This window comes from Candidatus Bathyarchaeota archaeon, assembly GCA_023131225.1.
Lineage (GTDB): Archaea > Thermoproteota > Bathyarchaeia > Bathyarchaeales > SOJC01 > JAGLZW01.
On the sequence record JAGLZW010000026.1, the window covers coordinates 1 to 57671 of the forward strand.

Here is a 57671-nt window from a genome sequence, read left to right on the forward strand (position 1 = left end):
TCTGCCCAACGAGGCCTCCACATTTCACTCATTTTCTAACGTCATCCTCTTTTGTTTATTTGGAATATTTGATAAATGATATAACATTTTTGCTCAAAAAGACTAGAGCGTTCCTAACTTGAGGACACCGCTGACGGATCAAAGAAAACCGTTTAAAATATTCGTATACTATGTTTAAAATGAAGCAAGATGGTGGTACATTAGATAATAAAAATTGACACCACAGGTTTATAATGTCCCAAGGAAATCGATGACAAAGCCGCCTAACCAAAGTTGGAATCGTGAGAATTAAAACAGATATTTTAATAGGAGTATCCATCTGACTGGAAGGAAGGCACTGAAGCAATGAAACCAAATTTGATTAAATTCCTCACACTTGCCGCTATAATGGCTTCTTGGACATACATACCCATATTTGCTAAGGACTTGGGAATACCAAACACAGAAATTGGTTTCATCGCAGCTTTCTACGCTCTTACTTTATCATTATCTTTCTTCATCTTTGGTCGTGCATCTGATAAGTATGGCAGGAAGTTATTCTTATTGGCTGGTTTAGCATCGTCTGCAATTGCATTTTTCCTTCAAATATTTGCTCAAGATTTCTTGACTTTATTGACAACACGCGCTCTAGTTGGTTTTTGCTTTGGTATATACCCAGCCTCATTAGTTGCATACGTCGATGAGAAGAAAAAAGATTTGTCCAAGTTTTCATCTTTCGGAGCATTTGGCTGGGCTTTAGGATCATTGATAGCAGGTTTAATAGCTGTTTATTTCACGATTAAAGGCATTTTCATCTTCGGTTCCCTACTGTTTTTTATTGCTTTTCTTACAGCTTTAAAAATGAGATTCGGAAGGCACGATTCTATAGGTGTTCCTAAATTTCCAATTAGAATCATAAAGAAGAACCGCTCACTTTATCTATCCATCCTAATCCGCCATATTGGAGCTCACGTGATGTGGACTTTCTGGCCACTTTTCTTGCAGTCACTCGGTGCGGATTTATTCTTGGTCGGTGCTATTGTAATGATAAATAGCATAGCTCAGTTCATCTTTATGTATACTCTAAGTGGCAGAATAAATTACACTTCCTCGATTACCGCAGGATTAATATTATCAGGTATTGCATTCTTTTCTTTCACTCTTGCTACTGATTTCTGGCAGATAATCCCAATTCAAATTCTTTTAGGCGCTTCTTGGGCGCTAATTTATGTTGGTGGGTTGAGATATTTGATGGATAGGAATGTCGAAAAAGCAACAGTCAGCGGTTTGTTAGATTCCGTTTTAAGTCTGTCATGCATAATAGGTCCATTAATAGCAACTTTTGTGATAACAACAGGTGGCTACAGGACTACTATGTATTTGGCATCTATCCTCGCATTCATAAGTTTTCTTTTGTTCAAATTTTCAAAATAATCAAAATAACAGTCTTAAAAAGTAGATCTACCTCCCCCAGAAATGCAAGTGATAAAATGCCAACACATATCTACGAGCGCTATGTGCACGCATTATATTTTGAGACACCAAGTTTTTTGATAGTCTCACTCTTGGGGATTCCGTTTTTTGACCATCCTCTTAGTTTGTAATATTTTGAAAGCATTCTATTCAGCTCCACGATACTTCCTTGGTATGGTTCCTTGAGGAATCTCTCTGGGAGTTTATCGTTCTTTCGAGAAAACCCTTCTTGCACGTTAAAACATCGCTCCAAGTTAACGATTCGCTCTCCGCACATCAATAGTTCTTTTTCGGTGAATTTTTCTCCTGTTAATACTGAAAGAGCTTTTGCAATGTCCAATGGCATGAATATGTAGGTCTCAGCTGTTGTAAATTTGCACACACTCAGGGCATCTGTGGCTGCACAGTAGTTTTCTGTGAATACAACTATTTCAGGTTTGTATGTTGGATTTCGTGTGTCCATCATTTTGTCTAAAGGCTTGTTTGGGAAAAGTTGCTTGGCAACATCCCATTTTCGGGCAGAGTCAATTGTTGGCAATGCGTAAAGGTGATCCGCTCCACGATTGGAAACGGCGTGACCCAATCCGAAGGCTTTCAGGGTCCTTGGTTCTTGTCGGGGCATTTCCATTTTCTTGACATGCATCGCAAATCTGTTTGCTTGCCCGCCAATTCTTTCAGCTGCCCTTGCGGTGCCCTCAGCTAGTATGTCTCCGAATCCTTCCCGAGAGGCTATCATTTTAATAAGTTTCAACATGCTTTCGTCGTTGCCCCATTCCAAAGACACTTTTGTTTCTTTTTTGGTGATCAACTCTTTCTCATAGAGTTCCATTGCGAAGGCTATAGTTACACCGGTGGAAATAGTGTCCAAACCAAGCTCGTTGCATAGCTGATTAGCCTTCATAATTGCGCTGAAGTCTGAGATCCATAACATTGGTCCTAGAGAGTCTATGCTTTCGTATTCGGGGCGTGTGCCAGTAAGAGGTGCATATTTACCATCTGACACTTTTACAGACGCTCTGCAGTGAACCGGACACGCAAAACATGATTCAGATTTGACAAAGTATTTCTCTCTTATTGTTTCTCCTGAAATGTCTTCAGCCCAAGGAAACTGTGCTGTTTGATGGTTCTTCGCTGGGAGATCGCCTATCTCATTCTTTGAGTTTATGAGCCAAGGAGTACCGTACTTGCTCAAACCTTCCAACTGGGGATTTTTCGGAGACCACCGCTTGAAGGCTTCTGTGCACAAACTTCGAAACTTTTCGGGATTTGCAACATTAATTTTATTATTCCCATTTATCGCCACTGCCTTCAAATTTTTAGAACCCATGACTGCACCGAGACCACATCTAGCTGCTGCCCTTTCTTTGTCAGTAATGATAGATGATATGCGTACCAAATTTTCGCCTGCGGGTCCAATAGATGCGACGCAGCACTTGCCTACTTCCTCCTGAATGACCTTGATTGCTTCACTTGTCATCTGCCGCCAGATATGTGAAGCATTCTTCAAGACTCTAGTTTCATTCTCAATGTAGAGATATACTGGTGTCTTTGCCTTTCCGGAAATGAGGAGCAAGTCGTAGCCAGCAAATTTCAATTTTGGACCAAAATCTCCGCCAGCATGAGCATATCCAAGACCGTTGGTTAGAGGCGATTTCGCAGCCACTGTGATTCTTGATGAAGTTGGCCAACTGGTTCCTGCGAGGGGTCCTGCTGAAAAAAGTAGAATGTTTTCAGGTGAAAATGGATCTATTTTTTTGGTTAACTCCTTAAAAAGATAGTATGAAGCTAAGCCTCGTCCTCCTAAGAACTTCTTCAAAAGCGATTTTTCAATCTTAAACACATGCATTTTACCCGAGGTTAAATTTACATGTAGAGCTTTGCCCATCCATCCGAAAATCAAGTGATTGTTTCTCCTTGTAAACTTAATGGTGTATTCAAAGACTTGCAAGAGAAATAAATCTATTGATAACTAGCAATTTTTGGGATGTAAAGCACTTGGTTTTTAGTTCTTAAAGGATGAAATAATCTTTGTTCCAGCCAGTTTTATCACTTCTTTCAAGTCGGGTATTACAAAGATCATTTGTGTTACACCAGCCTTGAAGAATTCCTCAATTCTTTCCAAGCAGTAGTCCGGTTTTCCAGAAATCGAGAATTCGTCTATCATTTCATTGGTCATTAAATTCATCGCTTTCTCTGTAAAACCTTTTTTCAAAGCATCTCTAATTGCATCAATTCGCTCAATTTTTGTTCCCAATTTTTCGTGGACAAAGTTGGGTGTGAACGCGCTCATGAATGCAGTCAAGTATTTCACTTTTCTTTTCGCTTTATCATCCTCTTTGGCAACCGCAAAAGGCAAAATGTTGCCAATGTCTATATCTGCAATGCTTCTTCCAGTTTTTTCGGTTCCTTCCTTTATTATGCTCACTGCATCCTTTATGTAATGAAATGGGGCGTTGAGTAAGGATCCATCGGCCATTTCCCCGATCATACGCGTGAACTTTGGGCTCCTGGCTGCCAAGTAGATTTGAATCTTAGCTTTGGGAAGAAAAGAGAGGTTTGCTTTTTTTACCTTTATCATCTCTCCGTCGTAGTCCACCGTTTCGCCAGACAATATCCGGTTAATTACTATAACGGCTTCTCTTACAGTAGTCAGTGGTTTTTCCCACATCTTTATCCCTAAAGGTCGAAGTGGCATGTCTCCCCCTGGCCCTAGCCCAAGGACCACACGACCACTTGCCAACTCGTCTAATGTAGATGCGAAAACGGCTAGAAGTGCTGGATGCCTTGTGTAAGGGTTACATATACCGGTTCCAATTTTGATTTTAGATGTTTTGAGTGCAATGGTTGTCATATTCACTATGACATCTCTACACGAAGGCGCAGGATTTTCATCAGCGATCCAAACGTATTCAAAACCTTGATTTTCCGCCATTTTAGATAATTCTGCAGTTTCTAACACAGGACAGAACCCTGGAAGATTCAATCCGAAACTTCTTTTGCCAACCATATTTATTGTACCTACTTAATCTTTAAGTGAAGCTCGTAAATATTAAATTGGTGGAAGATTGCTTAGCGTAAACAAATTAGCTGCCAAAATTTGTAGAAAGATGATAGATGAAGCCGAAGAATTAAACATCAAATATACTTGTTTAAAGAATGGTGTCCACATAATTGACACTGGAAACCAAGCTTATGGAGGAGTACAAGCAGGTCTGTATGTAACTAAAATATGCTTGGGCGGTTTGGGAAACGTAGCGCTGACATCAATGGAATTAGAAGGAATAACATTACCTGCCATAGGAGTTTCAACCGATTTTCCGATATTTTCTATCTTATGTCAAGCATCGGGTGGCTATCGCGAAGCAATGGACGGTTGGATCAACTTCAACGTTGGCTCATACAACGCTATCGCAAGTGGACCAGCTAGAGCAATAGTTCATGAACCTGAGGAACTGTTTGAAATTGTTGGATACAAGGATTTTGCTGAAGTTGGTGTAGTGGTTCTTCAATCGGAGCAATATCCAGATGAAAAAGTTGCTGATCGACTCGTAGAAAGATGCAAAGTAGATCCAGCAAGCCTCTACTTGGTTCTGTCTCCACTCTCAAGCATGTCTGGCTTAGTTCAGGTTACTGGAAGAAGTGTTGAGAATGCAATGGTAAAGCTACGTACTTTAGACTACAATGTAAAGAACGTGAAATATGCGTGTGGAATTGCACCTCTGCCTCCACTGAAATCTCCTAAAATTATTCCTGACGACATGCTTTCTTATGGCAGTGTAGTGCATCTCTACATAATGCCCGATGAAAAAACAGATCTAAGAGAAATAGCTAAGAAGATGCCCTCACGGACGTCAAAATGTTATGGCAGATCCTTCGTAGAGCTCGTGAAAGAACACGGCGGGTGGAGAGGGATAGATATCGATCTTTTTGCTCCTGCAGAAATCTACATTAACAATCTTAAGACGGGCGAAATATACAAGTTTGGAGATGTTAACAGCAGTCTGCTAAAAACTATGGTAGGTCTCAATTGACCCCTCAAACACGTGCACATTTAATCACACACAGAGGAAAAGTGAACTCAAATCTCTGTGACACTTAGTTGTTCAAAAACGATGAAAAAGGAGGATTAAGAATATGTCATCATCACCCTACTTGATGGGTATTGATATAGGGACAGAAGGCTGCAAAGCAATACTCTTCAATGCTAAAGGGAAGTCTCTAGCACGATCATACCAAGAATACCCCATAATCGTTCCCGAACCTTCATGGGCTGAGCAAGACCCTCATTTATGGTGGAATGCCGTTAGAAAAACCGTTTCAGATATAACAAAGAAAGTTAATGTTCACCCAGGACAAATAGAATGTGTCAGCCTCGCTGGTCAGTCCCCCGTTTTGGTTCCAGTTGACAAACGTGGCAATCCGCTAATGAACGCCATTATATGGATGGACCGTCGTGCTGTTAGACAGACCAGAACCATAACAAGGATCGTCGGTATCACAGAAGACCCTTCTATGATTTTGCCCAAAATCATATGGGTTAAAGAACAACATCCACAAGTTTTCCGAAAAGCCCACAAATTCCTCCAATCAACCGACTTCATCGAATACAAGCTCACGGGTAATTTTGTCACTAACTGGCTTAACGCGATCACATGCCACTTTGATGTTAGCGAGGATCGGTGGTCGGAGACGGTTTTAAACCAACTAGAGATACCCATCCAAAAACTCCCAGATGTTTTTCGACCCACGGAAATTGTTGGTACCGTCACTGAGCAAGCGTCTCGTGAAACTGGGCTCAAGAAGGGCACCCCGGTTGCAGCAGGGGGAATCGATGCTTACATGGCAATGATTGGCGTTAATGCCTTGAGAACAGGCTGTGCATGTGAAATTACAGGAAGCTCCACCTGTCTCATGATTCCATCTAATCGCAAAGTTTCCGATCCGGAGGGAAGAGTAAAGTGTGAACCATTTCCGATGTTGCCAAATTTTTGGGTTACATGGGGAGTAATGTCTTCTACTGGGGCTTCTCTTAAATGGTTCCGTGACACATTCGGCTATCCAAGTGAATCTTATGAAGATCTAGATGTCGAAGCTGCAAAGGCACCTCCTGGATCCCAAAGACTAATTTTTCTGCCATACATGATGGGTGAACGAAGCCCTATATGGAACCCGACTGCCAGGGGAGTTCTCGTAGGTTTATCACTTAATCACTCTCGAAAACATGTAGTAAGAGCAATTCTTGAAGGGTGCGCATTTGGTATACGACACAATTTAGAAACAATCGAGGGATTAGGTGCGGAAATAAATGAAATTCGGAGTTGTGGAGGAGCCGCGAGAAGCAGAATTTTTGGACAAATTAAAGCTGATGTAACTGGAAAACCCATAATTATTCCTGAGGAGATCGAAGCGACAGCGCTTGGTGCAGCCATAGTTGGAGCGGTCGGTGTTAGAGTCTATGGTGACATAAAAGAAGCGTCAGAGAACATGATTAAAGTCAAAAGCAGAATCAATCCTAAAAAAACGTCTCACAAAAAGTATACCTCTTCCTTTCAAATGTACAAAGACGCTTATCTATACTTGAAAGAATACTTTAAGCGCTATTACTCACCTAAAAACGTTGGTCCAAATTGAAGAAGGGACGGTTGTAAATTGGGTTCTGAAGAAATTTATAAGAAATATAGAGACTCACTTAATGCTTTTCTTTATAAGAAGATGAAAACGAAAATTGTAGTTGTTGGTAGCCTCCATATGGATCTGACTGTAAAAACGAAAACAATTCCGCGCATCGGTGAAACTGTTCTAGGTGAGGAATTAAAGACGTGTCTAGGCGGGAAAGGAGCAAATCAAGCGGTAGCAGCCGCAAAACTTGGAGCCAATGTTACATTGATTGGAAGAGTTGGAGCCGACTTTTTTGGAATGGAAGCAATTAGGAACGCAAAGCAACACGGAATAAATACTAAGCTCATAAAGCGAGACAGAGAAACGTACACAAGTCTTGCGTTAATAATGGTCGACAAAAATGGTAACAACATCATTACAGTTGCACCAGGCGCAGATTTGAGATGCAGCAAAGAAGATATTGACAGAGCTGATCCCGTTATAAAGTCATCCGACATCCTCTTAATGCAACTAGAGATACCGCTTTCGGTCGTTGAGTATACGATCAACAAAGTCTATCGTTATGGCATAAAAGTGATTCTGAACCCATCCCCAGCCCATGAACTGTCAAACGAACTACTAAGAAAAATACACATTCTAATACCAAATGAACAAGAAGCAGAAGTATTGAGCGGCGTAAAAATATCGAATCTGAGCTCAGCAAAAAATGCTGCAAAAAAAATCTTGTTAAAAGGAGTGGAAAATATCATTCTAACAATTGGAAAGAAAGGAGCAATAGTTGTAACAAAAGAAGAAGTGGCTCATATAAAAGGACTAAGAGTTGAAACGGTGGATACTACTGGCGCAGGGGACGCTTTTTGCGGTGCATTAGCCATAGCCATTTCCTCTAGAGGAGAATTAAAAGAGGCTGTGGTTTATGCAAACTGTGCAGCAGCTTTAGCTACTACAAAGATTGGTGCTCAAGAGCCACTGCCTACACAAATTGAACTTGAGAAGTTTATGCGTGAAAGAGGGTTAGTCTGATTTATTACAGCAAGAACTCAATCCTGTATTATCTGACCCATTATGAGTCTAGCAGACCAACGAAGCAATTGATCAACAGCCCTCCAGCAAACCCATATATAATCTTCTGGTTACAAGTTATGCTCCGGAGATGATAAGGTGAAGGCAGCTGTATATTATGGGTTAAAAGATGTGAGATTAGAGGAAGTCGAAGCTCCGAGAGTAAGGGATGGAGAAATATTAGTTAAGGTGTACGTTTGTGGCATTTGTGCAACCGATGTTAAAACAGTCGTAAGAGGACACCCGCTAATTAAGCCTCCCGCAGTTCTTGGGCATGAAGTTACAGGTGAGATCGTTAAGACCGGGAAAAATGTCACTGGACATAAAAAAGGTGATCGTGTTGTCATTGCCCCTTATGTGCCATGCAGCGCCTGTTATTATTGCTTGCATGAACAGTACACTTTGTGCAGTAGACTTTTCGAAGGGACACTTGTTCCAGGCGGGTTTGCAGAGTTCGTAAAAGTATCGTCTAACATTGTAGAGAAGGGAATCCTCGAAATACCGGGGAATGTTTCTTATGAAGAAGCAGCACTTACGGAACCTTTGGCATGCTGTCTTCACGGGATGGAAGAGTGCAAAGTTAAGGTGTGTGATTCAGTTGCGATCGTTGGAGATGGCCCAATAGGATTAATGCATTTGCAATTGGCAAATTTAATGGGAGCAGGTAAAACCATTGTTAGTGGACAGCTTGATGAGAGGTTAAAGGTGGCACGTGAACTTGGAGCTGATGTAACGGTTAATGAGACGATGGAAGATCCTGTCAAAAAAGTTATTCAAGAGACCGGAGACCGAGGGGCTGATGTGGTTATTGTCGCGGTGGGCAGCCTTTTAGCCGCAGAGCAAGGGATAAGATTAGCAAGGAAAGGAGGCGTCGTAAACCTTTTCGGTGGGTATCCCGCTGGATCTGAGCTTAAGATTGACCCAAACCTCATTCATTATTCAGAGTTGACCATCACGGGAACATTCGGATTTTCCCATACTAATTTTTCCAAAGCGTTACAATTAATAGGTACAAAGAAGTTTGATGCTAATAGGCTCATAACTCACAAGTTCAATCTTGATGAAATATTGACAGCAATAGACATCTCAGCAAATCGCAAAGGACTTAAAGTATTGTTGATAATTTAGCTTAAAAAGGAAGGAGCGACCTACATGTCTCAAGTTGGCAAGACATTAAGGCTAGGACGAATATTCGACCAGAAAACCAATCGAACGGTCATAGTGGCGATAGATCATGGGCTTTTCATGGGACCACTAAAAGGACTAGTAGAACCTCCTAAAGTTGTTAAAAAGGCATTAAAAGGCGGAGCAAACGCTGTAGTGGTTTCACCTGGTGAGTGCCAGCATATCGCGACAGAGGTTAAAGGGCAGGCAGGATTGATATTGCGCATTGATGGAGCAACCACAATATACGGACCTGAATTTTTCAATACCCGGAGAATAGCTCTTGTTGAAGATGCCGTCAGAATGGGTGTTGACGCCGTGATCGCTATGGGGTACATCGGAACAGCAAAGGAGAATGAGGTCTTAGCGAGTCTCGGCGCCATTGCCAGGGAATGCGAAAAGTTTGGTGTGCCACTAGTGGCTGAGATGATTCCGGTCAAAGGCGAAAGAATAAAAGACCCATATAGTGCGGAAGTCGTGGGTCTTGCCGCTCGTGTTGGTGCGGAAATGGGTGCTGATATAATAAAGACTTACTACACTGGAAGAGAGGATACGTTTAAAGAGGTTGTTAGAGGCTGTACCGTGCCTGTCGTGATCGCTGGCGGTCCAAAGATGGAAACCGAGGAACAAGTGTTAAAGATGGTGGAGCGAGCCATCAGCGCTGGGGCGGTTGGAGTAGCTTTTGGACGAAATATTTGGCAACATGAAAACCCAGAAGGTATGACGAGGGCGATAACGAAAATTGTGCATGAAAAAGTTACCATTAAAAAAGCCTTAAAAGAATTTAAGAAGCAAAGACATCTCGATGTGATGGGGTCTTAATTACCGAATGTATGCGACACATTAACCTAAAAGGCTTGAAATCAATCTTTTCGTTTAGGAGGCATACGCCTTTTAGCAAGGCAGTACTTGCATCTGTACGGCAAAAGTTTTGCTAAGGCACATTGCTTACAGTAGAGAAAAGGTAAGTAAGGTTCACTAGGGTTAAGAGCTATCAGCTCTGTTGCGTATAAACATATCAAGGGATCGCTAATTAGGTGAAATGGCTCATCAGCAAATCGAAGTAATCCAGCAAAGCGAGTAGTAATAGGACACTCTGGCCATCCGTATCTTTGAGGATTCTGCAAAACTTCATTATCGTCTATGGCAGAGAGATCAATAGTAATACCATAAATCTGGCCACCAAGACCCACCGGAGGCTTTTCAATGTAATGTTCTCCTCGAGTTAAGAAGTTAACAAATTCACCATTCATGCATTCATACCTGAACTTTTTAGGGTTCTTGAGCAGAAGGTTATAAAATCTTTTTAGGAATAGATCGTTTAACATTTCTGATGTAAAGCCATCTAGCTGCATGATATATGCTGCTCCAGCGGCAGTTACTTCCGATGCTGGTATTTCGTAAGGGTTTTTGAGCTTGTGCTTGAGTTTAGCTTTTTCAATTGTGTTTTCAAGTGCGTGTGTAAGGCTCTCGAGTATGGCCATTTCGATGTCGCTCTTGCATAAGTTGTATGTTGTTTGAGAGACATGATGGAAGTCTCCAGCACTCCAGAGTGGGATTAAACTCAGATTGGCGTAGTGTACGCCAGCCTTTGCCGCCTTAACGGTTGCCTTGAAAATTTTTTCTTTAAACATCTCTAGGCATTTTTTGTAATCGAAGGACTTGTGCCCGATTTCCTTCATTATTCGAACTTGCGTCTCGATTGGGTTAAGCCACATGTCTTTCATTATCTCTTTTTCAGCGCTAATTGCTTCATGGATATCTTTGTTATCATCCAAGATATCAAAAAATCTAGATCCGAACATTACGCTATAACTGGTATTTCGAGCTGCGGATACGGCATTAATGAAAGCCCACTTATACTCAGTCTTGATATCGACATTATTTAGAATTCTCATATACAGGTTTGAGAACGATCCGGGAGTCGGCACATAATCCGCAATCCATGTCGGTCCGTAACGACCGTAAAATCTAGAAAAGATTTCTTCTTGGATTAGGTCATGAGACTTGTCAATAGCTTGGGCGACTTTAACCGAAGCCCGTTTAAAATCCTTGTCGAACTCATACAGTATTTCGAAGACAGCTGTTGTTTGATAATGTTCCAGCCAAGGCTCATCTTCAGGAAGCACAAACTCTGTGAGACTACTAATGACACTATACCCTGCATTTGCTGAGACCACATAGAGATCAAAAACGTCTTTCGATTGTTTCCTGGAGGGAACTAAGCGGTTTTTCACTTGAAGCATCGGTCGCCAATCGCTTACTTCGAATTGTCCTCCACGTTTCTCTTTCACTATTTGAACCCAAGTTCTTTGAAGACTCACAATTTCATCCGCAATTTTTTCGGCTAATTGATTTTCCACTAGCACCCCTCATTTTTATAAAAGTACATACTATTTCGATGCATGTACGCTCTTAAATTTTCTTTTTATTGACATCCTTTAAATTTCTCTAAAGATTAAAATGTATACAGACAATAAAAGTAATTGGCGCTTATTAGCGGGATTTGACATGGTTGTTGATCTTGTCTTAAAAGGTGGTAAGATAGTTACATCTGCAGGGGTTCTTGAAGCAGGCATAGCCGTTGATAGAGGCAAAGTTGTTGTAGTTGCAAAGGAAACCCATCTACCTAAAGCCGATAAAGTGATGAACGTTCATGGCTCACTCATCATGCCCGGATTTATCGACGCTCATGTTCATGTTTGTGATCCCGGGTTTATACGTGAAAGTTTTGAGACAGGAACCAAGGCTGCAGCTGTAGGTGGAGTCACAACTATAATCGACATGGCATCGTCTATGAAGCTGCGGACTTCCTCTGTAGCTATGCTGCTTAAAAAGAGAGAGATGGGTGAACGTGAGTCTTTTGTAGACTTTGCTTTATATGGTGGAGAAATTTCTGATGAAAAAGACCTCCGGGAAATACAAAAACTAGTAAAAGCAGGGGTTGTTGGCTTTGGCGAAATAATGATGTGTGGAGATGCACCCATAAAAAATGACGAAATAATGCTGGAAGCATTTCATTTAATATCGAATGCAAAATCAATAGCGGCTGTTCACGCTGAAGACAACACTACACTAAATTACTATAAAAAGAAGTTACTTGCTGAGGGAAGAAAAGATATCATGGCATTTGCTGATGCACGACCCAACTTGGCTGAAGCCCAAGCAATATCTAAAACTCTTCTCTTGTCTAAGAAGACCGATGCAAAACTTCATGTGTGTCATTTGTCAACCAAAGAGGGCGTAAACCTGATACGAGAAGCAAAGGCTCAAGGCTCGCGTGTTACCACTGAAGTTTGTCCACATCATCTATATTTCACACGAGATGATTATGAAAAATTAGGTCCTTACATAATTACAACGCCGCCTTTACGAACCAAAGAAGACGCCAACCAACTTTGGAGAGCTTTAAATGATGGAACTGTAGACTTGGTTGTCTCTGACCACTGTGCCTTCACGAAAAGTGAAAAAGATGTATGTTGGGAAGATGTTTGGAATACCCCGCCTGGTGTTCCAGGATTAGAAACTCTTGTTTTGGTAATGCTAGGCAAAGGAGTTAGAGAGGGCAAAATCACGTTAGAAAGATTTGTTGAAGTAGCATCTGAGAATCCCGCCAAACTTTTTGGGCTATATCCTGAAAAGGGATCGTTGCAGAAGGGGACCGATGCTGATTTGACAATTGTAGATTTGAAACAGGATCACAAAATTAGGTCAGAAGACTTGAAATGCGTTGCTGATTATACGCCATATGAGGGATGGACAGTTAAGGCAAAGCTAATGATGACGTTGGTTCGTGGAAAAATCATATCCGAAGAAGGTGAAATTGTAGGAAAACGTGGGTACGGAAGTTTTATCAAGCCTTCGTTGGGTTAATTTTTTGTGCGTGCCAAAAGATGCAATCCACATTTGAATCAATTTCCGGTCTTTTTTCGCTAATCTCTATTCAGCCTTTACATTCAGTATCAGAAAAAGTGGTGTATTTGGAAAATTGTTGATTCACATAGAAGATTTGAGTTCTATTCTCGGATCTTCTTTTATTGTCTTTACAACAACTACTGTACTGGTTCTTTCAATTTTTTGCATGTCATACATTTTTTCGAGTTTTCCCATGAAATCTTCTCTATTATCCGAGATAGTTAAAACAACAAAATCGTTTTCTCCCAATATGAAGTAGACTGCACAAACGCCTGGGATTTGGGCTAGCATCTTTCCTACTTTTTCGTGGTAGCTTGGACCGTATTTTGCGCGGACAAAAGTAATCGTGGTGTAGTCTTTTCCAAGTTTCGTTGCATCAACTTTTGCATAGTAACCCTTGATTATTTTCTCTGTTTCCAGCCTCTTTATTCGATAATGTACTGTTGATTTTGGGACTCCTAACTCATTAGCTATTTTTCCTAATGGAGTTCTACTGTCCTTTTGCAATATCTCAAGGATTCCTATATCTATTTCATCGAGCGATTTTTGTTGTTCAGGCAAGATGTACTCCTCAAAAACAATTGCACATGCTAATTTTTAAGTTCATTCCTAGTTGATTGAAGTAATCTAGAGTCATGTTGTGCGTGTGAGTCCAATTTTTGCTGCTAATTCTTGAACATTGTACATGTAAACTCACAGAAATTGTCCGTTTTCCTAATTACCGAAATATTTTTCTTTCGAGCGTGCAGTAATATACTAGAAGTAATGTTATGAGGGAGAAGGTATGACAAGCCACGAGTTGAAGTCTTCTTCGGATAGGATTGGTCAGCTTTACCCTATATTAGTTGACTATTATGGCAACATTATTGATGGAGAACACCGTTTTAGCGCGGATCAAAATTGGAGGAGGGTAAGGCTGGAGCACATCAAGACGGAGAAAGATAGACTTGTCGCTAGGATCATCAGCAATACCCATAGGAGAAGCGTGTCTAGTAAGGAGAAGATGGAATTGTTGAACAGGCTGGGCGAAATCTACCAAAGCAAAGGAATAGACCCCGGAAAGATAGCGTATAAGATGGTGAATGAAACAGGAATGAGCTACCGCTGGGTAGCGAAGTACTTGCCAGACAGGTTCAAGAATAGTCTACAATCGGAAAGGAGGAAAAACTCGGTTGCACGCCCTGCAACCACCTCTATCACCTTTACGGATCCTCCGGAGGATGTGCTGAACATAAGTGTCTACAGAAATACCGACTTTGTGAACTTCGTGGTGAAAAAGTCCCTCTACGAGAAATTGGAGGAAAAGGCCAAAAAAATGGAGATAACGCCAACCAAGCTCATATACAACGCATTACTGCTAATATTAAAAACTAACCTGAATCATCGCGCACGCAATTTCAAAATATCCTCAGATGGCTTATTCACAATTGAATGAAGTGGAAGTGAATTATACTGAAACAGAAGGAACTAGAAGGCAAAGTTGCACTGATCACTGGGGCTGGCTCCGGAATTGGATGCGCCATAGCTGTGCTTTTTGCTAAAGAAGGAGCAAATGTAGTTGTCGCAGACATTAGTGAGAAGGAAGGAAGGGACACAGTTGAGTTCATTAGAAATGATGGCGGTGAAGCCGTGTTTATGCAAGGAGATGTGTCTAAAGCAGCTGACGTTAAAAAAGTTGTAGAAGCAACTGTTGAAAAATATGGAGGACTCCACATACTCTGCAACAACGCTGGAGTCGGATCCGCTGGCTCAATAATAGACATAACTGAGGAAAACTGGGATAAAGTCATCGATATCAACCTAAAGGGGGTCTTCCTTTGCTCCAAGTATTGTATCCCAAAAATAGTTAAGCTTGGAGGTGGGGTTATCATCAACATTGCCTCCGTGTTAGGACTCATTGGCTCCAAGGGCGAAGCTGCATACTGCGCATCAAAAGGAGGTATCATCTCTCTTACAAAGGCTATGGCCTTAGACTTTGCTTCTCAGAATATTCGTGTCAACTGCATATGTCCCGGTTCAGTTCTTACTCCCACATTTAAACGAGTAATGACTGCCTCGGGTAATTACGAGCGTTCATTTGCTCGCAATTTAGAGAAAATTCCTCTTAGACGAGTTGCGGAGCCTGAAGAAATTGCTCAAGCAGCACTATATTTGGCATCAGACAAATCCTCTTACATTACTGGATCTACCTTAGTAATAGACGGGGGCTGGACATCACATTGAAGCGAGACATTGATTTTATTCTCATGTTTATCGAAAGTTGTTCAATGGCATCATGGAAGTCGAAAAAATACTAGTATTGGTTCGTGTGAACATAGAAATATACATGACAACCCTTATGCTGCTTAATAGGAGATCGACGATGCATGGTAAAAACGGTTGCAGTTCTAGGAGCTGGAAATGGTGGCTGTGCGACGGCTGCTGATCTATCATTAAGAGGTTTCAAGGTAAATCTTTGGAATAGATCATACAATCGTATTGCGCCAATATTAAAATCTGGCGGGATAGAGTTAACCGGCAGGATTAGAGAACAAGGCTTTGCGAAATTAAACAGAATTACATGGAGCAACAATATTAAAGAAACAGTTCAAGACGCAGAAATAATAATTGTAACGGTTCCAACATTTGGGCACAAAGACATTGCAGCCCGCTGCGCTCCATATTTGAGCGAAGGTCAAACTATAGTATTGAATCCTGGCTATTTTGGTTCACTTGAATTTACCAAGACTTTAAGAAGCATGGGAGTAAAAAAGGAAATAAGAATAGCCGAGACATCAACGTTAACTTATGCATGCAGAATGCTGGGACCAGCTAAAGTTAAGGTGATAGTCGCCACCAAGTTCTTCTTATTTGGAACATTCCCTGGAGAGGAGGTTAAAGAGACCGTTAGTATTTTCAAACAACTATACCCTTCAGCGATTAAAGCCATTAATGTATTAGAAGTTTTTTTAAACAATCCAAATCCTTTAGTTCATCCTGTTGGAATACTGTTAAATACATGGCCTATTGAAAATCTAAAACGCCTTTGTTTTTATAAAGACTGTGTGACGCTTTCTGTTGCAAAAGTTATCCAAGCAATAGATGAAGAAAGGCTAGCCCTTTGTAAGACTTTGGGGTTTAGGCAGATTTCGACAAAGAAGCGCTTAATAATGGGTAAATACGCCGAAGAAGGAACAATTCAAGAAATGTATAATAACAGCATACTCAGAAGCATCGAAGCTCCTTCCAGTATTAAGTCAAGATACATAACTGAGGATGTCCCTTACGGCTTGGTCTCTTGGGCATCTCTTGGTAGAATGCTTGATGTTCCTATGCCTACAGTGGAATCATTAATCAAGTTGGCCTCAGTTATTAATGAAGTTGATTACTACAAAAAAGGAAGAACTGCCGAGAAACTGGAAATCTCGGGATTAGATGCTGAAGGGCTAAACAAATTTCTTGCAGAAGGCGTGCGCTAAATCAACAATGTGCATTCTGCGCTATTATTTTCCCAGAATGAACAGTTTGTTACTGAATATTTTTCCACAAGATTTAACTAGAACTTAACTAAGCCTTGTTTTTGAAATAGGGTTATACTCTGAAAAATTGTGAAGGCAGTATAAACCATGAAAGAGTTCAAAGATAAAGTGGCTGTCATCACTGGCGCAGCTAGCGGTTTAGGACGAGCAATAGTCAACCGCTGTGTGAGAGAGGGCATGAAGGTTGTTCTGGCGGACATCGATGAGAAAACCTTAGCCAAAACCAAAGAAGAATTGAAAGCCATGGGAGCGACTCTTATAGCTGTACCGACTGATGTTTCAAAAATAAGCGACGTCGAAGCGCTAGCCCAGAGAACACTTGAGGCTTTTGGAGCAGTCCATTTACTGTTCAATAATGCTGGTGTCGTTACGTTCGGCCCAATTTGGAAAAGTACACTAGCTGATTGGAAATGGGTTATGGGTGTAAACTTGTGGGGAGTGATTCATGGAATTCAGATTTTTGTCCCTATTATGCTCAAGCAAGATACCGAGAGCCACATTGTCAATACAGCGTCTCTCGCGGGGTTAATATCTGGACCTGGTTGTGGAATTTACATAGTGACCAAACATGGCGTTGTGGCGCTCTCCGAGATACTATACCATGAATTGGCACATATGGGCGCTAAAGTCAAGATCTCAGTTCTATGCCCCGGGTTCATCAATACACGACTCGGGAACTCAGAGCGCAATCGTCCCGTCGAACTACAGAATAATTCTGCTGAAGAGATTAAGAACTCTGAAGTTGAGCAACCGAGACAATTCTTTTGTAAGGCTGTGCGTGCGGGAGTATCTCCCTATCAGGTAGCTGATTATGTCTTCAACGCTATCAAAGATGAAAAGTTCTACATCCTAACGCATCCTGAATCGAAACAAGAGATAAAAACTCGGATGGAAGACATTCTTCAAGAGCGCAATCCAACGAGTTTAGAATGATAAACTTTGCGCATTGGGTAAATATGACACTTCAATGTGACCTATGCAAATCTCTTAGATTCTTAGTGAGTATGCTATCAAATGATGCACGGTGTCAACCAGACTGGTATGCTTGTTTTATCAATCGAAAGAGTTAAGCATTTCAATCACGAATTGAAAAATCAACGTTTGAGGGGGGTGTTTCAAAATAGCTCTGAAAGGAGGATATTGGGGTAAAATCTTGTGGTTGAACCTAACAACTGAACGAACGAGCGTGCAAAACTTTGGTGAGAGTTTTGCAAGGAAATATTTAGGTGGAGTGGGCTTCGCAACAAAGATGATATCTGAGGTTGTCACCAAGAATGTTAACCCTCTTGGTCCCAGAAATATTCTGGTATTTTCGACCGGTCCCTATCAGGCAGCTGAGATTGCGAGTGCTGGAAGATGGAGTGCTGCTGCTAAATCCCCGCTTACAGGATATTGGGGGGAGTCGAACGCTGGAGCTCATGCAGGTACTGAACTTAAGAGGGCTGGATTCGACGCCATAGCCATTAATGGCAGAGCTAAGAAGCCAGTCTATCTATGGATCTGTGATGGTAAAGTTGAGGTGAAAGGTGGCAACCACCTTTGGGGTATGGATACAGCTGACGTGACAGATGTTTTAAGAGAAGAGGTTGGTGATTCAAAAGCAAGTGTAGCAGCTATAGGTCCTGCTGGAGAAAACCTTGTAAATTATGCATGCATATTGGTGGATAAGCATGGAGCCCTAGGAAGATGTGGACTGGGCGCAGTTATGGGCTCAAAGAATCTTAAGGCCTTAGTTCTAAGAGGGACGATGCAGCCTCCTATCGCCGAGGCTGATAAGCTCAAAGAATTATATAGCAATGTTTTAAAGAAGATTTTGACCGCCTCATTCACGAAAGATAACGCTGAGCACGGTCAGGCTATGGCTGTTGTACCTGGAGAAAAGAACGGGCGTCTCCCGATGAAGAATTGGCTTCAGGATAAATGGCCAGAAGGCGCAGAGAAGATAGGGACACCTAGATTCACTGAGGAATTAAAGGTAAAGAGATGGCCTTGCGCCTACTGTGTGATGGGCTGTCATAGAAGAATAACCAATTCAGATTACGAATCCAAGACCGCTGGACCTGAATATGAGACCTTAGCTATGCTCGGATCAAACCTGCTTATAGATGATTTGAAGGCTATTGTTAAGGCTAATGACCTGTGCAACAGGTATGGGATTGATACAATAGAGGTCGGTGCAGTCTTGGCATGGGCCTTTGAATGTTATGAAAAGGCTCTGATAACTAAGGATGATACTGAAGGTATAGAATTAAAATGGGGCAACGGTGAAACGCTAACCTTAATGATTGAGAAGATTGCTAAGAGGGAGGGTTTAGGCGATCTCTTAGCTGAAGGCCTAAAACCATGCGTCGAAAAATTCCCAGAGTCTAAGCTCTACGCCATCCATGCTATGGGCCAAGCCGTAGCAGCCCATGATCCTAGAGCATTCTTCGCTGAGACCGTAACGACTATAGCTTCAACCAGGGGGTCATGCCACATACATGGCTTCGCAGAGGCTGTAGAATTTGGTGCTACCATACCTGAATTGGGGATAACTATGAAGATGGATAGGTTCGGTTGGGATAGGAAGGGTTATGTCGGAGCAGTGTATCAGGACATTCAGCAGTTCTGGAATAGCCTTGTCTGGTGCTTCTTTTACTATTTTTCTAACGTGTCATTAGACGATGAAATAAACATCTTGAATGCTATAACTGGCTGGGATGTAACGCCCAAGGAGGCTTGGAAGATTGGTGAACGCATAGTTTGCATGCAACACTGCTTCAACTTGAGGATGGGGCTTATCCCAAGGATGGATAATGTCATGCCCGAACGGTTGACAATCCCGCATAGGAACGGTGGAGCTGCTGGAAAGGTTCCTCCATGGCAAACGATTCTTAAAGAGTACTGGGAAGTAAAAGATTGGGAGAATGGCATACCCACAAGAAGGAAGTTATTGGAGTTAGGACTCGAAGAGATGACTAAAGAAATCCATGGATACTGACATGATGGGCACGTGCCCAAATAATCTCCTGTCAAATTATTGCGCTATAAGTTTTTTGAGTATGTCTGAGCTAGCCTTTGCTCGAAATTCATTGCAATTACAGCTTTGCCATAAGAAAACTTGATGATCAAGGTGCTCACTTAAATTTTTATTTTGGTTCCAGGGTTTAAGATGTTGTTTGGGTCGAATATCTTCTTTACTTTCCTCATTAGTTCTAGCTCTTTTTTATTTAGGTACAAGTGGAGCTTTTCTGTCCTAATTTTTCCTATTCCATGCTCACCTGTTATGACGCCTTTTAGTTCAAGGGCAACTTCGTATATTTCTTTTCTTAACTCTTCGATGTGTTCTAAACCTTTACCTTCTTTTTTCATTATATGTACATGTAAGTTACCATCTGCGCCGTGTCCATATGCGGGTAGATGAACATCGTGTTTCTTGGAGATCTTGTCTACTGCATCTATGAGTTTGCCTATTTTTGCTGGGGGTACGGTTACGTCTAAAATGTCAGCTGTTTTGGGTTTTAGAGCTGAATATATGTTGCTTCTTATTCTTAAGATCCTTTCTTGTTCGTCTCTTGGCTCGGCGAATAATGGTTCAAGAGAGCCGTTTTCTTTACATATTTCAGTTATTCTCAAACTCTCCGAAAGCATCTGGTCCCTGCTGGATTCAGCCTCTATTATTAGAAGGTAACAATTCCCCTCTTTAACTGGCCAAGTTTCACCTAAATGCTTAGCTGTTTCTTCCATGAGATCCTTTTCAACATATTCTATAGCTAATGGCATTCTCCCATCTTGTAATATCTTTGGAATACTATTTATGGCGCCATTCCGACTCTTATATGGAACGATCAATGTTGCTGTGGCTCCAAATTTTGGATAAAGCCGCAGAATCACTTCAGTTATCACAGCTAATGTTCCTTCACTTCCTATTATAAGATGCATCAAATCGTAACCCACGTTGTTTTTCTGCAACTTTCCTCCAAGCCTCAACACCTCACCCGTGGGAAGCACAATTTCCATTCCTTTTACATAATTCCTCATAACTCCATATTTTATCGCTCTAGCTCCACCAGCATTTGTTGCCACAAGACCCCCCACTTGAGCAGTTTCATCCCCTGGATGTAAAGGAAAAAATAACCCACTATCATCTACTGAGCTTGAAAGTTTTTCAAGTGTTACTCCTGCTTCCGCAACCGCCATCAAATTCTCTTTGTCTATTTGGATTTTATTCATTCTCTCCATAGTAAGAATTATGCCATTCTCAGTTGGGACAGCCCCACCTACAAGCCCTGTTCCACTACCTCTCGGAAAAACAGGGATCCTATTTTCGTTTGCGAACTTCAATATTTTAGAAATTTCTCGAGTGTTGACAGGTTTCACTAATGCAAGCTTCTTCGCAGGTAGAGGTCTAACTGGCTCAGCAGTTTCATCCACCAAATAACTTTCCATTTTCCACCTGTCAGTCACCACATAGCTTTTCCCTACAATATTTCCCAAACTCGTTATGACACTATTCTTCAAGTTTCATCCCCAATTAGAGTTAAAACTCTAAGACTAAAAATATTTCTTAGCCAATAATCAGCTAATTGGTTAGTGTTGTTCAAAGCTTGCGCCGCGCTCGTAGGTGGCTTTCTTATAATTTTTTAGGAGGCAATTTTCCCATTTGCTCTAGTTCATCCGATACATTCTTTAACCCAAGCTCTCCAAGCTTTTCCTTAGGGATAAGCCCTGTTTTAACGTCCCATCCGCGCGTTTTGTAATACTCATCTAACATTGCTTCTAGATTCACGGTTTGTCCCTTACATGGACCATCCGGAATTGGCTCTTCGAGAAATCTAGATGGCAATCTGTCATCTTTTCGGGACAAGCCTTCTCTAATGTTATATGCCCTTTGAAGATTAACTATGCGTTCACCAGTTGTTCGCAGGGTTCTCTCGGTAGCCTTCATCCCAGTAGCGGCTGAAACTGCATCTGCAAGATCTCTGAAGAAGAAGATTGGTGGATACGCGTATCCTCCAGTTAGGCAGAGACCTAAAGAGCTAACAACTGCTGCAAAGTCTTCGCAAACTTTAACCATTATCCCCTTGTATTTTTCGTCTAGCCTGTCCGCCATTTCTGGCAGATACTCTTTACCAAAACGCCTCTCTATAGCCTTTTCAAACCCTATTTCATCCAGAAAAGCAGAGGCACGCAAATGATCTGCCCCTCTTGTGGAAACTGCATGTGCAAGTCCCATAGACTTTTGTGCCCGTCCATCTTGAGCAGGAATATCTAATCCTTTTACGTGCATCGCGTATTTTTCTGTACCACGACCAATCTGCTCTGCGACTCTTTTTGTTCCCTCGGCCAAGAGGTTTCCAATTCCTTCCCGATGAGCGATCTTACGTATGAGATCTAGGATCAGATCTTTGTCTCCCCACTTGAAAGCGATGCCTCCCGTATCTTTTTCATCAATTATCTTTTTCTCGTGAAGTTCCATTATGAAGGCTATTACACCGCCGGTTGAAATAACATCTATCCCGTAGAGATTACACAGAATATGAGCATCAATAATTGAGTCAAGATCGTCGTTTCCCACACGCCCCCCAAAAACGGATAGGGTTTCGTATTCAGGGTGATCGAGGATCATTCCTTTAAATCGGCCGCTTTTAACTTCTATAACGTTTTTACATGCAATTCTACAACCAGCGCATGCTTTATCCCTTATTTTATATTTTTCAACAAGTTCTTCACCGCTAATCTTGTCGGCTGTAGGAAATACTCCTGTCTGAAAGTTCCTAACAGGAAATCTTCCAATTTCATTCATTACGCTTACAAGAATTGTTGTTCCATACTTCCTAACTTCTGGCACAAAGGGATCTGATTTAATGCGCTTATCTGCCAACGCCACAAGTTCTAAGAAACGTTCTGAATTGGCAACTTCTACAGGAAGATTCCCGTTAAGAGCAAGGGCCTTCAGATTCTTGGAACCCATAACTGCTCCTAATCCTGAACGAGCAGCAAGGCGAAAACGATCTGTAATTATACCTGCGTATCGCACAAGGTTTTCCCCGCCTTGGCCTATGCAAGCAACTTCAGTCTTCTTACCATGTTCTTCTTTTGTCACTTGCATGGTTTCATCCGTATCTTTCCCCCACAGATGCTTCGCGTCAACGATTTTGGCTTCTCCATCTTCGACATAAACATAGACAGGTTTAGAAGCACGACCTTGAAGGATAATAGCGTCGTAACCAACACGCTTCATTTGAGGTCCAAATTTCCCTCCAGAATTTGCCCCACCTAAAATGCCAGTCAGCGGGCTCTTAGCACCAACCTCATATCTTCCAGATTGTGGCCACGCTGTGCCTGACAATGGCCCAACAGTAAAGACGAGACGATTTTCTAGTCCAAGAGGATCAGTTTCAGGACCAGTTTCGTCGTAAAGAATATGGGTGCAGAACCCTGGTCCACCTAAAAATTTCTCGGCGAGTTCATTGCACAGATTTTCTTTGTATAGCTTTTTCTTTGTGAGGTCTATTCGAAGGATTTTTCCCATATACCCTTTATACTTTAGTTTGATGGTTATCAGCTCCTTACGAGTGATATGGCGTGTTGAGGACAAATAGAATAACATAAACCACAGCTGAGGCAGTTATTTTTATCTAGGATGACCTTTCCATTTTTCATGGTGAGTGCTTGATAGGGACAAAGATTTGCGCAAAGCTTACATGAGGTGCAGCGTCTCATGTTAATTTTGGGGTAAACTTTTTCCTTCATTTCCTCTTTCTGTTTATCTATATGCTTTAACGCGATTCCCCGAAAATCTTGCAAGGTCTTGTATCTCTTCCTCTCCATAAATTCAATGAGTTCGTGTTTTATGTGATTAACAACTTGCAAGCCGTGCATAATAGGGGCGGTACAGAGTTCAACGCATTGTGCCCCTGCCATAATCATTTCAACAACATCTCGGCCTCTGAAGACTCCGCCGATGCCGATTACAGGTATTTTCACTTTTCGTGCTATGTCAGTGATGCATCTCACAGCGACTGTACGAATAGCAGCGCCAGAGAGCCATCCTTCTCCTCTAACGCTACCGAGATAGGGTTTTCCAGTTTCAACGTTTATTGCTAAGACTGGACCGATGGAGTCGATGGCTGAAACAGCGTCGGCACCAAACCTCTCAACTTTTATGACTTTTTTTAAAAGGTCTTGCCAATTCGCCCTTACTTTGGCAATCACAGGAATTTTGACTACGGATTTGGTGGCTTTAAGCATTGGTAAGATATGTTGTACGTCATAGGAGACTATTTCGATAAAGTCAGCCCCGGCATCTTCAACCAAAGAGGCGATTTTTTCAACTTCTTCTCCTGTAAAGTCAATACTGGCGATGACTGGAACACCAAGACGCTTCACCTCTTGTATCTCATGTTCAACCCATATTTGAGAAGGAAGGTCGGACCACTTTTCTGCATTAATTAACGTGTCTCTGTCTACCTGAGCCATATGAGGAAAAGGATTCTCAGCTGCAATCAGTCTTATTGTTTTTGTTGTTACGGCGCCGAAACCTGCTTTTATCGCGCGTCTAAGTGTTTCACTATCGCGACTGTACGGTCCTGCGGCAAGGATAAGTGGGTTTGAAAGAGGCACTCCACATAATGAAAGAGATATATCAACTGATTTTGCCATAATTATTCGCCCATTTAGAGTTTCCATAAATTTTTTGCGGCTTCTGTGCATTTTCTTCTTGCAGTATTTTCATCAATGGTGAGTACTTTTCTGTTTCTGACTATTCTTTTGCCATTCACGATAACATCTCGCACTACGTTTCCGTCTCCGAAAACAACGAGATGTGTAATCAGATTTTCTGTTGTAACTGGTGTGGGAGCGTTTAGGTCTACGGTGATTAGATCCGCCTTTTTTCCCGGAGTTATTGAACCTATGAGGCTTTCCATGCCAATTGCCTTTGCACTATCAATTGTAGCCATTCGGATAACCGTTTCCGCAGGCATAACGCTGGCATCTTGGAGGTTTCCTTTATGTATAAGGAAAGCAGCCCTCATAACCTTGAACATGTCCTGAATATACCCATCTGTTCCGAGTCCTACAGTAAAACCTTGCTCCAGAAAACTCGGAATGGGAGCAATACCTCCTCCGACTTCGCAGTTACTGAGAGGCATATGCGCAACTTTTGCGTCGTGTTCCCGTAATATCTTAATTTCTTTAGGAGTTGTATGCACACATTGGGATACTAGAAGATCATGGCCTAAGAAACCTATTTTCTCATAGTACTCAACTGGAAGTTGTTGGTACTTGGCAGCGCAGTACTTTGATTCATACGCTCCCTCTTCGAGGTGGATATGTATGCCAGTGGGATATTTGTCGGCGAGGTCTCTTACTTTCTTTAAAAGATCTGTACTACAAGTAAACGTGGTATGTGTACAAAACATGCCTCTGGTTAGAGAGTTATTTTTACTGTTCCACTTTTTAATAAAATTGAGGTTTTCTTCAACTCCTTTCCAACCATTCTCTTCACTTATCCGTTCAGTGACCTCGAAACTCAGTGTGGAACGTAAACCGACTTCTTCAGTAGCCTTGGCTTCAACGTCTAGCGCCCCTGGAATGGAGTTGGGAGCCTCAAGAATGTCCGCACAACATGTTGTCCCGGTCTTTGCCATTTCAATGAACGACATCAAAGCTGCGGCATGAATTTGTTCTTTATTTAACACGTTTTCTACATTGGGCCACCAAAATTCTTTCAGGAATGCGATAAAACTAGATGGAGCTTCAGAAACAGGTATGCCATGAGATAAAATGCCGTACATGTGGTTATGGCTGCTAACCAGTCCCGGCATCACCACGCCTTCTTTTACATCAACAATCTCATCGGCACTGTAAGACTTTTCGATTTCTTTTGCAGGTCCCACATCAACGACTTCATCACCCTCCACGATAACGGCTCCATGGGGAATAACTCCATATTCATCATTCATTGTTAAAACATACATTCCCTTGACAAGTAACGATTTCACCAATTCGCATCCCCATTGCCCTGTAGAATTGGTGGCGTCTTTAATTAATAGTTAGCGCCCAACAAGAGTCCATATTATTTCAACAAATTCGTTATACATGATGCTTGTACTACAGCTGTGTTAACAATTTGCATTGTTTTTTCCTTGAGATTTGCTCCAATTATGCAGTTTTCAGTCTTTCTTGGAACAATTTTTGGATATCTTCTTCGCTTGAAGTGGTCCGGCGCCCAAGTATTCGTTGTTTACAATAATCGCTCCTAAGGTTCCACACTTTAATACTTTCTCTCGTTTGTTAGTGTCGAAATCATTCATTACAGCACGATCCCCGAATTCTTTTGCTATTTCTTTAACTCTTTCAGAGTTCAGTTTGGAAGAAGTCAGGTCAATATGTGCAGTGAATGCATATGCCTGCGCGCGTAGAATTTTGCGGAATTGAAAAAATAAGTCTTAAAATGTGACACAAACCTTAGCTACATACCAACTCCAAGTATAGCAGGATTCAGATTATCAAATTTTTTAAGCCACTCTACCCTTTCCTCTTTCAGCTTATTGACATAATCGCTTATTTCCTTTTTGGAGTAAAACTTGGATGTATTGAACTTCGTCATTCGCACCCCATTGGCCCTTCTAGGCACCAACGTGTTAAAATAGGGATATCGCTCCCACTCCACGGTGTTCCTGACAATTCCTCTTATAATCGCCGCCATCTCCGGAATCTCCACCCTAAGAACTGATTGCTTAAGGATTTTGTTGCTTCCTTCTCTTTTCTCTCCAACGCCACCTGTATTTAAAAAGTAACATTGAACCTCATCGCTGTGCTTTTTTATGAAGTCATAGAACCAGTTTCCCTCAAGGGTTTTGTCACCAACGATGAAGGGATTAGTTCCAACTTCCCTCACCGAGTTGCCTACTCGACTGGGATCACCTGCCGAAGTTTCTATTGACTCACCTAACATGAAGGTAGCTGCGGCTTGTTCAAGGGTTAGCTTTGACGCGATTGGTATCACCGTATTCCGTCTAGTAATGAAAATGATAATCATTCCGTCCAATTCGTCGATGGGTGGTAGATTTACGCTTTCAGACTTGTCCTGTCCTAAATCGTCCCTCTGTATTATAGCTCGTCCATTCTCGGTTAAAGTAGTATCGTCGAAGTGTATATTGCCATGGTAGTCAACCATCACGTTCTCGAAGATTGTTTTGTGGCTAATAGCTGCCCGGTAGATTATGGGTTGCACTTTTGGATCTAGGTACCCGGTTTTAAGATAGAACCCCATCTCAGGTCCAAGCGCCGAACCATCAGGTCTGATAAAGACCACATCGTCCTGAACGATCTCTTGACCCTCTCCATCCTCTAGTAAGCCATGATTGTGGCACGCATGGGTAGTCTTACCGGTGGCGCTGAGCCCGAAGAGAATCATACTGTACCTTCTTATTCTTCCCATATTATCGCTCCCCTTGACGATTTTCGCCCCCGCATGAACGCCCAGCATCCCTTCCTGCTTCGCAGCCCACATGGCCATTCTTAGGAACGCCTTTTTGGCTTCGCCATAGTAGTCTGAACCTAGGACGTAAGTAACCCCTATTTCGGGAAAGACTAGAACCTGTCTGTCCTTCTCCTGCCATTCTGGAACGAAGAGAAGGTAGAACTTTGGTCCAGACACTCCTTCTCTAAAGGGAAAGAGAGTCTGCCCAACCATGTAGGCAAGACGTATCATTTCTTTTCTATGTCCAGACATGTAAAGGGTACAGTGTGGGTTAAAGTGAGGATTATCGCCCATTGTCCTTTCGACGCACAGAAATGGGGCTCTCTTTATATATTCATGCATGAGTTCCACGGTTTTTGGCACATCTCTGAGGATTTCTTTTTGCCTTGGACCTAGTTGATGTTGAAGCACTCTTTGGCTTCCGATATATACTGTCAACCAAGCGCTTCGATTTTTTACTGTTGACACAAAGTTGTAGTTGCCATAAACTGTTCTAACGCCGTACTTTTCCGCTTTTCGTTTGAGCTCTCCCATGGTTGGGTGGGCTACATTGTCATCGTGACATAGACTCTCCATAGTGTCCAACACTGTTTGAAGTAGCGTTTTCACGTCATAGTCGATAGCTTGATTTTGCATCGCATTCATTCCTTAACTTAAGCTAACGATGTCCCTCACAAGTCGTAAACTATGCCCGGTATCTTAGGAAAAAGTTGTGCCTCGCCTATATGTTTGGCTCCAACTACCCAGCTGACAAGCCGCTCTAAACCAATTCCGCCTCCTGCCGAGGGCTTTAATCTTTCCTCTTTGGCTAATTTGAGCAATACTCCAAAATTCTCCTTTTTTATACCATCTCTCTCCATTTTTCTTACTATTTTACTGTATTCAAACTCCCTTCTCGAGCCAGACAGTACCTCCCCATATTTAGGCAGAAATAGATCATAATTGTCCCACCTGCCAGTTTTAAAATCTTCAAAATCATAGAATTCTCTGGGAAAACCAGTAACCCACACAGGTTCGCCGCTTTGAAATAGTATTTGGGTTTCCCATTCTCTTCCATACTTCTTTTCAAGTTCCTCTCTATCGTAGATTGCAAAAGGGGCTTTTGGGATTCTTAAACTATCGTATCTCCCAAGGTAGAGCAACTCATCAGTCATTTGTCGCTTCAAGCTACTTATTAAGTCACAGACCATTCTCTCAATAAAGCTCCTAATGCTCTCGGAAGTGGCGTCTCTGACTTCGAAATCCAACTGGGTGAACTCGTAGGCGTGTATTTCACTGTTTGCTCTTTCTATACTTTCTATCCTCACATTTGGAGAAAGTATAAATAATTTAGGATGAGCCAGGGAGCAAGCAACAATTTTGTGAACTATCATACTTGTTGTTGTTCTAACGGTTTTCCCATATATTTCCACTTCAATGCAGCTCTCGATGAATGCGCTTTGGTCTGGCCATAAGGGGTCAGTTGACTGGGAAAATATTACAGGTAGTAACCATTCAAATTCTTTTTTTGTAAATTCGCGCGTGAGATACTTTAGCACATATGTCATTACTCTGCTGATATATCGCTTTTTTTCTATTTCAATTTCAGATAGCATTTCCAAAGGGCGCGGGATTGTAGCTAGCCTATCTCGAACAACCATTAAACTTTTCTGAGCAACTGTATGTTTCTTGCTCATACATTCACCTTTTGATCCGGATATTTCAGTGGACGATTTCAAGGTTACTTATGTTAGATAGTAGTGTGGGTTATAAATTTTATATAGAAAATATTATAATTTGTTCAAAAAAAGTTAGGTTTTTATATGAGAATCTGTAATAATTACAAATTATGGAACCAAAACTTGACGAGAAGGATTTGGCAATTCTAGCCTCAATACAAAGAAACTGCAAACTCACCGCTAGGGAAATCGCAAAAAAACTTAACTCACCAATAACAACGGTTTTCGCAAAAATGAAGCGGATGGAAAAGTTGGGTATCATCAAAGGGTATAAGGCAATCTTAGATTCGCAGAAGCTGAATTATAATACAACAGCCTTCATTTTGGCCTCTGTCTCTTATGGAACGAGGAACAATGAGAAGCGAGTTTCACAGAGAGATATAGCCGAGGAGATAGCGAAATTTCCAGAAGTTCAAGAAATCCACATAATCACAGGAGATTGGGATCTCTTAGTAAAGCTTAAAGCCAAGAACGTCGACACTGTAGGAAAATTTGTTATTGACAAGTTAAGGCTTGTTAAGGGAATAGAGAAGACTCTTACGTGTATGGTTTTTGAAACATGCAAAGAAACAACAGAAGTAGATATCGAGTCACGGAAAGCAAGAATCAGAAATTTGTGAAATAATAGGATTCAGCAGTTAAGACTTTCGTGGTAACTTTCGGGTTACTCCGTCTTGAGCACTTTGCTCTTTAAGTGAGAGCCATCTATTATACCCAAGATTCCAATCTTGATTCGCCGTATCCGCTGGTATCGTTCCATCCAACCCTTGATGCGATTTTATTAAGAGTTGCAATAAATTCTAAAATTATCTGTAAAACATTAGAGCTACGGTTACATTTTTTTGGGTGCCACAACGCCGATTAGATTCAATGAATTTCTGAGCACTATTCTGATCGCCTCAACTAGTGCCAACCTTGCGTCACTTAGTGTTTTCGGCTTCGCTTTTAATACAGGTAAGGCATTGTAAAAGCTGTTGATAGAAAGATTGAGACCTTATATGAAAACGTCAAAGGTCAAGACGTGGACACATATGTAGTTAAGTTATAGGTCTGCATAGAGTTATAGGGCATAAGTTTAGATGACGTATCCTACCCTTTAAGACTTTAGCTTTGCTGTGTACAGGTTAAAGGCGCGCGCGCGATTAATCTAAATAGGGATGTATGCTACATAAGTTTATAAGGCGATTCGTTAACTGGGTAGACAAGCAAGAATTAGTCCAAAGAAAACTAGTTCTGCCTTATCGAATAGGAGGTGCAGTCTATATGCCATACGAAAGAGAACCTCGAGAGATGACCAAGGCAGTTTGCGCTGATTGCGGTAACGAATGTGAAGTTCCATTCAAGCCCGATCCCAGCAGGCCAGTCTACTGTAGAGATTGTTGGTCGAAGAGAAGAAGAACAAGTACAAGGTACTAACACTAAAGCCAGACGACTGTCTAACATATCCAAAACTATTTTCTCAAAGTTTTTTTATCATAAAAGGATTCACAAGATAGAATGCTTGTATAGATGTCTGTGGCCCAAAAAGTTTTGAATAGGCCCACTTATCTCATAAGCGTGACTGGTGATGTTAGGTGACTAAAATTAAAATTGCGCTAGCTGGCGTTGGAAATTGTTCCTCAGGTTTTGTTCAAGGTCTGCACTATTACAAAGACATGGACAATGAAGAAGATGTGATTGGACTAAGGCGGTTAATTCTTGCAGGGTATCATCCACGGGACATTGAAATCGTTGCAGCTTTTGACATTGACGCTAGAAAAGTTGGAAAGGATCTGTCAAAGGCTATCTTTGCAGAGCCAAACAATACTTTGAAGTTCGCTCAAGTTCCTGAATTGGGCGTCTCTGTCCAAAAAGGACAGGTGTTAGATGGTCTAGGAAGTTACCTCAAAGATATCGTGAAAATCGATTCTTCTCCTGAAGTAGATCCGGCACACGTGTTGAAGGAAAGCGGTGCTGACATGCTTGTTAACCTTCTTCCAAGCGGCGCGGTGAAGGCTGCACAATGGTATGCAGAGCAAGCGCTTAGGGCTGGTTGCGCTTTTATTAATGTAACGCCTGTGAGTATTGCAAGTGACATCACGTGGGCGGGACATTTCGAGAACGCAGGGTTACCGGTTGTGGGTGATGATTTGATCGACCAAGTCGGCGCCACCACATTGCATAAGACGCTGCTGAGGTTACTTTCGGCGCGGGGTGTTCGCATCTCCGAAACTTATCAACTTGATGTGGGTGGAGGGACAGAGTCTCTGGATACACTGGAGAGGAGTCGAGAAACTAAGCGGGTTGTGAAGACGAAGACGGTAGAGTCGGCTTTGCCCTATAAGGCTTCGGTTGTGGCTGGGACAACTGATTACGTGGATTTTCTGCAAAACCGACGGGATAGCTATTTGTGGTTAAAGGGGCTATATTTTGGAAGAGTGCCGATGGAAATTGAACTGCGGCTGTGCACCGTTGATGGTCCAAATGCTGGTTCAGTTCTTTTAGACGTTATAAGAGCAGTCAAGGTTGCCCTTGAAAGAGGAGAAGCAGGAGCGATACTGAGCATTTCCGCCTACGCCTTTAAACAACCACCAAAAATACTGCCCCTTGAAAGGGCCACGCAACTATTTGAAGATTTTATTCGACAGAAGACCTAGCTTCGGTCTATATGCGCACCATCGAGAAAGAAGCATTTGAAGCACTATAACTTCACACGCATCCCATCATAGGCGAACTTCAGCCCAGGAGTTTTCGCCTCGTACTCAAGTCTCTCTTGATGTGATAGACCGGCAACTAATTGACCATTTTTCCAACTATGGCAGGAGAGATGTGTCAGAATGCACTTCTCAGCCCCTATCTGTTTCCAGCAATCAATAGCTTGCTGAAGTGAGAAAATCATCCATTTCTCGCCTTCTCTTGGCAGTAGCTCGTCTAATGTTGCTTCTAATATCAGAAAATCAAGGTCTTTGAGACACCTCAGAGTTTCTGGCGGAGGCACTACACCATCAACAAGATAGGCGAATCTTTTGGAGGATTCAACAATAAAGCCAACACTATGATCAGTATGCGTGGTCTTTACGACTTCCCAAGTGGCATCTGGCAGTTCAAGTTTATCTCCTGGCTGAATTGGATGCGGATTTACCCTCTTTTTCATGTATGCGAGTTCCTGGTCAAAATGATACGCTACTTCATGGGGCAAATAGACTTCGATGCGTGACCATTTCGCAAGAGATGAAGGCTCTCCAAGAGCAGCAATCCCCCAAACATGGTCAAAGTGCCAATGCGTGATGAAAATTCGATTAACCTGTCTTATAGCTTCGCGTTCCAATTGAAGTTCAAGGTCAGGGCTTGCATCTACTACAACAGTCTCTTGACCGATTAGGGCAATGGATGCTCTTGTACGGAGATGTTTGGGGTTACGTCTTGCGGCTTCGCAAACTTCGCAGGAACAGTGAAATGATGGCACTTGGATTGCACCGCTGGATCCAAGGAACACAAGTTCAATACAACCTTTCGATTTTTTCGATTGGGACATACAAATTATCCCTCTCAATGCGCAACTAGGGCAGATACGGAACACCTACATTTGCTACAAGATGCAGAACTTCATTTTCTATTTGTCTCGCTTTCCTGTAATGAAGTCTTCTACCCACTGTCTCGCCAAGTCGTCTGGAACCTGCACTGGAGGATGCTTGAACGCATAAGAAGAAATACTGACAAGAGGACCTGCGATTCCTCTATCTTGCGCCAGCTTCACAGCCCTTATAACATCTATAGTTACTCCTGCGCTGTTAGGCGAATCCTCAACCTCCAACTTCGCTCTGAGCGTAACTGGTTGATCGCCAAACTTTCGCCCCTTAACATATAAGTAGCATATTTTCTTATCCTTAAGAAAAGGCACATAGTCAGAAGGACCGATGCGCGTCGGTACTTCGTAAGGCACAAGACTAGTAACAGCCTCAGTCTTGCTTATACGCTTCGTCTTCAACCTATCCTCCACCGTCATATTCAAGAAATCCGTGTTGCCACCGAGGTTGAGCTGATAAGTTTCCTCAATTTTAATCCCCCTATCAACACACAACCTCACCAAATTCCGATGCAAAATTGTGGCGCCAAGCTGGCTCTTAATGTCGTCGCCCGCAACAGGCAGGTCCTTTCCTTCAAACCTTTTGCCCCATGCATTATCTGAGGCAACGAATTCCGGAATGCAGTTAACGAAGGCGCATCTCGCATCAAGACACGCCTGAGCATAGTGAAACGTTGCGTTGTGACTTCCTACTGGAATAAAATTAACTAGCATGTCCACCCTAGTGTCTGCAAGAACTTGTGCAATGTCAGAAGCCTTAACCTTCTCACTGTCATAAGCATGGAAGGGTGTCTTCATGTGAGGCGCCACCCCGTCAAGAGCAGGCCCAGGAATCACTTTTACTCCTAGCTGCGGGACATCAGCAAACTTTGCACAGACATTTGGCTCAGCCCATATGGCGTCAGCCAAGTCTTTACCAATCTTCTGCTGGTTAACTTCGAAGGCAGCTACAAACTTTATGCTTCGAACATGATAGCCCCCGAAATTGACATGCATTAATCCTGGAACCTTCGTGTCTTCTCTGGCGTTTTTGTAGTATTCGACACCTTGGATGAGGGCTGAAGCACAATTTCCAACCCCTGCTATTGCAACCCTAACTTCCATTGGTTCTCCTCTCTCGAAAAGATGAATGATTGTATATATAAATTGATGCGAAACGCCATAACCAATAGAAACATATAAATATTTTTGTAAAATGGTAAATCCTTCCTAAAAGGAGAAATCTAGTATGTTTGAAGATTTTTTAACGATGGAGAATCTTCTGCTTATTGCAAAAGGTTTGATTATCTTAGTTGCAATGCTTGTTGCCGACAAGTTGATACGTAGGGCAATCGCCAGATACTCACAGCGGTTAAGGTTACCGCCTCATGTTGAAAACATTTTCAAATTAATCGCTAGAATTATTATTGCTGCAGCTGGCATGGTTGCCTTTTTATCTTTTTTCGGCTTGCCTACTGACTGGTTTGTTGGAGTTTCCGCTTTGACTGGAGCAGCTATTGGGTTTGCCTCCACACAGACTGTGGGAAACTTTTTGGCTGGCCTTTACATCATGATGTCGAGGCCATTTATGATTCGGGATTACGTGAAAATAGGAGATGTTGAAGGGGAGGTGCGAGAGATAACCATCAACTACACGAAAATATACACACCTACATATAACATCATGGAGATACCAAATAGGAAAGTCTTAGACAGCACCATCCTTAATTATTCTACCAGAAGAAACGTAATCGACTACTCCTTCGAAGTAGGCTTTCCCCATTCAGAAAATGTAACGAATAAAGAGCTAATTGAGGAATGCATTCTCCCTGTCCTTGAAAAGTTTTACAACAAATACAAGGGCACCCTTCCAAAGAAGCCAGAACTGAGCATGTTGAAGCTAAACAGACTTGAAAAGGGCTTTCTAATTAGAATACTCTTTCCAGGAGGAAAAATAAACGACTTCTACAACATCCAGCCAGAGCTTATGCAAAACATAGCGAATAGTTGGGATGTGTACAAAGCGAGAAAGCATCAATAAAAAATGGTTGCAACCTCAACAACGGGCACATTAAATACGCGTTTAATTTCTACAACAATGGGTTTAATTTGATAAAGGCCTCTTATCTTTGAGGCCATACTATGACTTTGCGCGACATAAACGTTCCGAACCAGAAGAGTAAGATCCCGAAAATCTCGCCGAAGGTAGTTGAAGAGCCACCCTACATTGTTGACCGCTCTAAACTTCGGCGTTTCACCCAGAAAAACATCATTTTTGAAAGAGTCATATGGGACTCGTCGTGGAAAGGCTACAAGAAAAACTACGATGAAAAAGTTCTGGACATAATTACTCAAGGAAAATCAGGATATTCGCAAGTAGACTTTGCCTTGGCCTATGCCTCTTGGATAGTACATGACGCTTTCAAAGATGGATTCTCATGGACCAAGATTAGAACACACAAAACACCAATAGATACTATTGGAATTGACTGGGCAAAAACTAGATGTGAGATCAATGACCTACATAAGATGAACATCTACATCAAGCGAGCAGCAAAGCTTTTTGGCGCTTCGCTCGTTGGAATCTGCAATCTCAACAGAAATTGGGTTTACGCTGACGTTGACATCCCTAAGAAATTTAAAAACGTTATCGTTATGGCAGTTGAAATGGACGCAGATGGGATTGCAACCTCTCCAGCTGTTTCCGCGGCGGCTGCCACAGGGGCGGGATATTCGAAAATGTCTTTCATAGCTGCATGCATGGGCGAGTTCATCCGAAATCTCGGATACAAAGCAATTCAATGTGGAAACGATACTGCTTTAAGCGTTCCACTTGCAATTGATGCTGGACTTGGAGAACTGGGTCGTAATGGATTATTGATAACGCCTCAATATGGCCCAAGGGTTAGGCTCTGCAAGGTTATAACAGATTTTCCGCTGGAAGCGGATAAATCTATAGAGTTTGGAGTAAAAGAGTTCTGCAAAAAATGTAAGTTATGCGCTAAGTATTGCGAGACAGGTGCGATTTCAATGGATGATGAACCGAGCTTCGAAACAGCATGCCAATCTAATAATCCTGGAGCGTTGAAATGGTACGTCAACGTTGAACAGTGTTATCTTTTCTGGTACAAAAATGGCACAGACTGCTCAACATGCATAAAAGTTTGCCCATACAATGTCGCATCAGCAGGAAAAGTCAACGTCTCTCCAGAAGAATTTTGGCAATCAAAAGAATACTAATACGCGCATATTGCAACCTGATTTCCAATTACAAATTTATCCTACTGCGAGTATGCCTTCGAAAATCTTCTCTTCTCCTACTTCTAACTCGCTAGCCAACCACAACTTCAGCAACCTCGCATCTTTTGGCAAATTACCGCTAAAAGTCAATACTCGCCCATCTTTTAAAGCGTCTGCTTGAAAGCTCTTCTCGGTCTCTCTGAACAGAAAAGACACAGTATCTGCGCCTTTTGCTAATGTTTTGAAGTCATTCCACTGTTTACATCGAACTATTACTGGTGGTCCTCTTAGAGCAGCTGATGCCGTAGATAATGCAGTTGGTGGTGCTGCTGGTTGTTTACGGGGAGAAGAAAGAATATCTACCAAACCAGTAATTTCAGTTTGAAGAGTGGAGAGACGTTCTTCAACCTTTTCAATCTTTTCAGCCATCTCGCCTGTCTTACCCACTGACGATGTTATGTTTCCCAGTTCACCTATCAAACGGTCAAGATCTTTTTCGTGTTCTCTGAGAACATTGATTATGAAATCTAAAGCTTCTAAGGCTTCGTCTTTTGAAGGAGATTTTTTCACCATTGAGCTCAGTTTCCTCCCCGCAATTGTCTTCAAGAAATACTAATGGCATGAAAATAGATAAACCTAATGCAGCAATAAACAATATCCCAGCGAATGCCCAAGTATTCGTATTGTGAATATAAAGCATGACTGTTGTGTATCGTTTGCAAAACCTGGTTAATAAGGCGAGAAGAACATCTTCAGGTTTGTTTCGCAGCACAATCAACCTTATAGCGCACGGAGCTTTTATTGGCATGCGCGACGAACGGATATGCTAATCAGGCTATGCGCGACTCTGGGTATCGTGGACTTATAAAAAGCAGAGTGGAGTACATTAATAAAAACACACAACACCAAAACGCCACATAAGTACAACATTGACTAGCTTCCGCCAAATCAGAACTTCTTCCAAAAGTCTTCATACCAACGAAGAATCCTCGACCCATTAGAAAATCTAATAGGATAGTCTCTCTACTGCGGCAAACAGGTATAGAATGCCAAAAAACACTGGTTATAAAAACTGGGGGGTAGTCATATGGAATGCGCGCTGTTATTCATATCTAGTTAGGTACATTGGGATGATTGCTTGTTTCATTCTTATTTCCAAAGGCAAATCGCTCCACAATGCGTGGTTTTTTGATGCCCTGCGCAAGTTGTCACTTTTTACTTTTTCATATAGGGAAGAAAACGGTTTATTGTTTCCTTTTGAGGTGTTTTTCATTTTTGCCCACCTAGCGTAACTCGTATATTAAGAGTTAATAAATGTTTTTACCTACTTGTAGAACTTTAAAACATATCGACACAATCGTTCATTCTTTAGCTTTCAATTATCATGCTCAAATTTGAAATTATCGTTTGTTAGTTTGTTTATGTCGTAAGCCTTTTATAGTTGTATGCTATCTTAAGTCTTAAGACGGTTGAGGTTGAAGGAAAAAGGGATACATATGGACAAAAGAAGAGAATTTTCTTCTCAAAGCCTTCTCCTTTCTCCCTATTGAAAATGGTTTTTCCATATGCTCCCCCCTTTTCCAACAAGCAATGAGGCCGCCTTAATACCTAGTAAGACATAGCCTATGAACTAAAGCAGAAGCAGCAGTTCCTCAACGAAATTTAGCGTGGAATAATGTATCTTTAAAGGGAATTTTGAGAATTTCAGATACAAGTGAGACAACTAATGAACTTGAACATTTCAGAGGGTATTTGCTGCCGAGGCCTGATATTTGGGTTAGACTTGGTTTGTAGGTGTTAGCGCAACGGAAAATTGCTCCATCAAGTTTCAGATATATGTGGACGAGTCTTTAGGAACCGTCTTGTCTCTATAAACTCCCAAATTTCTTGGTTTCAGATGGATTTGGGCGTTTTTGGCGTAAAACGAACGTCGTGTGTAGGAAAGTGCTTGTCTTTTGATAGAATGGCCTGTAAAATTTTTGTTTGCACACACACGCCCAAATAGATTCATCGTTTAATCAGATGCACACCTGTAGCCTTGAATGAAGCATAAACTTTTTCCCCCACATCCAATTCAAGCTCTTCTATTGCTTGCTTCGTCACTAAAGCCGAAAGACCATTATCCATATATATTCTAAATATCGCCCCAAACTGAATCATGCCAGTAATCTTCCCAATAACACTATTTCGTGCGCTACTCTCTAACTTATCTCTAGATAAGACTACATTTTCGGGTCTAATGAAAACGTTCACTTCCCCGGCCCTAATATTAGAAATCGCATGTATGTGATTGCTCCCAACTTGCACTAGAGCCACACCTTCTTCACTCGACACTATCTCCCCTCTGACAATGTTTTCCACCCCAACAAAAACCGCCATCTCCTCACTTACAGGCTCGTTGAAAATCTTGTAAGGCGTGTCAACCTGGACTATTTCACCATTTATTATTACGCCTATCCTGTCGGCCAACGCCAAAGCTTCATCTTGATTATGAGTGACGTGAATCGTCGTCGTACCTTGTACTTTATGGATTCTCCTTAATTCTTCCCTCAGTGATTCCTGGGTTCTTAAATCCAAAGCGCTTAATGGCTCATCAAGGAGAAGAATATCAGGGTTTATCACGAGAGCGCGGGCTAAGGCCACCCGTTGTTGTTCCCCACCAGAAAGAGTGGAAGGGAACCTACCCTTGAGGTAAGAAATGTGCACGGAATCCATTACGCTTTGAACTTTAGATTCAATCTCTCTCTTAGGAAACTTCCGCATTTTCAGACCGAAAGCAATGTTTTCTTCTACCCGCATATGGGGAAATAAGGAATAGTCTTGATAGACAAAGCCGATGTTGCGCTTCTCTGGTGAGATGCTTGCAGTGTTCCTTCCATTCAGAAAGATGTTCCCTTCACGTGGAATGTAGAATCCAGCAATAGTCTCGAGGATTAAGGTTTTACCAGCAGCTGTAGGCCCGAGGATAACGAAGTATTCTCCCTTGTTCACATTAAAAGTCACGTTTTTGAGGGAGAAATCGCCCCACTCGTGACTGACTTTTTCAAAGGTGATCACTTTTGTCTCTCCCAGTACTTCGTGGATGTGCGCAAGATAATGAAAATCGCAAAGCAAACAAGTATTAGGAGGACGGCTGTGGGCTGAGACTTATTTAGGCCACCAGTGGTAAATTCGTAATATATTAAAATTGGAGCAACCATGGGATAAAATGCGATCATTATTACTGCGCCAAACTCACTTATACCTCTAGCCCATGCCATCACGGCTCCAGAAAAGAGGTGGCGGATAGCCAAGGGCAACGTTATCCAGTAGAAGGTTTTCTGTTGGCTGGCACCTAAGGTTCTGGCCACGCGTTCAAGATGTGGATTGATGCTCTGAAAACCTTCTTTCGCAGCATTTACATAGAATGGAGTGTTCACGAAAAGCATCGCGACTACAATACCCCACAGAGAATCTTCGAAGATGATACCAAGATTCGAAAAGGCGCCTCCTATGGCGCTTCTACGCATAAACAGGGCATATAGAGCTATCCCTGCAACGCTGTGCGGTATTATCACTGGCACATCTATGATGGATTCCACCACGCTCTTTCCAAAAAAATCATGCCTTGCAAGAACATATGCCAGAGGTGTTCCAAGAGCTACTGCGACCAAGGTTGCGAGAAAGGAAGCGTATAAAGTCAATAGAATCGATTTTATCACTGCAGGGTCACTAGCTGCTTCAAGAAGACCTTCTGGCTCGAGTACGATTTGCTGGAAAATCATGTTGAAGAGTGTGAGGATTATGAAGAGTATGATAAGAGAGCCTATAAGCAAAAAAATCAGAGAAAGAGGTTGACGTTTGAAGACTTTGATGGACATAATTTCATTGCCCCACTATGTATGGTCTAAGGCTTTCAGGAACTTTGTCTATGTCACTTGTTACCGCTGGCACAACAGGTGGTTGCGCGTTATTGTGTAGGACACTTTGACCGAATTCATTGAGGATATATTTGACGAATTCTGCGGCAAGCGTTGGATGGGGGGAACTATTAGGTATTGTTAACCCATAAACAATTGGCTTTCCAGTACTAATTTTTGTGGTTTTCCGAACCCTCACGGTCTTGTAGATGCCATTATGATAATCAGAGCTCAAGTCAATGGATTCAGGCAATACCAGAAATTTGAGTCCATGCTGCCTCGCGACACTCGAGTACTCAAAAGCGTAGTCCAATCCACCCTCCTGCACAAAAGAAATCAGGTCAATGGACTTCTCTCTAATCATCAACTTCGCGGTGTTGGGATTCAAATCTGACATATTAGTGTCTATAGTATATATCCCGTCGGCTTCAGATACTGTAATATCCGAGTTAGCCTCGATTAGATCCTCAAAAATCAGATCATCGTCATATTCGAGTTCTGCAAGCTGTATGACCATGAGCGATCTATACCCACACGGGTCCATATTGGGGTTGGAAAAACCCCATTTCACATCGTTTTTTCGAAGAATGTTGTACCAGTTAGTTGAGTTTATCTCGTCAGCATATCTACTTTGGTCAGTATAGACTATAGTCATCCTATTAACAGCAAATATTATGTACCAACCTGTGTGGTTTGAGTCCGAAGTCATCATCATATTTGGTATCATAGTGTAATCTGCAGATGCAAGCACATCACACTCTTCACCTAGTTCTGTGATCTTTTGCACACAGATGATACTACCACTAGGTTCTAATTGCACTTCAACGTTCGTATGGTTTGCCTCGAATTCAACTTTAATATCTTCAAGAGGAAGCGCCAAACTACCTGCACAGAAAACTTTCAATCCAATCTTCTGTGATCTGTCATAGTAGTAGAGAAGCCCTCCTACTGTCGTAATGGCAAGAATGGAAATGAGTACACTTGTTTGTATTCTAGTTAGTCCACTTCTAGAAAGTTCAATCATTTTCAAATCACCATTATGTTCATTCGTGCATATCGGTATGATAACCTTAAATACGTATCGCTAGATCGCCAAACATTGAGCGCACGGCGGCAACATCGAAGTTTGTTCTGGTCAAAACGAAATATCTTCAAATCTTCAATAAGCTAGCTGCCACAGCATGCAACATCCGCGACAAGGGCATATCCAAAATCACTGCCCATAGAAACGGTAGAAGTTACAACAATAAGAGATTAAAGAAGACCTTTTCGCTTAAACCGCAACAGTAAAGTAACAAAGGCGTTCTCACTACTCACAAGATAGGAATCGACATGAAAATAGACACAGTTCTAGTCTTAGATTTTGGCGGACAATACTGCCACCTAATAGCAAGGCGAATAAGAGAAAACAATGTCTACTCAGAAATAGTTTCCCACGATATCTCACCAACTGAAATAGAAAGTTGGCAAAAGAAGGTTAACGTTAAAGGTCTTATTTTATCGGGAGGCCCACAAAGCGTTTTTGAACCGAACACCCCAAAAATCAACCATGACATCCTCAATTTGAGCCTCCCTGTCTTGGGGTTATGTTATGGGCATCAATTAATAGTCCACATCATGGGAGGACTGGTCAAGTCCGCAGAGAAAAGAGAATTCGGCATCGCCTGTGCGACAATAGATAATCCCGTTGGTGTATTAAAAGGGTTAAATAGCAAAGAGAAAGTATGGATGAGCCACAGTGACATCGTCTATAGTCTAACAAATGAATATGAAGCCTTAGCTCACACCGAAAACTGTCCGGTCGCTGCTTTCCGCCACAAAAAAGGCATTGTTTACGGGTTGCAGTGGCACCCAGAGGTAGTTCACACAGAAAATGGAGACAAAATGCTGAAAAACTTTCTTTTTGAAGTGTGTCAATGCGAGTCAAACTGGACCATAGAAGATTTCGTGGAGAAAGCAGTAGACGATACAAAAAAATTGTTAGGTACTGATAGAGCAATAGTGGCGTTCAGTGGTGGCATAGATTCTAGCACAGTGACAGCCCTAGCCGCAAAGGCAATCGGAAAAAACCTAACAGCTGTATTTGTAGATCACGGTTTCATGCGGAAAAGCGAGCCAGAATTTGTCGAGAACACATTCCGAAAATTTAACATTAACTTCATAGCTGTTGATGCTAGACAAAGATTTTTACAGAAACTCCGAGGTGTAATCGACCCGGAGCAGAAACGAAAGGTTATCGGTGAAGAGTTTGTTCGCGTTTTCGAAGAAGAGGCAAGAAAAGTTGGTGCAGAATATCTTTTACAAGGGACAATTTACCCAGACAGAATTGAATCAGGATTTGGGAAGTTTTCGGACAAGATAAAGACGCATCACAATGTTGCTGGGTTGCCCGCGAAAATGGAGTTCAAAGCTATTGTTGAGCCATTAAGAGACTTGTATAAAGATGAGGTTCGGGAAGTTGCCGAAAGGTTAGGGTTACCCAATAGAATTGTTAAGAGGCAGCCTTTTCCAGGACCCGGTCTAGCTGTGAGAATAATAGGCGAGGTTACAGAGGAGAAGTTGGATATTGTGAGAAAGGCAGACAGGATTGTTACTGATGAGATTGAAAGTGCTGGTTTTAAGGATGAATTGTGGCAGTATTTTGCGGTGTTGACAGATACCAAAAGCACGGGGGTTAAAGGAGATTCTAGAGCGTATGGCTACATGGTTGCAGTGCGGATTGTTGAAAGCAGAGAAGCTATGACTGCTAGTTTTGCAGAGATTCCCTACGAAGTTCTTGAAAAGATTTCTTCGAGAATAACTAATGAGATACCTGATGTGACCCGAGTGGTCTACGATATTACTCACAAGCCACCTGCAACGATAGAATGGGAATAAAAAACTTAATCTGCCAGTTCACTTTACAACAGAAGTGGATGAAGAAAATGAGACTTGACGATTATCTATCAAAGTTTGCCGATTTAAAGCATTATACAAAATCGTGAAGCACGATTTCTCAATTAGAGAACTTATGCATCATAACTGGAACCATATACTGCGTGACCTCGCCAATGGCGTAATCCTCGGTGAGAAAGAAGGAGCCAACGTGAAGATTGTTCTAGTAAGCGTCTTATTACATGACATCGGTAGACTTTACCCTGCGAAAGGAAAGGATCACCATACCTTAGGCATAGAATTTGCTCCAAGGCACCTCGCAAACTCCGGTTTCACGAAAGAATTTCTACACAGAGACGGGACGAAGACCAGGCGAGAAAAGTTTTACGAAGGCGGCTAAGTTCTGTAGAGAACTGAAAGAAGAGGAACAAAACATCAAAGAGATTGTTCCAGAATGCAGAGAAGATTAATAGTGAATTCATTCAAAGCAAGCTAAGATATTGTCTGAATGGTGAACCGAAACACCATTAAAACGAAGCTGAGTGAAATGTTCGCAGAAATAGAAACTAAAATAAGAAAAGCCAAGAAAGCTTTCAAACAGCTTAATTATTCACCAAAGCAGATCTCAGCAAAAGAATTCCACGATTATATGACAGGAGAGATATTCTCCGAAGACACAACAACCCTTCATGATATTCTGGACAACGAATTTCTTATAATTCACGAAGTAATTGAAATAAGCGAACTCAAAAAAATGGGAAGAAAAATTAACAAACGCACAATCGTGGAATCCCCGAAAACCATGATTTACACCGCTCACTTTACGGCAATGGAACAAGAGCTCAACTTTGCCTTCCTTAAAAAGGACTTCTTTTGGATCAAAATTAGACTGCGGCAGCATAAAGAAAGCGTTTTAGAGGATGATCCAAACCTTCCAGAAAAACTAGGACCAAAAGGAGAAGAAGTTCTTGAGAAATTCAGCAAACTCATAGCTGAATCAGCACGACCAAGTTAGTTGCGAGCGTGAAAGAACAAGATTGAAGATGGCAGCTTTGGATATGTTGACGAATCCGGTGTTTCGACAAAGTTTTTAGTCAAGTATCACAGAATCTAAATCCCTATTCGGAGAACGAAGAAAACTTTGAAAGCTTTAATCTTGGCAGGAGGATTCGGAACAAGACTACGCCCCTTAAGTTGCACAAGACCAAAACTCCTCTTTCCAATAGCCAACAAGCCACTTCTCGACTTGACGCTTAAAAAACTAGCAGAAAACGGCGTAAAGGAAGCAATACTAGCCGTCAACTTCATGGCCGACGTCCTTGAACACGTCTGCGGTAAGTCAAAACATGGAATAAGACTTCATTACTCAAGAGACATGCCACCAAAACCTAAAACCGCATGCTCTTCGCAAAGGGCGTTAGGAACAGGGGGTCCCATAAAACAGGCTGAAAAGCTGCTAGGAAGAAAAAAGCCTTTCTTAGTGCTAAACGGCGACATCTTGACCGACGCTAATTACTCAGAAATTATGGAACAACACAAAAGCAACGACTGCATAGCAACCATAGCACTCCGCAGAGTCAAGAACCCAAGCCGCTATGGGGTAGTGAAACTAACAAAGGAAAATCGCATCACAAGGTTTGTAGAAAAACCATCTAAAAAAGCGCCGAGCAACTTAGCAAACGCCGGCATCTACATTCTCGAACCAGACATCTTCAACTACATCCTGCCAGGTAAACGATGTTCCATAGAACGGGAAATATTCCCAAAGCTTGCAGAAGAAGGAGAACTTTTCGGTCACGAGATTAAAGGCTTGTGGGTTGATGTTGGGAAGCCAACAGATTACATTAAAGCAAACAAGCTTTGGCTTGAGGCAAGAATGGAAACAAGCAACAATTATTTGGAAGCGAGAATTGGAAAGAAAGTGGAAATCAAGGAAGCAGTGGCTATTGAAGAAAATGTGGCTGTGGGAGAAAAATCGATTATAGGCCCAAACGTGTCTCTTGGAAAAAAGGTTTTTGTAGGGAGAGATGTTCACATGAAAGACTCCATCATTTTCCCCAATACCATAATTTCAGATTTTACGACCATCAAAGGAGCAATAATAGGCGAGTCTGTCACTATCGGAAAAAAGGTGATAATCGAAAGAGGATGCTTAATAGGCGACAACACAGTAATTCGAGACAACATCACTCTCACCCACGATGTCAAAATATGCCCCTCGAAAGAAATCTCAGAAAGCATACTCACACCCAGATGCATTATGTAACTTGAGACGAATAGAAAATGGAAAAGTCAAGACGATTGTTTGGAACAAACGGGATCCGCGCAGTAGTTAACGAGGAATTAACGCCAGAGTTTGCAATAAGAATTGCAGAAGCCATTGGCACATTCTTCAAACGAGGCAGAATTCTCCTAGGATATGACAACAGAGTCAGCAATATTATGCTAGCAAACGCGGTCACAAGTGGGCTGGTTTCAACAGGCTGCAACGTCTATGACGTTGGAATGGCACCTACGCCCAGCATCCAATATGCAGTTAAGAATCGCCAAATGGACGGCGGCGTCATGATTACAGCCTCTCACAACCCACCCAAATATAATGGAATAAAAGTGATGGCAAAAGACGGCGTAGAAATTTCAAGGCAACAAGAGGTTAAAATCGAAAACATATTCTTTGAAAACCAAGTCGACCGCGTTGACTGGTGTAGAGTTGGACACGTATACGTCTTGCTCAGAGTCTTGGACGAATACAAAGAGGCTGTGAAAAAGCATGTTGATGTTGTTGCAATTAGGAAAAAACATTACCACGTTGTGGTGGACGCTGCCAACGGCGTAGGCGGCTTAGTAACACCATACTTGCTTAGAGAGCTAAGCTGCCGAGTCACCACTATAAACGCAGACATTGATGGAACATTCCCAAGTAGAATGTCAGAACCTAGACCAGAAAATCTACAGGACTTGGCAACAACGGTGAAGACCGTTGGGGCAGATTTCGGCGTTGCTTTCGATGGTGATGCAGACCGCTCCATCTTCGTAGACGAAAAAGGAGAAATACAATGGGGAGATCGCACCTTCGCCCTGATAGAAAAACATTTTCTACAAGCAAACAGCGGAGAAACAATTGTCACGCCTGTAAGCTCTTCACAAGTAGTCAAAGACATCGCAGAAAAATATGGCGGCAAGCTAGTCTGGACAAAGGTTGGAAGCACCATCGTCTCATACACCATGAAGAGATTGAAGGCAAAATTGGGAGGAGAAGAAAACGGAGGCGTATTTTACGGCCCCCATCAGCCAGTACGAGACGGTGCAATGACAACAGCTTTAATCTTGGACATAATGGCGAAAACTGAGAGAAAGTTATCTCAATTGCTGGGCGAATTGCCTCATTATTATCTTGAGAAAGGCAAAATAAAATGCCCAAACGAAAAGAAAACTTTGGTCCTTAAAAAATTGGTTGCAGATGTCAAACACTTAAATCCTGAAACCATCGATGGCGTAAAATTATGGTTACCAAATAAAAGCTCCATCCTCATAAGACCAAGCGGAACCGAACCCATATACCGATTCTACGCCGAAGCAGAGACAAAAGAAAGAGCGTACACATTGGTTAAAGAATATAAGCGAAAACTGCAACAAATCATAATCCCTTAAACTCAAGACAAACTTTCAAACCACAAGATGCCCGGTCGGATAAACACCACAGAAGTGAAAAAATGTCCAGCATAATGAACATTAACAAAGAAGATATTGACAGTTTCGAAAAATGCGGAAACTACACAGTCAGCGTCATCGAATGCGGCAAAATAGGCGTGCCTTATGCTTGTCTTTTTACAGACTCAGGGTTCAGAGTAATAGGCGTAAACACAAATCCGCACGCCCTTGAATTGCTAAAGAAGGGGCAAACTCTGTTTCTAAAGGAAGCCTATCACACATTAGAAAGATACATGAAAGAAGGAGTTTTCACTGCATCTTCTAATGCTAGAAAGACCGCATCGGAAAGTGACATCATTGTTATCGCCGTTCAAACGGCAGTTGACCCAAAGAAAAAGCCAGACTATTCGCTATTAGAAAAAATGTGCAGAGAGGTAGGAATGGGGCTGCAGAAAGATTCTTTGGTTCTGTTTGTCTGCTCCACAGGACCTGGAATAGTTGAAGGTTCTATGCGAGAGGTCTTAGAAAAAACATCTGGATTAAAGGCTGGCGTAGATTTTGGTTTGGCTTGTAGCCCCATTCAAGCGAATTCGCTGGAACCATTGAGCAGAGTTTCTAACTTCTCGAGAGTCGTAGGCGCTATTGATGAATCAAGCCTTAGAATAGCAAATCTTGTCTTAGGTAGAATAACCAAGTCGAATATTATGGAAGTCAGCAGCATGAAAACCGCCGAGGCAGTAAATCTTTTCCAAAACGCAAGTAACGAGGCCAGTCAAGCTTTAGCGAATGAGCTTGCATTCTTGTGCGAAAGGCTTGGAATTGACTTTCTTGAAATCTTGAAAGTTGCCAACAAAAGTGACACATTCCATCTGCCCTTTCCTGGCATCTTGAATAGTTCGGCTCGGAGTGATTTTTTCCTGCTTTATGAAGAAGCCGAAAACATTAACTTGAACCTCCGTCTGACGCATTTAGCTAGAAAGATAAATGAAGAAATTGTTGATTACACGTTCCGCCTGGCAAAAGACGCTTTGAAAGTTTGTGGCAAAACGGTTAGAAGAGCAAAAATTTCGGTTCTAGGGATTTCCCAACACCCAAATATCAAAGAACCACCTAGAATACTGACAAGGAACATCATTAATCTCCTCAAAAAGAAGGTGAGGATAGTGCAGATTTATGACCCGTTCTTTTCAAAAAAAGAGTTGACAGAGCTTGGCTTTGAAGCCGAAAAATTATTCAAAGTTGTTGAAAAAACGGATTGCATAATCATTCTAGTAGGCCATTCCAAGTTTGAGCGGTTGAACCTTAAAAAAATCAAGCTCTTGGCCAAAAAATCGCCAGCAATAGTGGACATCAGTCATGTAATAGATCCATTAAAAGCAGAGAAATGTGGATTTGTGTATCGTGGTTTAGGAAGGGGAGTTTGGACAAAATGAACAAGCAACTTGGCGTTGCAGTTATCGGCGTAGGTTTCTGGGGTAAAAATCACGCTAGAGTGTTTAGTGAACTCTCAGAGACTGAACTCGTTGCAGTTTGTGATGTTAATGTAGAAAGAGCAAAAGTCATTGCTGAACAATACGGCGCCGAAGTGTATGGCGACAGTCGGAAATTGCTTAAACGAGAAGATGTTGAAGCAGTTAGCATTTGCACATGGACAATGGCCCACGCAGCCGAAGCTATGAGAACGTTGAAAGCGGAAAAGCATGTACTGGTTGAGAAGCCTTTAGCTAGCACAATCAGAGAAGCAAGAAGAATTGTAGACTTCGCAAAACAAAAGGACAGACACTTGATGGTGGGTTTCATAGAAAGATTCAACCCGGGTATCCAACGAGCCAAAGATGCTTTGAAAAAAGGAGAGATCGGCGAACTTGTCTCAGCTACTGCCAAACGGGTTTCGCGGTGGCCTGAAAGAATAGGCGATGTAGGAGTTGTGAAAGACTATGCAATTCACGAAATAGATGTCATGCGGAAAATCTTTGAAGAAGACCCGACAACGGTTTATGCAAGAGTTGGAAATTTGAAGCATATAAAGTTTGAAGACTACGCCCAGATAATGCTCACGTTTAAGCGTGGAAAAACGGCTTTTATTGAAGCAAACTGGTTGACACCTGATAAAATTAGAAATTTGACGCTCACAGGCAGCGACGCGATAATGTCACTCAATTATCTCACGCAAGAAATAACCGTGGAAACTCTAGAAGAGACATTGAAGCCACGATATGAATGGAAAGAACCGTTAAAACTGGAGTTGCAGCATTTTGCAAGAAGCATACTTGAAGATAAAGAGCCAGAGGTCACAGGTGTCGACGGGTTAAAGGCCTTAGTAATCGCTGAAGCTGCTATAAAATCCTCCAAAAAAGGCATCGCAATAAAACTGAAGCTTGACAAAATGTGACTAGTGTTTCTTTCTGATTTTTGCTTCTAAATTGAATGGTTTGCCTTCTGTAAGAATTTTTTTGGAAATTTTGTTTTTCCACTTTTTCAAGAAGGGCAGTTCGTCTTTTTCATCGCGAAGTTCGTCTGGCAACATTTCGGGAATCTCATCGCGGATTGGGTACCAGCGCAGACATTTTGGACAGACGATTAATCCTTCAACGATTTCTTCTTTCTCCTCAAAAACGTGAAGCTCGAGTGGATGGTATTTGTCGATGGGGCAAGCCAGAATATCCATCAACTTTTTCTTCATGCAAAATATCTCCTTTCTTCAATTGTTCTTTTCGTTGATTTGCTTAAAAGACTTACGCAGAAACGATCAGACTTTCTCTAAGTAACTATTGGAGAAGTTAGAAGCACTTTGTTTTTCTGCAGCGCAGCATTCTTCATACGAGTTTTTTATTAAGAACATCTTAGACAACTATTAGGAACAAGATGCTATTCCTGTGGAATGTAAAGTTCACAGATACAAACCGAGAGATTAAACTTGAGTTTTATGATTCGTCTAGCGGAGAAATTAGAGAGTTCAGCACTAGCAAGTATAAACCTTACTTCTTAGCAACTTGTCCTTTGTCAAAAGAAGAGGAAAAAGCAGTAGCGAGTATTCAAGGCGAAGTGGAGCTTGTTAAGAAACTAAACTTGTTCACTGACGAAATAGTACAACTCGCAAAAGTAAAGGCTTGGACTCCAACATTCCTTAAGAAGATAACTAGGCAGTTTAGGAATGTCTGGGAAAGTGAAATCGAGTACAGTCGAAGCTACATTTACGACAATGGTCTAGTGTTTGGCGCCCCGTACATCCAACAAGGGGACAACTTTGTAGTGGCTAAAACTGTTCAGCAGGACTTGAAACAAAAATTTGATAAAGCTTTTGCACAAGAAAGACAGACAACCCCGCCAAAATACGCACAAATTGAGAAATGGTTCAACCTCTGTCATCAACCAGTTCCAAAAATCAACATGGATCTGTTGGATAGTGAGAAAAGGCAGGAAGATGCTACAGAACAAATCTACCTCGCTTTCTTGCTTGCAAGAATAGCCAATATTCCCATTCCAGAAGCTTACGCCAGCCGAAGAGTAAGCGACTGGATAAAATCTATGATTTACACGCATCTTCGCAACAACAATGTTCTTATCCCCACATCCAAAGAACTGCGAAGAGGCTATGAAACACACCAAGTTCCTGGCGCCCTCACAATTGAACCAGAAGCAGGGATATACTTCGACACGGTTGTCTGCGATTTTGAGAGCCTATACCCCAGCTGTATAGACAGCTACAACCTCTCATACGAGACAGTTAATTGTCCCCACGAAGAATGCAAAGTCAACAAAATTTCTGAAATAGAACATCATGTTTGTACGAAACGGAAAGGCTTCTATTCTCTACTGATAGGAGCATTGAAGGATCTCCGAATCCGTTGGTTCAAACCCCTGTCCAATGATACTTCCATCTCAGAGCAGGAGAGACAGTTAGCAAAGGCTGCATCGAAGCTGCTTAAACTGATAAGTGTTTCCAGCTATGGCGTGACCGTTCGCATCCATGGAGTTGCATGCCCCCCACTTGCAGAATCCATAACAGGCTATGGGCGATGGGCACTGCAGACTACATGGAAAATTGCAAGAGAAACCGGAATGCATCCAACCTACGGCGACACCGACTCCATTTTCTTAGACAAGCCGTCACCGTGGCAGGTGCAAAGCCTAATTGACACCGTTAAGAAAAAGTTGAATCTTGACTTAGCCATAGAAAAACGCTACGCTCTCTGCGTATTATCAAAAGCAAAAAAATCATATTTCGGCATAACAAAAAACGGAATCCCCGACTTGAAAGGCCTGACAGCGATAAAATCTAACGCGCCAAAATTCATTCAACAAGTTTTTCGCGACTGTGTAAAAGTGCTTAGCGAAGTGAAGAGCATGGAACAGTATTCTTTGGCGAAAAGGGAAATTGTTGCCCTAGTCCACAGCGCAATAAAGAAGCTGCGGGAACGTGACGTGGAACTTAAAGACCTTGTCTATTCGGTGCAACTGTATTATGATCCTGCTAAAAGAACCAGCGCAACAAAGATTATGCCTCAGCCTTATCAATGTGCCTCACAGCTCATTAACGCTGGGAAAAAGATAAGCCGCCGAGATACAGTTCATTTCATAAAGGTTAAGCCCTTCAACTACAAGGGTAAAACGTTCACAGTGAAACCCGTTAGTCACGTAAGGAGTTTGGCAGAGATTAATATAGAAGATTATATTCGCAACTTAACGACGGCCCTTGAACAAACCTTTAAGCCAATGGACATAAAGTTGGAACAAGATATGAAGCTAACTGACTGGTTTGGAGCTTAATAGGTTAGTCTTACCTTCGAAATTCCACTCATAAGTTGCAAACTTTCCTTCTTCTAGTCTCCGCGCAAGATTTAACTCATAATCTGTCAGGATGCCTCCTACAAGCTTTATGCCGAGAGCTTTTTCAAATCCTCTGGTCAACGCTTCACAAGCTCGGTCGACGGCTACACAGCTGCCTAACTCATCTGCAACCGACGTAATTTTTCTCGTAGCAATATTTATCAAGTCTACACGGGTGTCTGCCCAAGGAACTTTGAGAAATGTGAACATTTTCGGCAAGTCAACGTTCATCAAGAGAGTACCGTGTTGAAGAATTACACCTCTTTTATGTGCCTGAGCGCTTCCAGAAATCTTCCGCTCTTTAACGGTTATGTTAGGACATTGTTTGACATTACCCTTGTCGTATTCAACGTCTACGCCTAGAATTTGAGCTGCTTCAATTAGTCCGCTGCAAATTCGCATGTACGCCTCTGCGACGTCATCCGTTCCTAAATCCTCCTGTTTCACGATAACACTGTAGGTGATTTCGTCTTCAGAGTCATGGTAAACCGCGCCGCCTCCGGAAATACGCTTAACCACATCCACGCCGTGGATTCTGCAGTTTTCCAAGTCAACTGCGTCGTAAACGTTCTGAAAACGCCCAATAGACACGGCAGAAGGGTACCAACGAAAAAAACGTAAAGTATTAGGTACTTTTTCTTCGATTCTCGCCCGCAGTATGGCCTCGTCAACCGCCATGTTAACGAAGGCATTGTCTGTTTTGGGTTTTAGCAGACGCCAAGGAGACATTTTTGCTCAGCCTTTTTGAATGTTCAAGCGATGGATATAAATGTGGATGAGATATTTTGGTTTGCTGGTCGTAATGATAGCAGAGGTTGTGATTGGTCGGAAATTGCTAGATGCTATTTTAGAAAGTGCAAGAGTCGCATATCCTCGGGAAACGATTCTTCTTTTACGTGGTAAGGCTAAAAGAGGCAGAATCGAAATAACAGACCTTGTGATTCCCCCGTTGGCTACTCATGGCAGAGGGTTTTCAAGCTTTCCTGCATATATGCTTCCGATGGACTTTTCGCTTATGGGAAGTGTTCACTCGCACCCATCAGGCGTGGCAAAGCCTTCGGTAGGAGACTTGAACCATTCTTGGGGTAGAATAATAATGATAGTGGCATATCCATTTGCTGGAAAAGAAAATGTAGTGGTTTATAGTCGTTCAGGTGAAAAAATAGCATTGCAACTGACAGAATAACTCTGGGATTTCTTGATGGTCTTTTGCAGACATTTTTATTCGTATGTATATAATATTGGCATGACAACGAATTCAACTCCGAAGAGTTAACAAAGACATAAAGGGAACAAGATGAGGTTGACGACGGTTTCAAAGGAGACTGCGAGAAGATTTCTCATCACTAGGCAGAGATTTCAGCACAGCGAAGGAAAAAATGGAACGTTGGAGGCAATCAGGCGGCTGGAATGTGTCCAAATTGATCCCGTCCGTGTTGTCCACCGCAACCATCACTTAGTTCTCTATAACAGAGTAGGCAACTATAAACTCTCATATTTAGACACGTTACTCTACAAGGACAAAGCTGTGTTCGAATACTGGTGCAACGAGAAATCAATTATCCCCATGGAGGAGTTCCGATATTTTAACTATCGAATGCAAAATTATATGGAGTTTCACTCGCCTTTCTATGAACGTTTGAAAGCTAGGCGAGAAGAACTTAAAGGTGTAGTTCGTCACGTATTATCAACTATCAAAGCTAATGGCCCATTGTGTGCAAAGGATTTTGAAAAAGTGGGGCGCAAAGCTGCAAAACGTGTTTTAAACTTGCTTTGGGATTGTGGAGAGGTAATGATTCATCATGTGGATGGAAATCGTCGATACTACGATTTGATGGAGCACATCCTGCCTAAGAACTTGATCGTTGAGATACCCACTAGAGAGGAATATGACCGATTCATGATTGAGAAATACATGAGGGCTTACGGTTTCGTTGATACACGTGACTGGAGATTTGGCTGGCATACATTAAAATCTCCACAACGCAAGGCAATAGTAGAAGAAATGGTCAAGGATAGAAAGATCTGTCCAGTAAAAGTAGAAGGTGTTAAGCATGTCTATTACGTTCTAGAAAGATATTTAGAGATGCTCGAGGTCGCAGAAGATTCTTCCATTGAAGAAGAAATTCATTTTATTGCTCCTCTTGATAACTTCATCTGGAACCGGAGAATGATCTCCGAAATTTTCGGTTTCACTTACGTGTGGGAAATCTATAAGATTCCGGAGAAGAGGCAATATGGCTACTACGTCTTGCCTATCCTTTGTGGTTCAAAATTTGTTGGAAGAATTGATCCGAAATTGGACAGGGTGAACAAAACGATGATCGTTAATTCTTTGGTCTTAGAGGAAGGACGCTTTGAAGAAAACTTTGTTGTTGAATTAGTATCTACACTGAGGAAATTTCTCAGTTTTCATGAAGCCCTACATGTCAAGATAGTGAAGACTAAGCCTAAGAAGCTAAAAAGTGCACTGTTAGCCGAATTAAGCAGATATGCTTAGGGATTTTAGCAACAAACAGGTAAACGTTTTAGTGTGAAGACAGCTCCGCATGCATTTTTTTTATCGACAATACTCATCTTGAAGGCAATTGCGGACTCTTGTTCGCGACGGGATCTTCAGCGCAGAGAAAAAAGGGGTTCTGCTGAATTATCAGCCATGAGTTTTGATACCGCTTTTACTTTTTTTCCACACCACATATACCGTCCTCCCTCCTAGGATAGAACCTAGCTTAAGAACCGACCTGCACCTAGGGCAGGTTCTATGTTCTTTCTTCACTTTTCGCTTCTCAAACGTATAATCATGTGCTCATTGAGTCTCGGCTCCAATCCAACTTGTTTTGTGCCACGATATATTCTTACGAAGATTACGGAACACTTTGGGTTTCTGCACTCGTACTCCGCCTTTTTCCGATGTTTCTTCATCGGTTTTCCGCAGCTAGGACAGTTAATTCTCCATCACCTGTGGTTGCACCGTCGGCAACGTAGCTCTTCATACCTTATTATCAATATCTGGGGCACCGTGATCAGTTGCCAAGCTATTGCTTCTAAACCTCCCTACTTTCATATTTAGGGCATTTCTTCATAAAGAACATCCATCTCCTTAAGCCTTCGCTGAAGAATTTCCGCAGCCTCGTAGATTTCCTCTTCCTTTTTTGCGCCTACGCACACGATTTTGCCAGCAGAAAATATGAGGAAAACCACCTTTGGGCTTTCCATTCGGTAGATCGCGCCTGGAAACTGCTCCGGCTCATACATGAGGCTCCCGCCCTCGTGAGTTAGCTCACACATCCTTTCGAGATCAATCGGTCCGCAGAGAATTCCAGAGGCAACGATGTTCTGAATCGTTATCTGAGGTTTTCCGGTGATTATTATGCCTCCATTTTTTAGCTTTCTGGCAGTTTTCAGAATTGCCTTTCTGGCCTCCTTCTCTGATTTTGCGCCAGTACATACCATTCTCCCCGTTTTGAAGATGAGGGTGCAAGTCTTGGGTTTCTTCAATCTAAAAGCGAGCCCAGGGAAAACTTCTGGTCGATACTCAACATGTGGAAAAGCTTTTACTATGGCGGCTAAGTCTATCGGATGATTGAAAGCGGCTGAAGCCACAACATTCTGGATGCTAATCCCCTTCTCAACTTTCATGAGGCTTCCATCCTCATGTCAACACATGCCTCCACATAAAAAAACGCGTGAAACGATAACTGTTTCGGTTTTTCTTAAGAAGCTTTTCATTGATACTTGCTTAGTTCCTCTCAAAGCAAGAAACCTCCTCAACTTCAAATGTTGATAATTCCTCTTGAATTAGCTTCTCTCATGGGTCTTAGCTAAGTGATTATCGCTATTCTAGTAAGTGTCTATTTCCTTTACTCAAAGGCGTGTGTTTTACTTATCATGAACTGCAAATCTAAGTTATGAACTCAGGATACTTTTACCATCCATAACGACGTTTCTACCTAAACAGAGGCGTATAATACCACTTTCTCGTTTCGCATTTTTCGGGCTGTGGGGGAGTCAAATGGGAGGGTTATTCGGTTTATCCGTTGATATAACCAAGGTTTTGATGTTATATCAAATCTAACATGGCTTTTGAGGTTCCTTCTTTCGGACTATAGAATTGACACAAGGCTTCCCAGAATGCACATATTCCCCAAAATTTCTAGACTTCCGCAGATTTCTGGTTTTGTGTTGCCTCCAGTATCTTCCCACTTTTGGTTTGATTGATGATGTTGCAGATTTTTTGAGGGTTATTTGAAGAAAATACGAATGGTTTTCCTTTCCGTCGGATTATCTTCACTGCATCTCCAAACGATGTTGTGTAAGCCCAAGAGCCATCAATGCCATATCTAACGCCTATGCCACCATATCTTCCAAAAGATGCTTTAGTTGGTTTACATGAGACTATATCTTCTAATGGAATTGATTTGCGATTAAGAATGCCGTAGGTAATCAAAAGTTCTCTAGTGCTCAATTCTATTCTTATACCCTTATAATTCCAAAACACGAGTAACAAAAATCCTGGAACAGACATTAGGATAACAATTAAAAAGAGATTTTGAAAAGCATACCCAGTTGTAACAAGTATCAATAGTATACACACAGTAAGTAAGGAAACAAAGCCTACTAGGATTTTTATGAATAAGCTTGCTGGGACCCATTCCCTGTAAATAAAGTGTCTCATATCAACTACAACAATAATATGATAACAAGTTTCAAATTAACCTTTTTGAGCAGATTCACCATTTTTAACATGTAAAAAACCCGATTGCTACAGGGATAATAATCGAGTTGTTGGGTGTGAAAAGGGTTCCAGAAAATATCTTCCGAATAAGCACGAAATTGACTCTCTCCACAAGCAATTAATCAAACTTCACTTAGAAAGGCAAAGAAAACGCAAGAGGGACGTTTTTCAAAGGCTTTGCTAAGGTTTAACCAATTGATATGAAGGTTTCTATCCAAGTTTTCGGAGATAAAATAAATTTAATCCGAAATTCAAGCCTTTACATATGAGACTACTGGACCGTGAGGGCAAGACAGAACCCCTTTACCTCACTCCTCCCCCCTATTTTTTGTGACGAACGCACAAATTCTGAAATCTGCCCCAACAGCACAAGACCGGTTCGGTTTCTATGCCAATAGAGCTTGAGTGTTCCCTCAAAACACTATAATTTACATCAAACAACAATTCTACACAAAAGGAAAACAGTTAGCCACAAAACTCTATAACCCCAGATTGTTAAACACAAGCTTTCACACTCTATGGCATTGGAAAGCTACCATAGAATACCACAGAACAAAAGACATCGTTCACGTAATGAAACTGTTAGGCCACAAGAACATCAATAACACAATGCTTTACACTCAGCTGGTCAGCTTTGAGAGTGACGACTACACGACACGTGTTTCAACTGGAGTGAAGGAAGATAGGGAACTCATTGAGGCTGGATTCGAGTATGTCACAGAAAGAGACGGCGTCAAAATCTACAGGAAACCAAAGTAGACTTCCTATATTAGCAAAAAACTTCCATATGACAGTTTAAATATTAGAAATGTGGTTTATCGTAGCGAGATGATTTGAAGCATGGGTTCAAAGTCGCCAACAGGTGAATTCGCCGCAAGACAGCTAGTTGAGAAAAGGAAGAAGTTCCGTTGGAGCGACCGCTACTACAAACGGCGAATGCTTAGACTAGACGTTAAAGCCGACCCTCTACAAGGTGCACCTATGGCACGGGGAATTGTGCTAGAGAAAGTTGGCATTGAAAGCAAACAACCCAACAGCGCCATCAGGAAATGCGTAAGAACACAACTCATCAAGAATGGCAGATCCATAACAGCCTTTCTACCAGGCGACGGAGCCCTAAACGTAGTGGACGAACATGACGAAGTGATAGTTGAAGGCATCGGAGGCTCCCGAGGAGGAAGCATGGGCGACATCCCAGGTGTAAGATGGAAAGTCATCATGGTCAACGGTGTGTCTCTAAACGAACTTGTATACGGTAGAAAACAGAAACCAATGCGCTAAAAGAAAGTGGCAAAAAATGAGCAAACAAGCACAGGAAATAAAACTTTTCGGAAAATGGAGCTTTCAAGAAATTCAGCTACAAGACCCTAGTCTAAAAAAATACGTCTCTACTACACCAGTCTTTGTCCCTCACAGCATGGGGAGACATGAGCATCACAGGTTTCACAAAGCAGAAGTAAACATTGTTGAAAGATTCATAAATAACTTAATGAGACCAGGAAAACAGGCGGGTAAGAAGGTAAGAGCAATAAACACGTTGAAAAACGCATTTGAAATTATCCATCTGCGAACGGGAAGAAACCCAGTTGAAGTCCTCGTAAAAGCCGTTGAAAATTCTGCTCCCTGCGAAGACACGACCAGAATCAGGTACGGAGGTACAGCTTACCACATGGCTGTTGACCTTGCGCCGCAAAGAAGAGTAGACATTGCTCTTCGTTTATTGTCTGAAGGCGCTCGAAAATCAACTTTTGGTAATCCTCGCACACTAGAAGAATGCATAGCGCAAGAACTTATTCTGGCAGCAAATAATGATATAAAAAGCTACGCAGTATCTAAACACAACGAAATGGAAAGAATCGCCATGGCTTCACGATAAACTATCGCACATGCATTTCTACAATATCCTTATCATCTAAAACAAAAGATAAACCAACCTTCTGAGGGCTAAATGGAAGTCGTTTCGACCACACTTTTGCAAA

The 57671-nt window shown here is 41.9% G+C and carries 52 protein-coding genes; 30 read left to right on the plus strand and 22 right to left on the minus strand.

Features of this window, described 5'->3' with window-relative positions; genetic code table 11:
* Nucleotides 1-345 precede the first annotated feature (345 nt).
* Nucleotides 346-1413: an MFS transporter gene (locus KAU88_06735; GenBank protein ID MCK4478205.1), complete on the plus strand. Its 1068-nt coding sequence runs from the start codon at nt 346-348 to the stop codon at nt 1411-1413.
* A 79-nt stretch (nt 1414-1492) separates the two neighbouring features.
* Here the strand turns inward: KAU88_06735 and KAU88_06740 are convergent, their stop codons facing one another.
* The gene (locus KAU88_06740; GenBank protein MCK4478206.1) at nt 1493-3352 is read right to left on the minus strand and encodes an aldehyde ferredoxin oxidoreductase family protein; all 1860 of its coding nucleotides are present in this window, start codon (nt 3350-3352) and stop codon (nt 1493-1495) included.
* A gap of 102 nt (nt 3353-3454) precedes the next feature.
* Complete coding sequence (locus KAU88_06745; GenBank protein ID MCK4478207.1) at nt 3455-4459, minus strand: LLM class flavin-dependent oxidoreductase; 1005 nt, start codon at nt 4457-4459, stop codon at nt 3455-3457.
* A 58-nt stretch (nt 4460-4517) separates the two neighbouring features.
* Here KAU88_06745 and mch point away from each other — a divergent pair, with 58 nt between their 5' ends.
* The 5 genes from mch (at nt 4518) to KAU88_06770 (ending at nt 10119) form a co-directional block, all read left to right on the plus strand.
* Nucleotides 4518-5483, plus strand: coding sequence for a methenyltetrahydromethanopterin cyclohydrolase (mch, locus tag KAU88_06750; protein MCK4478208.1), 966 nt, complete (start codon nt 4518-4520; stop codon nt 5481-5483).
* Nucleotides 5484-5586: 103 nt separating this feature from the next.
* Nucleotides 5587-7083: a xylulokinase gene (xylB, locus tag KAU88_06755; protein MCK4478209.1), complete on the plus strand. Its 1497-nt coding sequence runs from the start codon at nt 5587-5589 to the stop codon at nt 7081-7083.
* An 81-nt stretch (nt 7084-7164) separates the two neighbouring features.
* A complete protein-coding gene (gene rbsK / locus KAU88_06760; GenBank protein ID MCK4478210.1) occupies nt 7165-8094 on the plus strand; it encodes a ribokinase in 930 nt (309 codons plus the stop codon).
* A gap of 138 nt (nt 8095-8232) precedes the next feature.
* A complete protein-coding gene (locus KAU88_06765) occupies nt 8233-9261 on the plus strand; it encodes a zinc-dependent dehydrogenase (GenBank protein ID MCK4478211.1) in 1029 nt (342 codons plus the stop codon).
* 24 nt (nt 9262-9285) lie between these two features.
* On the plus strand, nt 9286-10119 hold the full coding sequence (locus tag KAU88_06770; GenBank protein ID MCK4478212.1) for a fructose-bisphosphate aldolase: 834 nt from the start codon (nt 9286-9288) through the stop codon (nt 10117-10119).
* Nucleotides 10120-10160: 41 nt separating this feature from the next.
* Here the strand turns inward: KAU88_06770 and KAU88_06775 are convergent, their stop codons facing one another.
* A complete protein-coding gene (locus KAU88_06775; GenBank protein MCK4478213.1) occupies nt 10161-11660 on the minus strand; it encodes a DUF2193 family protein in 1500 nt (499 codons plus the stop codon).
* A gap of 148 nt (nt 11661-11808) precedes the next feature.
* Between KAU88_06775 and pyrC the strand changes: the two genes are divergently transcribed.
* Nucleotides 11809-13170: a dihydroorotase gene (gene pyrC, locus KAU88_06780; protein MCK4478214.1), complete on the plus strand. Its 1362-nt coding sequence runs from the start codon at nt 11809-11811 to the stop codon at nt 13168-13170.
* A gap of 123 nt (nt 13171-13293) precedes the next feature.
* Here the strand turns inward: pyrC and KAU88_06785 are convergent, their stop codons facing one another.
* Nucleotides 13294-13773, minus strand: a complete 480-nt coding sequence (locus tag KAU88_06785) for an Lrp/AsnC family transcriptional regulator (protein MCK4478215.1) — start codon at nt 13771-13773, stop codon at nt 13294-13296.
* A 223-nt stretch (nt 13774-13996) separates the two neighbouring features.
* On the opposite strand from KAU88_06785, the gene KAU88_06790 reads away from it, so the two are divergent.
* From KAU88_06790 to KAU88_06810, 5 genes are all read left to right on the plus strand, one after another.
* Nucleotides 13997-14647, plus strand: coding sequence for a ParB/RepB/Spo0J family partition protein (locus KAU88_06790; protein MCK4478216.1), 651 nt, complete (start codon nt 13997-13999; stop codon nt 14645-14647).
* A gap of 17 nt (nt 14648-14664) precedes the next feature.
* Nucleotides 14665-15435, plus strand: a complete 771-nt coding sequence (locus KAU88_06795) for an SDR family oxidoreductase (protein MCK4478217.1) — start codon at nt 14665-14667, stop codon at nt 15433-15435.
* 143 nt (nt 15436-15578) lie between these two features.
* Complete coding sequence (locus KAU88_06800) at nt 15579-16670, plus strand: NAD/NADP octopine/nopaline dehydrogenase family protein (GenBank protein MCK4478218.1); 1092 nt, start codon at nt 15579-15581, stop codon at nt 16668-16670.
* 147 nt (nt 16671-16817) lie between these two features.
* Entirely contained in the window at nt 16818-17663 is an 846-nt protein-coding gene (locus KAU88_06805; protein ID MCK4478219.1) for an SDR family NAD(P)-dependent oxidoreductase, read from the plus strand.
* 226 nt (nt 17664-17889) lie between these two features.
* Complete coding sequence (locus KAU88_06810) at nt 17890-19710, plus strand: aldehyde ferredoxin oxidoreductase family protein (GenBank protein ID MCK4478220.1); 1821 nt, start codon at nt 17890-17892, stop codon at nt 19708-19710.
* Nucleotides 19711-19850: 140 nt separating this feature from the next.
* On the opposite strand, the gene KAU88_06815 is transcribed toward KAU88_06810, so the two are convergent.
* The 7 genes from KAU88_06815 to KAU88_06845 form a co-directional block, all read right to left on the minus strand.
* Nucleotides 19851-21230, minus strand: a complete 1380-nt coding sequence (locus tag KAU88_06815) for an FAD-binding oxidoreductase (protein MCK4478221.1) — start codon at nt 21228-21230, stop codon at nt 19851-19853.
* 112 nt (nt 21231-21342) lie between these two features.
* Nucleotides 21343-23244 (minus strand): aldehyde ferredoxin oxidoreductase family protein, encoded by a 1902-nt coding sequence (locus tag KAU88_06820; protein ID MCK4478222.1) that lies wholly within the window; start codon nt 23242-23244, stop codon nt 21343-21345.
* A gap of 29 nt (nt 23245-23273) precedes the next feature.
* Nucleotides 23274-24374 carry a 4Fe-4S dicluster domain-containing protein gene (locus KAU88_06825; protein ID MCK4478223.1) on the minus strand — a complete coding sequence of 367 codons (1101 nt, stop codon included), beginning with the start codon at nt 24372-24374 and terminating at the stop codon, nt 23274-23276.
* A 14-nt stretch (nt 24375-24388) separates the two neighbouring features.
* Nucleotides 24389-25720 carry an amidohydrolase gene (locus tag KAU88_06830; protein ID MCK4478224.1) on the minus strand — a complete coding sequence of 444 codons (1332 nt, stop codon included), beginning with the start codon at nt 25718-25720 and terminating at the stop codon, nt 24389-24391.
* A 168-nt stretch (nt 25721-25888) separates the two neighbouring features.
* Nucleotides 25889-26029, minus strand: a complete 141-nt coding sequence (locus KAU88_06835) for a hypothetical protein (protein MCK4478225.1) — start codon at nt 26027-26029, stop codon at nt 25889-25891.
* A 158-nt stretch (nt 26030-26187) separates the two neighbouring features.
* Entirely contained in the window at nt 26188-27837 is a 1650-nt protein-coding gene (locus KAU88_06840) for a phosphoenolpyruvate carboxykinase (GenBank protein MCK4478226.1), read from the minus strand.
* A gap of 35 nt (nt 27838-27872) precedes the next feature.
* Nucleotides 27873-28841: an asparagine synthetase gene (locus tag KAU88_06845; GenBank protein MCK4478227.1), complete on the minus strand. Its 969-nt coding sequence runs from the start codon at nt 28839-28841 to the stop codon at nt 27873-27875.
* A gap of 188 nt (nt 28842-29029) precedes the next feature.
* Between KAU88_06845 and KAU88_06850 the strand changes: the two genes are divergently transcribed.
* Nucleotides 29030-29539 carry an Lrp/AsnC family transcriptional regulator gene (locus KAU88_06850; GenBank protein MCK4478228.1) on the plus strand — a complete coding sequence of 170 codons (510 nt, stop codon included), beginning with the start codon at nt 29030-29032 and terminating at the stop codon, nt 29537-29539.
* 212 nt (nt 29540-29751) lie between these two features.
* Here KAU88_06850 and KAU88_06855 read toward each other — a convergent pair whose 3' ends face one another.
* Complete coding sequence (locus KAU88_06855; protein MCK4478229.1) at nt 29752-29898, minus strand: hypothetical protein; 147 nt, start codon at nt 29896-29898, stop codon at nt 29752-29754.
* Nucleotides 29899-30182: 284 nt separating this feature from the next.
* Here KAU88_06855 and KAU88_06860 point away from each other — a divergent pair, with 284 nt between their 5' ends.
* On the plus strand, nt 30183-30335 hold the full coding sequence (locus KAU88_06860; GenBank protein ID MCK4478230.1) for a DNA-directed RNA polymerase: 153 nt from the start codon (nt 30183-30185) through the stop codon (nt 30333-30335).
* A 239-nt stretch (nt 30336-30574) separates the two neighbouring features.
* Nucleotides 30575-31555, plus strand: coding sequence for an inositol-3-phosphate synthase (locus KAU88_06865; protein ID MCK4478231.1), 981 nt, complete (start codon nt 30575-30577; stop codon nt 31553-31555).
* 44 nt (nt 31556-31599) lie between these two features.
* Here KAU88_06865 and KAU88_06870 read toward each other — a convergent pair whose 3' ends face one another.
* Both KAU88_06870 and KAU88_06875 read right to left on the minus strand, forming a co-directional pair.
* Nucleotides 31600-32433 (minus strand): MBL fold metallo-hydrolase, encoded by an 834-nt coding sequence (locus KAU88_06870; protein ID MCK4478232.1) that lies wholly within the window; start codon nt 32431-32433, stop codon nt 31600-31602.
* A 78-nt stretch (nt 32434-32511) separates the two neighbouring features.
* Nucleotides 32512-33588, minus strand: a complete 1077-nt coding sequence (locus KAU88_06875) for an inositol-3-phosphate synthase (protein ID MCK4478233.1) — start codon at nt 33586-33588, stop codon at nt 32512-32514.
* Nucleotides 33589-33712: 124 nt separating this feature from the next.
* On the opposite strand from KAU88_06875, the gene KAU88_06880 reads away from it, so the two are divergent.
* Both KAU88_06880 and KAU88_06885 read left to right on the plus strand, forming a co-directional pair.
* Nucleotides 33713-34504, plus strand: coding sequence for a mechanosensitive ion channel (locus tag KAU88_06880; protein ID MCK4478234.1), 792 nt, complete (start codon nt 33713-33715; stop codon nt 34502-34504).
* A gap of 101 nt (nt 34505-34605) precedes the next feature.
* Complete coding sequence (locus KAU88_06885) at nt 34606-35703, plus strand: reductive dehalogenase (protein MCK4478235.1); 1098 nt, start codon at nt 34606-34608, stop codon at nt 35701-35703.
* Between the two features lie 36 nt (nt 35704-35739).
* Here the strand turns inward: KAU88_06885 and KAU88_06890 are convergent, their stop codons facing one another.
* From KAU88_06890 to wtpA, 4 genes are all read right to left on the minus strand, one after another.
* Nucleotides 35740-36276: a hypothetical protein gene (locus tag KAU88_06890; GenBank protein MCK4478236.1), complete on the minus strand. Its 537-nt coding sequence runs from the start codon at nt 36274-36276 to the stop codon at nt 35740-35742.
* 1434 nt (nt 36277-37710) lie between these two features.
* Nucleotides 37711-38760 (minus strand): ABC transporter ATP-binding protein, encoded by a 1050-nt coding sequence (locus KAU88_06895; GenBank protein MCK4478237.1) that lies wholly within the window; start codon nt 38758-38760, stop codon nt 37711-37713.
* Nucleotides 38757-39563, minus strand: a complete 807-nt coding sequence (locus KAU88_06900; protein MCK4478238.1) for an ABC transporter permease — start codon at nt 39561-39563, stop codon at nt 38757-38759. The genes KAU88_06895 and KAU88_06900 overlap by 4 nt, the downstream gene beginning before the upstream one ends.
* Before the next feature lie 4 nt (nt 39564-39567).
* A complete protein-coding gene (gene wtpA, locus KAU88_06905) occupies nt 39568-40626 on the minus strand; it encodes a tungstate ABC transporter substrate-binding protein WtpA (GenBank protein MCK4478239.1) in 1059 nt (352 codons plus the stop codon).
* Nucleotides 40627-40928: 302 nt separating this feature from the next.
* Between wtpA and guaA the strand changes: the two genes are divergently transcribed.
* The 7 genes from guaA to KAU88_06940 all read left to right on the plus strand — a co-directional run bounded on the left by guaA (nt 40929) and on the right by KAU88_06940 (nt 48519).
* Entirely contained in the window at nt 40929-42479 is a 1551-nt protein-coding gene (guaA, locus tag KAU88_06910) for a glutamine-hydrolyzing GMP synthase (GenBank protein ID MCK4478240.1), read from the plus strand.
* A 133-nt stretch (nt 42480-42612) separates the two neighbouring features.
* Nucleotides 42613-42876 carry an HD domain-containing protein gene (locus KAU88_06915; protein MCK4478241.1) on the plus strand — a complete coding sequence of 88 codons (264 nt, stop codon included), beginning with the start codon at nt 42613-42615 and terminating at the stop codon, nt 42874-42876.
* 147 nt (nt 42877-43023) lie between these two features.
* Nucleotides 43024-43491 (plus strand): hypothetical protein, encoded by a 468-nt coding sequence (locus tag KAU88_06920; protein MCK4478242.1) that lies wholly within the window; start codon nt 43024-43026, stop codon nt 43489-43491.
* Between the two features lie 126 nt (nt 43492-43617).
* A complete protein-coding gene (locus KAU88_06925; GenBank protein MCK4478243.1) occupies nt 43618-44742 on the plus strand; it encodes an NDP-sugar synthase in 1125 nt (374 codons plus the stop codon).
* 17 nt (nt 44743-44759) lie between these two features.
* Nucleotides 44760-46127, plus strand: coding sequence for a phosphoglucosamine mutase (gene glmM, locus KAU88_06930; protein ID MCK4478244.1), 1368 nt, complete (start codon nt 44760-44762; stop codon nt 46125-46127).
* Between the two features lie 62 nt (nt 46128-46189).
* Entirely contained in the window at nt 46190-47560 is a 1371-nt protein-coding gene (locus KAU88_06935) for a nucleotide sugar dehydrogenase (GenBank protein ID MCK4478245.1), read from the plus strand.
* On the plus strand, nt 47557-48519 hold the full coding sequence (locus KAU88_06940) for a Gfo/Idh/MocA family oxidoreductase (GenBank protein ID MCK4478246.1): 963 nt from the start codon (nt 47557-47559) through the stop codon (nt 48517-48519). The genes KAU88_06935 and KAU88_06940 overlap by 4 nt, the downstream gene beginning before the upstream one ends.
* On the opposite strand, the gene KAU88_06945 is transcribed toward KAU88_06940, so the two are convergent.
* Nucleotides 48520-48810, minus strand: coding sequence for a Trm112 family protein (locus KAU88_06945; GenBank protein ID MCK4478247.1), 291 nt, complete (start codon nt 48808-48810; stop codon nt 48520-48522).
* Nucleotides 48811-48992: 182 nt separating this feature from the next.
* Between KAU88_06945 and KAU88_06950 the strand changes: the two genes are divergently transcribed.
* Nucleotides 48993-50897 (plus strand): hypothetical protein, encoded by a 1905-nt coding sequence (locus KAU88_06950; protein ID MCK4478248.1) that lies wholly within the window; start codon nt 48993-48995, stop codon nt 50895-50897.
* Here the strand turns inward: KAU88_06950 and KAU88_06955 are convergent.
* Nucleotides 50874-51686 (minus strand): lipoate--protein ligase family protein, encoded by an 813-nt coding sequence (locus KAU88_06955; protein ID MCK4478249.1) that lies wholly within the window; start codon nt 51684-51686, stop codon nt 50874-50876. The genes KAU88_06950 and KAU88_06955 overlap by 24 nt on opposite strands.
* Nucleotides 51687-51732: 46 nt before the next feature.
* Here KAU88_06955 and KAU88_06960 point away from each other — a divergent pair, with 46 nt between their 5' ends.
* Together KAU88_06960 and KAU88_06965 are read left to right on the plus strand one after the other, a co-directional pair.
* The gene (locus KAU88_06960; GenBank protein MCK4478250.1) at nt 51733-52143 is read left to right on the plus strand and encodes a Mov34/MPN/PAD-1 family protein; all 411 of its coding nucleotides are present in this window, start codon (nt 51733-51735) and stop codon (nt 52141-52143) included.
* A 111-nt stretch (nt 52144-52254) separates the two neighbouring features.
* The gene (locus KAU88_06965) at nt 52255-53457 is read left to right on the plus strand and encodes a YcaQ family DNA glycosylase (GenBank protein MCK4478251.1); all 1203 of its coding nucleotides are present in this window, start codon (nt 52255-52257) and stop codon (nt 53455-53457) included.
* A 566-nt stretch (nt 53458-54023) separates the two neighbouring features.
* Here the strand turns inward: KAU88_06965 and KAU88_06970 are convergent.
* Nucleotides 54024-54596: a TATA-box-binding protein gene (locus KAU88_06970; GenBank protein ID MCK4478252.1), complete on the minus strand. Its 573-nt coding sequence runs from the start codon at nt 54594-54596 to the stop codon at nt 54024-54026.
* 514 nt (nt 54597-55110) lie between these two features.
* Nucleotides 55111-55422, minus strand: a complete 312-nt coding sequence (locus KAU88_06975; protein MCK4478253.1) for a hypothetical protein — start codon at nt 55420-55422, stop codon at nt 55111-55113.
* A 675-nt stretch (nt 55423-56097) separates the two neighbouring features.
* On the opposite strand from KAU88_06975, the gene KAU88_06980 reads away from it, so the two are divergent.
* The 3 genes from KAU88_06980 to KAU88_06990 all read left to right on the plus strand — a co-directional run bounded on the left by KAU88_06980 (nt 56098) and on the right by KAU88_06990 (nt 57568).
* Nucleotides 56098-56451 carry a hypothetical protein gene (locus tag KAU88_06980; GenBank protein ID MCK4478254.1) on the plus strand — a complete coding sequence of 118 codons (354 nt, stop codon included), beginning with the start codon at nt 56098-56100 and terminating at the stop codon, nt 56449-56451.
* Nucleotides 56452-56532: 81 nt separating this feature from the next.
* Nucleotides 56533-56973 (plus strand): 30S ribosomal protein S12, encoded by a 441-nt coding sequence (locus KAU88_06985; protein MCK4478255.1) that lies wholly within the window; start codon nt 56533-56535, stop codon nt 56971-56973.
* Between the two features lie 16 nt (nt 56974-56989).
* Entirely contained in the window at nt 56990-57568 is a 579-nt protein-coding gene (locus tag KAU88_06990; GenBank protein MCK4478256.1) for a 30S ribosomal protein S7, read from the plus strand.
* Nucleotides 57569-57671: the final 103 nt, after the last annotated feature.

What these genes read in the sequence shown, in the direction of transcription:
- KAU88_06735 (MCK4478205.1), top strand. Translation starts at nt 346, where the DNA reads ATGAAACCAAATTTGATTAAATTCCTCACACTTGCCGCTATAATGGCT.
- KAU88_06745 (MCK4478207.1), bottom strand. Translation starts at nt 4,459, where the DNA reads ATGGTTGGCAAAAGAAGTTTCGGATTGAATCTTCCAGGGTTCTGTCCT.
- xylB (MCK4478209.1), top strand. Translation starts at nt 5,587, where the DNA reads ATGTCATCATCACCCTACTTGATGGGTATTGATATAGGGACAGAAGGC.
- rbsK (MCK4478210.1), top strand. Translation starts at nt 7,165, where the DNA reads ATGAAAACGAAAATTGTAGTTGTTGGTAGCCTCCATATGGATCTGACT.
- KAU88_06770 (MCK4478212.1), top strand. Translation starts at nt 9,286, where the DNA reads ATGTCTCAAGTTGGCAAGACATTAAGGCTAGGACGAATATTCGACCAG.
- pyrC (MCK4478214.1), top strand. Translation starts at nt 11,809, where the DNA reads ATGGTTGTTGATCTTGTCTTAAAAGGTGGTAAGATAGTTACATCTGCA.
- KAU88_06790 (MCK4478216.1), top strand. Translation starts at nt 13,997, where the DNA reads ATGACAAGCCACGAGTTGAAGTCTTCTTCGGATAGGATTGGTCAGCTT.
- KAU88_06800 (MCK4478218.1), top strand. Translation starts at nt 15,579, where the DNA reads ATGGTAAAAACGGTTGCAGTTCTAGGAGCTGGAAATGGTGGCTGTGCG.
- KAU88_06805 (MCK4478219.1), top strand. Translation starts at nt 16,818, where the DNA reads ATGAAAGAGTTCAAAGATAAAGTGGCTGTCATCACTGGCGCAGCTAGC.
- KAU88_06820 (MCK4478222.1), bottom strand. Translation starts at nt 23,244, where the DNA reads ATGGGAAAAATCCTTCGAATAGACCTCACAAAGAAAAAGCTATACAAA.
- KAU88_06825 (MCK4478223.1), bottom strand. Translation starts at nt 24,374, where the DNA reads ATGGCAAAATCAGTTGATATATCTCTTTCATTATGTGGAGTGCCTCTT.
- KAU88_06835 (MCK4478225.1), bottom strand. Translation starts at nt 26,029, where the DNA reads ATGAATGATTTCGACACTAACAAACGAGAGAAAGTATTAAAGTGTGGA.
- KAU88_06840 (MCK4478226.1), bottom strand. Translation starts at nt 27,837, where the DNA reads ATGCAAAATCAAGCTATCGACTATGACGTGAAAACGCTACTTCAAACA.
- KAU88_06845 (MCK4478227.1), bottom strand. Translation starts at nt 28,841, where the DNA reads ATGGTTGTTCGAGATAGGCTAGCTACAATCCCGCGCCCTTTGGAAATG.
- KAU88_06850 (MCK4478228.1), top strand. Translation starts at nt 29,030, where the DNA reads ATGGAACCAAAACTTGACGAGAAGGATTTGGCAATTCTAGCCTCAATA.
- KAU88_06860 (MCK4478230.1), top strand. Translation starts at nt 30,183, where the DNA reads ATGCCATACGAAAGAGAACCTCGAGAGATGACCAAGGCAGTTTGCGCT.
- KAU88_06865 (MCK4478231.1), top strand. Translation starts at nt 30,575, where the DNA reads ATGGACAATGAAGAAGATGTGATTGGACTAAGGCGGTTAATTCTTGCA.
- KAU88_06870 (MCK4478232.1), bottom strand. Translation starts at nt 32,433, where the DNA reads ATGTCCCAATCGAAAAAATCGAAAGGTTGTATTGAACTTGTGTTCCTT.
- KAU88_06875 (MCK4478233.1), bottom strand. Translation starts at nt 33,588, where the DNA reads ATGGAAGTTAGGGTTGCAATAGCAGGGGTTGGAAATTGTGCTTCAGCC.
- KAU88_06880 (MCK4478234.1), top strand. Translation starts at nt 33,713, where the DNA reads ATGTTTGAAGATTTTTTAACGATGGAGAATCTTCTGCTTATTGCAAAA.
- KAU88_06885 (MCK4478235.1), top strand. Translation starts at nt 34,606, where the DNA reads ATGACTTTGCGCGACATAAACGTTCCGAACCAGAAGAGTAAGATCCCG.
- KAU88_06890 (MCK4478236.1), bottom strand. Translation starts at nt 36,276, where the DNA reads ATGGTGAAAAAATCTCCTTCAAAAGACGAAGCCTTAGAAGCTTTAGAT.
- KAU88_06900 (MCK4478238.1), bottom strand. Translation starts at nt 39,563, where the DNA reads ATGTCCATCAAAGTCTTCAAACGTCAACCTCTTTCTCTGATTTTTTTG.
- wtpA (MCK4478239.1), bottom strand. Translation starts at nt 40,626, where the DNA reads ATGATTGAACTTTCTAGAAGTGGACTAACTAGAATACAAACAAGTGTA.
- KAU88_06915 (MCK4478241.1), top strand. Translation starts at nt 42,613, where the DNA reads ATGCATCATAACTGGAACCATATACTGCGTGACCTCGCCAATGGCGTA.
- KAU88_06920 (MCK4478242.1), top strand. Translation starts at nt 43,024, where the DNA reads ATGTTCGCAGAAATAGAAACTAAAATAAGAAAAGCCAAGAAAGCTTTC.
- glmM (MCK4478244.1), top strand. Translation starts at nt 44,760, where the DNA reads ATGGAAAAGTCAAGACGATTGTTTGGAACAAACGGGATCCGCGCAGTA.
- KAU88_06935 (MCK4478245.1), top strand. Translation starts at nt 46,190, where the DNA reads ATGTCCAGCATAATGAACATTAACAAAGAAGATATTGACAGTTTCGAA.
- KAU88_06940 (MCK4478246.1), top strand. Translation starts at nt 47,557, where the DNA reads ATGAACAAGCAACTTGGCGTTGCAGTTATCGGCGTAGGTTTCTGGGGT.
- KAU88_06945 (MCK4478247.1), bottom strand. Translation starts at nt 48,810, where the DNA reads ATGAAGAAAAAGTTGATGGATATTCTGGCTTGCCCCATCGACAAATAC.
- KAU88_06950 (MCK4478248.1), top strand. Translation starts at nt 48,993, where the DNA reads ATGCTATTCCTGTGGAATGTAAAGTTCACAGATACAAACCGAGAGATT.
- KAU88_06955 (MCK4478249.1), bottom strand. Translation starts at nt 51,686, where the DNA reads ATGTCTCCTTGGCGTCTGCTAAAACCCAAAACAGACAATGCCTTCGTT.
- KAU88_06960 (MCK4478250.1), top strand. Translation starts at nt 51,733, where the DNA reads ATGAGATATTTTGGTTTGCTGGTCGTAATGATAGCAGAGGTTGTGATT.
- KAU88_06965 (MCK4478251.1), top strand. Translation starts at nt 52,255, where the DNA reads ATGAGGTTGACGACGGTTTCAAAGGAGACTGCGAGAAGATTTCTCATC.
- KAU88_06970 (MCK4478252.1), bottom strand. Translation starts at nt 54,596, where the DNA reads ATGAAAGTTGAGAAGGGGATTAGCATCCAGAATGTTGTGGCTTCAGCC.
- KAU88_06985 (MCK4478255.1), top strand. Translation starts at nt 56,533, where the DNA reads ATGGGTTCAAAGTCGCCAACAGGTGAATTCGCCGCAAGACAGCTAGTT.
- KAU88_06990 (MCK4478256.1), top strand. Translation starts at nt 56,990, where the DNA reads ATGAGCAAACAAGCACAGGAAATAAAACTTTTCGGAAAATGGAGCTTT.